This is a genomic window from Citrobacter freundii complex sp. 2025EL-00176 (genome assembly GCF_053309355.1).
Genome location: NZ_JBRYHT010000017.1, coordinates 1 through 56,988, shown reverse-complemented (window position 1 = coordinate 56,988; position 56,988 = coordinate 1). Strand labels below are relative to the sequence as shown.

The window sequence follows — 56,988 nt, the reverse complement described above, 5'->3', positions numbered from 1 at the left end:
GCACCGCGTATTGGTTATACAGGTGACACGATGATTCCATTTAATGCACCACCGGTGGTGGGAACTGAACTCGATTACATGCAGTCTGCGATGAACAGCGGCAAACTGTGTGGCGACGGCGGCTTTACCCGCCGCTGTCAGCAGTGGCTGGAGCAGCATTTTGGCAGCGAGAAAGTTCTGCTGACGCCATCTTGTACCGCATCGCTTGAGATGGCGGCATTGCTGTTGGACATTCAGCCTGGCGATGAAGTCATCATGCCGAGCTACACATTTGTCTCCACAGCCAACGCATTCGTTCTACGTGGGGCGAAAATCGTCTTTGTTGATATCCGTCCGGATACCATGAACATTGACGAAACGCTGATTGAAGCGGCGATCACCGATAAAACCCGCGCTATTGTGCCGGTACATTACGCGGGCGTGGCCTGTGAAATGGATACCATTATGGCGCTGGCCAGCAAACATAACCTGTATGTGGTTGAAGATGCGGCGCAGGGCGTGATGTCGACCTACAAAGGTCGGGCGCTGGGGACGATTGGTCATATCGGCTGCTTTAGCTTCCATGAAACCAAAAACTACACCGCAGGCGGTGAAGGCGGCGCGACGCTGATTAATGATAAAAAATTAGTCGAACGTGCCGAGATAATTCGGGAAAAAGGGACGAACCGTAGTCAATTTTTCCGCGGCCAGGTAGATAAGTATACCTGGCGCGATATCGGCTCCAGCTATCTGATGTCCGATCTGCAGGCTGCCTATCTGTGGGCGCAACTGGAAGCGGCTGACCGTATTAACCAGCAACGTTTGGCGCTGTGGCAGAATTACTATGATGTCCTCGAACCGCTGGCGCGTGCCGGACGTATTGAGCTGCCTGCTGTCCCGGAAAACTGTGTGCAGAACGCGCATATGTTTTATATCAAGCTGCGCGATATCGACGATCGCACCGCGTTAATTAACTTCCTCAAAGAAGCTGAAATTATGGCGGTGTTCCACTATATTCCGCTGCATGATTGCCCGGCTGGCGATAAATTTGGCGTCTTTGCCGGTGTGGATCGTTACACCACCAAAGAGAGCGAGCGCCTGCTGCGTTTACCGCTGTTCTATAACCTGTCGCCGGTTAATCAGCGAACGGTAATTTCGACCTTACTCAATTACTTCGCCTGATATGTCGCTTGCTAAAGCGTCCTTATGGACGGCGGCCAGTACGCTGGTAAAAATTGGGGCGGGTTTGCTGGTGGTGAAACTATTGGCCGTCTCCTTTGGCCCGGCAGGTGTGGGTCAGGCGGGAAATTTTCGCCAAATGGTTACCGTGCTGGGCGTGTTGGCGGGGGCCGGCATTTTCAACGGCGTCACGAAATACGTTGCGCAGCACCATGACGATCCGGCCCGGCTCCGTAAGGTGGTCGGTACATCTTCTGCTATGGTGCTGGGATTCTCTACGCTGATGGCGGCGATTTTCCTACTGGCGGCCGCGCCTATTAGTCAGGGGTTGTTTGGCCATACGCATTATCAGGGTCTGGTTCGACTGGTTGCGCTGGTGCAGATGGGCATCGCCTGGGCGAATCTGCTGCTGGCGCTGATGAAAGGCTTCCGCGATGCGGCAGGCAACGCGCTGTCGCTGATTGTGGGTAGTCTGGTGGGCGTAGTAGCTTACTATGGCTGCTATCGCCTGGGGGGATATGAAGGCGCCTTGCTGGGTCTGGCCCTGGTGCCTGCGCTGGTCGTTATCCCTGCCATCATTATGCTGCTTAAGCGTGGGACTATTCCGCTGCATTACCTGAAGCCCTCGTGGGACCATGGTCTGGCAGGGCAGCTAAGCAAGTTTACGCTGATGGCGTTGATTACCTCTGTGACGCTGCCTGTGGCATACGTGATGATGCGAAACCTGCTGGCGGCGCAATACAGCTGGAATGATGTAGGGATCTGGCAGGGTGTCAGCAGTATCTCCGATGCCTATCTGCAATTTATTACCGCTTCATTCAGCGTTTACTTGTTGCCGACGTTGTCGCGGCTGACCGAAAAGCGCGACATTACCCGCGAGGTCATTAAGTCGCTGAAGTTCGTGCTGCCGGCGGTTGCCGCCGCGAGCTTTACCGTTTGGCTATTGCGTGATTTTGCGATCTGGTTGCTCTTTTCCGCAAAATTCACCGCCATGCGCGACCTGTTTGCCTGGCAACTGGTCGGCGATGTACTGAAAGTTGGCGCTTACGTTTTTGGTTATCTGGTGATCGCGAAAGCATCGCTGCGGTTTTATATTTTGGCTGAAATTAGCCAGTTCATGTTATTGACGGCGTTTGCCCACTGGCTGATCCCGGCACATGGTGCTCTGGGCGCAGCGCAGGCGTATATGGCAACGTACATCGTCTATTTTTCTCTTTGTTGTGGCGTGTTTTTACTCTGGCGTAGGCGGGCATGACTGTACTGATTCACGTTCTGGGATCGGATATCCCTCACCATAACCACACCGTGCTGCGGTTTTTTAACGATTCGCTGGCTGCGACGAGCGAGCACGCGCGCACGTTTATGGTTGCAGGCCAGGATGCTGGATTCAGTGAGAACTGCCCGGCGTTATCGCTGAGTTTCTACGACGGGAAAAAGGCGCTGGCCCAGGCGGTTATTGCGAAGGCGAAAGCGGATCGCCAACAGCGCTTCTTCTTTCATGGCCAGTTCAACACCAGCCTGTGGCTGGCGCTGTTGAGCGGGGGAATTAAACCGGAGCAGTTTTACTGGCACATCTGGGGCGCGGATTTATATGAAGTTTCCAGTGGGCTGAAATTCCGCCTGTTTTACCCGATTCGCCGCATGGCGCAGAATCGCGTGGGTTGCGTGTTTGCCACGCGCGGCGATTTACGTTATTTCGCCGAGCAGCATCCGCACGTTCGTGGCGAGCTGCTCTATTTCCCAACGCGGATGGATCCCTCGCTCAATAATATGAGCAGTGAAAGTCAGCGCAGCGGTAAGATGACGGTGTTGGTTGGCAACTCTGGCGATCGCAGCAATGAGCATATTGCCGCGCTACGTGCTGTTCACCAGCAGTTTGGTGACACGGTGAATGTGATAGTGCCGATGGGGTACCCTGCGAATAATACGGCCTATATCGACGAGGTTCATGAGGCGGGTCTGGCACTATTTAGCGCTGATAATTTGCAAATATTGCGTGAAAAACTGGAGTTTGATGCCTATCTGGCACTATTGCGCCAGTGCGATCTGGGCTACTTTATTTTTGCCCGTCAGCAAGGGATCGGCACCTTATGCTTGTTGATCCAGGCCGGTATCCCGTGCGTGCTCAACCGTGAAAATCCTTTCTGGCAGGATATGGCAGAGCAAAATATCCCGGTCCTGTTTACGACAGATCAACTCAATGAAGGTCTCGTACGCGAAGCGCAGCGCCAACTGGCGTTGGTAGATAAAAATATGATTACCTTCTTTAGCCCGAATTATCTGCAGCCGTGGCATCACGCGCTGCGCATTGCTTCAGGAGAAACCAAATGAGCCTGATGCAATTCAGCGGTCTGCTGGTGGTCTGGCTGCTCTCCACTTTGTTTATCGCCACGCTAACCTGGTTTGAATTCCGCCGCGTGCGTTTTAACTTTAACGTCTTTTTCTCGTTGCTGTTTTTGCTGACGTTCTTCTTCGGGTTCCCGCTGACCAGTATCCTGGTGTTCCGTTTTGATGTGGCGGTAGCACCACCGGAGATCCTGCTGCAGGCTTTGCTGTCAGCCGCCTGTTTCTATGCCGTTTACTACGTGACGTATAAAACGCGCTTACGTAAGCGCGTAGAGGATAAGCCGCGCAGGCCGCTTTTTACCATCAATCGCGTTGAAGCCCATTTGACCTGGGTTATCCTGATGGCGATTGCGCTGGTGAGCGTGGGCGTCTTCTTTATGCACAATGGATTCCTGCTGTTCAGACTGCAATCCTACAGCCAGATTTTTTCCAGTGAAGTCTCTGGAGTGGCGTTGAAGCGCTTCTTCTACTTCTTCATTCCGGCAATGTTGGTGGTCTACTTCCTGCGTCAGGACAGCAAAGCGTGGCTGTTCTTCCTGGTAAGCACCGTCGCGTTTGGCTTATTGACCTATATGATTGTGGGTGGAACGCGCGCCAATATTATTATCGCGTTTGCCATTTTCCTGTTTATCGGCATTATTCGCGGTTGGATTTCGCTGTGGATGCTGGCCGCCGCAGGCGTGTTGGGCATCGTCGGTATGTTCTGGCTGGCGCTGAAACGCTACGGGATGAACGTGAGCGGTGACGAGGCGTTCTATACGTTCCTGTACCTGACGCGTGATACCTTCTCGCCGTGGGAAAACCTGGCGCTGTTGCTGCAGAACTACCACAATATTGAGTTCCAGGGGCTGGCGCCGATTGTCCGTGATTTCTACGTCTTTATCCCTTCCTGGCTGTGGCCTGGGCGCCCGAGTATCGTACTCAACTCCGCGAACTACTTTACCTGGGAGGTGTTGAACAACCACTCGGGGCTGGCGATTTCGCCCACGTTAATTGGTTCGCTGGTGGTGATGGGCGGGGCGCTGTTTATACCGTTAGGTGCGATTGTCGTCGGGTTGATCATTAAATGGTTCGACTGGCTATATGAATTAGGTAACCGTGAAACCAATCGCTACAAGGCGGCCATTTTGCACAGTTTCTGTTTTGGCGCCATTTTCAATATGATCGTTTTGGCACGTGAAGGACTGGATTCGTTTGTCTCGCGAGTGGTCTTTTTCCTCGTGATTTTTGGCGTTTGTCTGCTGGTGGCAAAACTGCTGTTCTGGCTATTCGATAGCGCGGGACTTATCCATAAACGAATTAAATCGCAGCCCCAGACACAGATTGAAGGATCGTAATGACAGATAACACAACTGCGCCACTCTATTCGCTGCGCGGGTTACAACTGATTGGCTGGCGTGATATGCAACACGCGCTAAATTACCTGTTTGCCGAAGGCCGCCTCAGGCCTGGGACGCTGGTGGCTATCAATGCCGAGAAAATGCTGACGGCAGAAGATAACCCTGAAGTGCGGGATCTGATTAACGCCGCTGAGTTCAAATATGCGGATGGCATTAGCGTGGTGCGTTCGGTGCGTAAAAAATTCCCGCAGGCGCAGGTTTCACGCGTAGCGGGGGCCGATCTCTGGGAAGCACTAATGGCGAGAGCCGGGCAGGAGGGAACGCCTGTTTTCCTGGTGGGCGGCAAGCCTGAGGTTCTGGCGCAAACCGAAGCCAAACTGCGTGCGCAGTGGCGCGTGAACATCGTGGGTAGTCAGGACGGTTATTTTACGCCGGAGCAGCGTCAGGCGTTGTTTGAACGTATCCACGCCAGCGGCGCGCAAATGGTGACGGTGGCGATGGGGTCGCCGAAACAAGAAATTTTTATGCGTGATTGCCGGAAGATCCACCCTGAAGCGCTGTATATGGGGGTGGGGGGGACCTACGACGTCTTTACCGGTCACGTTAAGCGTGCGCCTAAACTCTGGCAAAATCTGGGGCTGGAGTGGCTGTATCGCTTACTGTCACAGCCGAGCCGTATCACCCGTCAACTTCGTTTGTTGCGCTATCTCCGCTGGCACTATACCGGCAACCTCTGACGCTCTCTCCTCTGATAAGTAGCGTGATCTGCTAATCACGCTACTTTTTCACAACATAATCGCTGCTTTCTCGCACAATCTATTCATTTTTTGAATGCTTTAATTGCCATTTAAGCGATTTTAGGAAACCATTCGCAACAATCATTACAGTGCCGTGGTGTTTTTGGCGCCAACCGTTAAGCGGTCGGTGCCGTATGGCCTGTTATGGAATAACAAGATGTACCCATAACGAGAACCGGTAATACCGGACAGCATGCAAACACATCAAGAGGATTTATGGCCGAGAACAAACCTGAGCTACAGCGTGGGCTGGAGGCTCGTCACATCGAATTAATTGCCCTTGGAGGCACTATTGGCGTCGGACTGTTTATGGGCGCCGCCAGTACTCTGAAATGGGCGGGACCTTCGGTCCTGCTGGCGTATATCGTCGCCGGGCTGTTCGTGTTTTTCATTATGCGTTCCATGGGGGAGATGTTATTCCTCGAGCCGGTTGCCGGTTCATTTGCTGTTTACGCGCACCGTTACATGAGTCCCTTCTTTGGCTATCTCACCGCCTGGTCATACTGGTTTATGTGGATGGCGGTGGGGATATCAGAGATTACCGCCATCGGGGTGTACGTACAGTTCTGGTTCCCGGAAATGGCGCAATGGATACCCGCCCTGATTGCTGTCGGGCTGGTCGCGCTGGCAAACCTCGCCGCGGTTCGCCTGTATGGTGAAATTGAATTCTGGTTTGCCATGATCAAAGTGACCACCATCATTGTGATGATCGTCATTGGGTTAGGGGTAATTTTCTTCGGCTTTGGCAACGGTGGGCAGGCGATTGGTTTTGGCAACCTGACCGAGCATGGCGGCTTCTTTGCTGGCGGCTGGAAGGGCTTCCTGACGGCATTGTGTATTGTTGTGGCTTCCTACCAGGGCGTGGAGCTGATCGGTATTACGGCGGGTGAGGCGAAGAACCCCCAGGTCACGCTGCGTAGCGCGGTGGGGAAGGTGCTGTGGCGTATCCTGATTTTCTACGTCGGTGCGATCTTTGTTATCGTCACTATTTTCCCGTGGAATGAGATTGGCAGCAACGGTAGCCCGTTTGTTCTCACTTTTGCCAAGATTGGTATTACCGCTGCGGCAGGGATTATTAACTTTGTGGTCCTGACGGCGGCGCTGTCAGGCTGTAACAGCGGCATGTACAGCTGTGGGCGTATGCTCTACGCGCTGGCAAAGAATCGCCAGCTACCAGCCGTTGTGGGAAAAGTCTCTCGCCATGGCGTGCCGGTTGCTGGTGTGGCGATTTCTATCGCGATCCTGCTGATTGGTTCGTGCCTGAACTACATCATTCCCAATCCGCAACGGGTGTTCGTTTATGTCTATAGCGCCAGCGTGTTGCCGGGGATGGTGCCGTGGTTTGTGATCCTGATAAGCCAGTTGCGTTTCCGTCAGGCGCATAAAGCGGCGATCGCCAGTCATCCTTTCCGCTCGATTTTGTTCCCGTGGGCGAATTATTTGACGATGGCATTCCTGATTTGCGTATTAATCGGCATGTACTTTAATGAAGACACCCGAATGTCGCTGTTTGTTGGCATTATCTTCATACTGGCCGTGACGCTCATTTATAAGGTGTTTGGCCTGAATCGTCATGGCACAGCCCATAAATTGCGGGAATAAGCGACAAAACGCACAAACCATGACCAAACGATAATTTATTTTAAAAAAGCACTAGACAGAAGACCGAGACCTCCGTAATATCCAGCCCCGCAACGGCGCTAAGCGCCCGTAGCTCAGCTGGATAGAGCGCTGCCCTCCGGAGGCAGAGGTCTCAGGTTCGAATCCTGTCGGGCGCACCATTTAGTCAGGTGCCGGAGCTGCGGTGGTTTTAATACCGCGTAAAAGATTTGCAGTGGTGGCTATAGCTCAGTTGGTAGAGCCCTGGATTGTGATTCCAGTTGTCGTGGGTTCGAATCCCATTAGCCACCCCATTAATTTAAAGTTGTGAAATGCGAAGGTGGCGGAATTGGTAGACGCGCTAGCTTCAGGTGTTAGTGTCCTTAGGATGTGGGGGTTCGAGTCCCCCCCCTCGCACCACGACTTAAAGAATTGAACTAAAAATTCAAAAAGCAGTAAAACGGCGAGTAGCGCAGCTTGGTAGCGCAACTGGTTTGGGACCAGTGGGTCGGAGGTTCGAATCCTCTCTCGCCGACCAATTTTGAACCCCGCTTCGGCGGGGTTTTTTGTTTTCTGATTTCCCTTCACAGCCCTTATTCCCGCGAATTACCTCAAGTCTGAAAAAGTTAGAATCCCTGGTTTTTGCAGTGCAATCGTGGCATGCGTTGTGCGATAATATACGGGTAGATGCTCATTCCATCTCTTATGTTCGCCATCAGGCCTCATAAACTCAGGAATGATGCAGAGCCGTTTACGGTGCTTATCGTCCACAGACAGATGTCGCTCAGGCCTCATCAAACACCATGGACATAACGTTGAGTGAAGCACCCATTTATGTTGTCATACAGACCTGTTTAACGCCTGCTCCTTACCGAGCGGGCGTTTTTTTATGCATTCCGAATGATTTTGTGTAGACGGTAGGCCCGGTAAGCGAAGCGCCACCGGGCAAGAGAGAATTACTGTGGGGGATTGTTATTCTGCAGGGTCAACATCAGGCCATCACGACGCATGGTGGCGGCTTCTTCCGGCTGATGCAGTCTGTCCAGTGCGTCAGCAAGCCAGGCGTAGTCGTAGGCGTCCGGGCGCTGTTTGAGCGCCGCACGGAAGGCGAGCGTGGCTTCCTGCCATTCACCATGCTTCATTAACGATTGCCCCAGTGTGCTCCACAGCAACGGGCGATCGCCAACGGCCTTAATCTGCTGGCGCAGCACTTTTTCTATCTGTTCCGGGTTGTTGGTTTTCAGACGTGGGATCGGCAGCACCAGACGGTCGTCATACTGACGTTTCAGACCGTCAATGATGACCTGCTGCGCCGTATCGTGATCGTCGCACTCAATCAGATGTTCAGCCATCGCTACCTGCAGGGCAACCTGATGACGGGTTTTACGATTCTGGTTTTTCCACCAGGCACGTAGCCCCTCACTGCCCTGATCGGCGCGAACCTGATCCATCAGACCCACCCATGCCTGTTGTTCCAGTACAGCGCGATGCTCTTCATCACCCACATGCGCTTTAGCCATAGATGGAATGATATCCAGTAACGAACTCCATGCGCCGGTGCGAATGTAAGCCTGCTCCGCCAGACGCAGCACTTCCGGATGACGCGGCGTCACCTCCAGCAGTTTATCTACGCTGTGGCGTGCGGCGTGATTTTCATTACGCGCCAGTTGCAGACGAACGCGAGCGATTTCTACCGGGATCGTATCATTCCCGGCCAGTTCAGCTGCACGCTCAAGGTGTTGATTCGCGCGCGCTTCATCACCACGTTGTTGGGCCGCTTCTGCCGCCAGCAGGTAATTCACGACCGGTTGTTCTGCATGATCGGCGTTTTTCGACATCAGCTTTTCAACCTGCTGATAATCGCCTTCCGCCAGTTTGAGCAGCGCTTGTTCGGTCTGCTTGCGGGCGCGACGACGCTTACGGCCGACAAACCATCCGCGAGTATGCGCGCCGGTGCGGAAAATTCGGCGCAGCAGCCATTCAATCGCAAACAGGGCAACCATCGCGACGATCAGGATGATCACCAGGCCCGTCACGCTGGTCTCAATGTTGTAATTATCAGTTTGGATCAGCACGTAGCCCTGATGACCGGCAATCATTGGACCAACGACGATCCCGGCGATCAACAGCACAAAGAGCAATAATACTTTTAGCATCATTATTCTCCTTGCGGCGCGGTTGCCGGAGTGTCTGCCGAAGGCGCAGGAGCGGCGGCAACCGGCGCTGTGACAGGCTGCGCCAGTAAATTACGCACGCGGGTCTGCATTAATTTGTCGAGAATAGCCTGGCTTTGCAGCGTTTCTGGCACATCCATACTGATGCTTTGTTGGCTCAGCTGGTCTACCTCTTCCAGGAAAGCTTTGGTGGTGGCATCGTCGGTGTCGTAGTAGGCGCGTACCCAGGTGGAGACATTCTCCAGCGCCTGGCGGTATGTCTCTTCCTGATGGCGCGGTACGGCCTGGGCGGCGACTAACAGGCGAGATCGAATGTTCTCACGTAAGTACACGTCCTGGTTCGGCGCCAGCAGCGGGACGGCGGTTTCATCACGACGGCGAACGGTGATAAAGCTGTCCATAAAGTTCTGCCAGCTTTTTTGCAGGTTGACGCGCCATTCACTAATTGAGCTGGACAGCTCGCTGCTGTCGGAGTCCATCGGTGAATCGTCGGTGTCGTTGTCGGCCAGACGCAGGTTATCTATCTGGTTAGCGAGCTGATTCACTTTCAGGATAATGCCGTCATAGTCGACCTGAGTTACCGCCGAGAGGCTCGCGATATCGTCAGTAATCGCGCGACGGGCGGCAATTAAGCTCGGATCGTTCATATCCGCCAGACTGGCGTCGGCGCTTTTTAGCAGTGCCGCGGCGGTGGTAACGTCCTGATCGCTCCATAACTTACGCCCGGCCAGTTTTACCAGAAAATCAGCCTGCGCCAGCAGCCATGTCCCGGCATCGCTGCCGGAGATAGTGGCGACTTTTTGCTGAACTTCATCAAGCTGTTTGACCAGCGCGGCCTGCTGGCGAGTGGCTTCATCAAGCTGCGTTGCCTGTTGTTTAATAATGCCTTCCAGCTCAGCTTTTTGGCTTTCTTGCGCTTTTTGCAGCGCCGTCAGCTGGTTCGCCAGCGCATCGCTGGTTGCCGTCTGCGTTGTTGCCTGCTGTTTCCCCCAGCCATACAGACCCACACCTGCTGCCAGCGCAATAGCAATCGCCACCGCGCTCAGAATCAGCGCCGTGCTGTTGTTACCCTTTTTTTCAGTATTGACTGGCTGTGCTGTGGTTTCCACGGCCTCCCTGGTCTCTTCAACCACGGCGGAGGATTTTTCTTGTTCCGTCATTATGGCATCCCATTATGAGAGTTATTGTAATGCGCGTAGTAGCGCATCGTTGTCGGCGTTATCAGCGACCTTAATATCTTGCCAGCCCAGTTCCCGGGCGAGGTGCGCCAGACGCTCACTGACGACCAGCAGCCGACAGCGTAGTAACCAGTGCTCACGATACCACTGCGGAATGAGCGACCAGAGCTGTTGTAACATCTCTCCGCTGGTGACCACCACCGTGGTCACACCGCGAGATTGCCAGCGCATTGCTTCTTCCGCACCCTCGTAATTTTTTGCACTGCGTTGATAACATTCACAAAAATCAACATCGGCTCCGCGCGCCGTTAGGGTTTCACCTATCAGTTCCCGACCACCGTTGCCGCGTAAAATAAGCGCACGTTTTCCCGCAATATTTTGTAATTCAGGTAATTGTAGCAAGACTTCGCTGATTTCCCGATCCAGAGGATAGTGAATATTGCAGCCGCTAACAGTATGCAGCGCCAGCGCCGTTGTGCGGCCAATGGCAAAATAATGCGGAAGGGAAGGCCAGCTTTTCCCTTGCTGCTGAAGTTCGGCATCGGCAAAGGTGACAGCGTGCTGCGAGAGAGCAAAAACCAGATCGTTATCCGTCAGCGCCGAGAGTCGGGAGGCGAGTGTTGCCAGTTCCCGACCCGGGGAAAACTCGATGAGCGGAAAACTCCAGGCCACCTGCCCCAGTGTGCGCAGACGGCTCACTAACTCTTCCCCTGCGGGAGACGGGCGGGTGACCAGAATACTCATGCGGGTGCTTCTCCGTTATAAACTTCAGCCAGAATGGTGCGCGCACCGTTCTCCAGTAGCTCTTCTGCCAGAGAGATGCCCATCTGTTCAGCATCCTGCGGGGCGCCGCGCCGTTCTCCGCATACCATCTGCGAACCGTCAGGCGCGCCGACCAGCGCGCGTAGCCAAATCTCACCGTTGATGAGTTCGGCATAACTGCCGATAGGCACCTGACATCCCCCTTCGAGGCGGGTGTTCATGGCGCGTTCGGCTGTTACGCGTAGCGCGGTCTCTTCATGGTTGAGCGGCGCTAACAGCGCCTGAGTACGCATATCGTCCAGTCGACACTCTATGCCAACAGCGCCTTGCCCGACAGCGGGCAGGGAGACTTCCGGCGGCAGTGCGGTACGGACTCGCGACTCAAGCCCTAAACGTTTTAACCCGGCGACCGCCAGGATAATGGCGTCATAATCGCCGTTATCGAGTTTGCCGAGACGCGTGCCGACGTTGCCGCGCAGCGAACGGATGACGAGATCCGGGCGATGCTTTGCCAACTGGCATTGGCGACGCAAACTGGATGTCCCGACAATACTACCCGCGGGAAGGTCATCCAACGTGTTGTACTTATTTGAGACGAAAGCATCACGCGGATCCTCTCGCTCGCAAATGGTGACCAGGCCAAGACCGTCAGGGAATTCAACCGGCACATCCTTCATGGAATGCACGGCGATATCAGCGCGTTTTTCCAGCAGCGCGACTTCCAGCTCTTTAACAAACAACCCTTTCCCTCCGACCTTCGCCAGCGGGGTATCAAGGATCACATCGCCACGGGTTACCATAGGAACCAGTTCCACGATCAGACCGGGGTGATTTGCCATTAAAGCGTCTTTGACATAATGTGCCTGCCATAGCGCAAGGGGGCTTTGGCGTGTGGCAATTCTCAAAACATTGTCTAACATGCTTGTTACCGTCATTATCAATCATTGACCATCCTAACATCCTTATCAAAGGGATGTCAGCGTTACGCTCAAACGTAAGTGAGAGGAAAAGGCGCTGCATCATCACTGGCAGTGAATAATGACGAGAAACCTTCCGACCGTATGAAGGAATTTACACGTAACGAACGGTGCTACACTTGTATGTAGCGCATCTTTCTTTACGGTCAATGAGCAAGGTGTTAAATTGATCACGTTTTAGACCATTTTTTCGGCTGTACAGCATAAAAAAATACGGGCGAAAAACAGGTAACGGTTATTTTTGACATACGGTTTATCCTAATTGATGACGATTATTGTGAGCGCTTGCGCCGCAGCAATCGACAACATGACGGATAGCAACATCAGGCGATACGTCTTGTACCTCTATATTGAGACTCTGAAACAGAGACTGGATGCCATAAATCAACTGCGTGTGGATCGCGCGCTTGCTGCCATGGGACCTGCTTTCCAGCAGGTATACAGTCTGCTGCCGACATTATTGCACTACCACCACCCTCTGATGCCGGGTTACCTCGATGGTAACGTTCCCAAAGGCATATGCTTTTACACGCCTGATGAAACCCAACGCCACTACCTCAACGAACTGGAACTGTACCGCGGTATGTCACCGCAGGAACCTCCCAAAGGCGAACTGCCGATCACCGGCGTTTACTCAATGGGCAGCACCTCTTCGGTAGGGCAAAGCTGTTCTTCCGACCTTGATATCTGGGTCTGCCACCAATCCTGGCTTGATAGCGAAGAGCGCCAGCTGTTGCAGCGTAAATGCAGCCTGCTCGAAAGCTGGGCCGCTTCGCTGGGCGTGGAAGTCAGTTTCTTCCTGATTGATGAAAACCGTTTCCGTCACAATGAAAGCGGCAGTCTCGGTGGTGAAGACTGTGGCTCGACGCAGCATATCCTGTTGCTTGATGAGTTCTATCGCACCGCTGTGCGCCTCGCGGGCAAACGTATTCTGTGGAATATGGTGCCGGGCGACGAAGAAGAGCATTACGACGATTACGTCATGAAGCTCTACGCACAGGGGGTGTTAACGCCAAACGAATGGCTGGATCTCGGCGGACTCAGTTCGCTCTCCGCCGAAGAGTACTTTGGCGCCAGCCTCTGGCAGCTGTACAAAAGTATTGATTCCCCATACAAAGCGGTGTTGAAGACGCTGCTACTGGAAGCCTACTCCTGGGAATATCCCAATCCTCGCCTGTTGGCGAAAGACATTAAACAGCGCCTGCACGATGGCGAGATCGTCTCTTTTGGTCTCGATCCCTACTGCATGATGCTGGAGCGCGTTACCGAATATCTCACGGCGATCGAAGACCCGACGCGTCTGGATTTAGTGCGTCGATGTTTCTACTTAAAAGTGTGTGAGAAACTGAGCCGCGAGCGCGCCTGCGTGGGCTGGCGTCGTGAAGTATTAAGTCAGTTAGTGCAAGAATGGGGCTGGGACGAAGCCCGTCTGACAATGCTGGATAACCGCGCTAACTGGAAGATTGATCAGGTACGTGAAGCGCATAACGAACTGCTTGATGCGATGATGCAGAGCTATCGTAATCTGATCCGCTTTGCGCGGCGTAATAACCTCAGCGTTAGCGCCAGTCCGCAGGATATCGGCGTGCTGACCCGTAAGCTGTATGCCGCGTTTGAAGCGTTGCCAGGCAAGGTAACGCTGGTGAACCCGCAGATATCTCCGGACCTCTCAGAACCGAATCTGACCTTTATCCATGTGCCGCCGGGCCGCGCCAACCGTTCAGGTTGGTATCTCTACAACCGCGCGCCGAATATGGATTCGATCATTAGCCATCAGCCGCTGGAATATAACCGCTACCTCAATAAGCTGGTGGCGTGGGCCTGGTTCAACGGTCTGCTGACATCGCGTACGCATCTGTTTATTAAGGGCAACGGCATTGTCGATTTGCCGAAGCTGCAGGAGATGGTCGCCGATGTATCGCACCACTTCCCGCTGCGCCTGCCGGCACCAACGCCGAAAGCGCTCTACAGCCCGTGTGAAATTCGCCATCTGGCGATTATCGTTAACCTTGAATATGACCCGACGGCTGCATTCCGTAATCAGGTGGTGCATTTTGATTTCCGTAAGCTGGACGTCTTCAGCTTTGGCGAAGAGCAAAATTGCCTGGTAGGAAGCGTCGACCTGCTGTATCGCAACTCGTGGAATGAAGTCCGTACGCTGCACTTCAACGGCGAGCAGGCGATGATTGAAGCGTTAAAAACGATTCTGGGCAAAATGCACCAGGATGCCGCGCCGCCGGATAGCGTCGAAGTGTTCTGCTATAGCCAGCATCTGCGTGGGTTAATCCGTACCCGCGTGCAGCAACTGGTCTCTGAGTGTATTGAGCTGCGCCTTTCCAGCACCCGCCAGGAAACCGGGCGCTTCAAAGCGCTGCGCGTGTCTGGTCAGACGTGGGGACTGTTCTTCGAGCGTCTGAACGTATCGGTACAGAAACTGGAAAATGCCATCGAATTTTATGGTGCGATTTCACACAACAAACTGCACGGCCTTTCGGTGCAGGTTGAGACTAACCAGGTGAAATTACCGTCGGTGGTAGATGGCTTTGCCAGTGAGGGGATTATCCAGTTCTTTTTCGAAGAGTCAGGTGAAGAGCAGGGCTTTAATATTTATATCCTGGATGAGAGTAACCGCGCGGAGGTGTATCACCACTGCGAGGGGAGCAAAGAAGAGCTGGTACGTGATGTCAGCCGCTTCTATTCATCGTCGCACGATCGCTTTACCTACGGCTCCAGCTTCATCAACTTTAACCTGCCGCAGTTCTATCAGATTGTGAAAACCGACGGACGTGCGCAAGTGATTCCGTTCCGTACCCAGCCGCTCAACCCTGTCCCGCCTGCTAATCAGGATAACGACACGCCGATGTTGCAGCAGTATTTCTCCTGAGGCTTTTCGCCCGGTGGCGGCTACGCCTTACCGGGCCTACTGTAGGCCGGATAAGCAAAGCGCATCCGGCAAATAAATCAACGGAAGCTCACCTCTTCACCCGCCTGCTGCGTTGCCGCCTGCTCCAGCAGATCCCAGAACGTTTCGCCGCTACGGTCGCAGATCCACTCGTCGCCTTTCAGGTCAAAGTGGTAGCCGCCTTGTTTGGTTGCCAGCCACACCTGGTGCAGCGGCTCCTGACGGTTAATAATGATTTTGCTGCCGTTTTCGAAGCTGATGGTCAGCACGCCGCCGTTGATCTCACAATCGATATCGCTGTCGCCTTCCCAGTCATCCAGACGCTCCTCAATGGTCATCCACAGGGTGTCAGCAAGGCGATGAAATTCACTGTCGTTCATTTTCTTATCCTGTTTTTCGTGATGCCCGCAGTATAACGTGGAATAAATCGCGATGCAGTTTTTAGCCAAACTCTTGCTTTTACGCCTTCTCCTGCGATGATAGAAAACAGAAAGCATGAACTTTACAGGCAATCCATAATGAAAAACGTGTTAAAGCCACTCGCTGTCATTTTTACTCTGTTCAGCCTGACGGGCTGTGGGCTAAAAGGCCCGCTCTATTTCCCGCCAGCTGATAAAACCGCGCCGCCTCCGACCAAGAGCGTTCAGCCGCAATCGCAATCCACCACGCCTGAGAAAAACGATCGTGGGATTAGCGACGGACCTTCTCAGGTGAATTACTGACGGCAGGAATAGATTTACATTTCTGTACCCGCGTGAACGGAGTGAATGATGCAATTCTCTAAAATGCATGGCCTTGGCAACGATTTTATGGTCGTCGACGCGGTAACGCAGAATGTCTTTTTCTCACCAGAGCTGATCCGCCGCCTGGCCGACAGGCATCTCGGCGTTGGGTTTGATCAGTTGCTGGTGGTTGAACCTCCGTATGATCCGGAGCTGGATTTCCACTACCGTATTTTTAATGCCGACGGCAGTGAAGTGTCACAGTGTGGCAATGGCGCCCGTTGTTTTGCCCGCTTTGTTCGCCTGAAAGGGCTGACCAATAAGCGTGATATTCGCGTCAGTACCGCGAATGGTCGTATGGTATTAACCGTAACCGACGACGAGCTGGTGCGGGTGAATATGGGGGAACCCAACTTTGAACCTTCGCAGGTTCCGTTTCGCGCTAACAAAGCAGAGAAGACCTATATTATGCGCGCGGCCGAACAGACAGTATTGTGCGGCGTGGTTTCAATGGGGAACCCGCACTGCGTGATTCAGGTTGATGATGTTGATACGGCCACGGTGGAAACGCTGGGACCGGTGCTGGAAAGCCACGAACGCTTTCCAGAACGCGCCAACATCGGCTTTATGCAGGTGGTAAAGCGCGAGCATATCCGGCTGCGCGTCTACGAGCGCGGGGCGGGCGAAACGCAGGCCTGCGGCAGCGGTGCGTGCGCCGCTGTTGCGGTAGGTATTCAGCAGGGCCTGCTGGCAGAAGAGGTGAGGGTGGAGTTACCTGGCGGTCGACTTGATATCGCCTGGAAAGGTCCGGGTCATCCGCTGTATATGACTGGCCCGGCGGCACATGTCTACGACGGATTTATTCACTTATGAAGCAACCAGGGGAAGAACTACAGGAAACGCTCATGGATCTCGACGATCGGGCGGTCGTCGATTACCTGCAACGTAATCCTGAGTTTTTTATCCGCAATGCCCAGGCAGTTGAAGCGATGCGCGTCCCACACCCTGTGCGGGGCACGATCTCTTTAGTTGAATGGCACATGGCGCGGGCACGTAATCATATTAATGTGCTTGAAGAGAACATGGCGTTATTGATGGAACAAGCTAACGCCAATGAAAGCCTGTTCTATCGTCTGCTAAATCTGCAAAGCCGCCTGGTGTCGGCCAGCAGTCTTGACGATATGCTGATGCGATTTCATCGCTGGGCGCGTGAGCTAGGGCTGGCTGGCGCGACGGTTCGTCTGTTTCCGGACCGGTGGCGACTCGGCGCGCCATCAAAATTTACGCATCTGGCATTGAGCCGTCAGGCCTTTGAACCGTTGCGTATTCAGCGTCTTGGCCAGTCGCAGCACTATCTTGGACCGCTCAATGGACCGGAACTGTTGGTCATGATGCCGGAGGCGAAAGCGATAGGCTCGGTGGCGATGTCGATGCTGGGACAAGATGGTTCCCTGGGCGTGATGTTATTCAGCAGCCGTGACGTTAATCATTATCAGCAGGGACAGGGTACGCAGCTATTGCAGGAAATCTCGCTAATGTTGCCGGAGCTGCTGGAGCGCTGGATTGAACGCGTATGACCGATTCCCCCCTTTCTCAGGATGTGGCGCGCTTTTTGCGCTATCTGGGCGTTGAGCGCCAGCTTAGCCCGATCACGCTACTCAATTATCAGCGTCAGCTTGATGCCATCATCGCGTTAGCCGGAGAAACCGGTCTGCAAAGCTGGCAACAATGTGACGCTGCAATGGTACGTAGCTTTGCCGTACGCAGCCGTCGTAAAGGGCTGGGACCGGCGAGTCTGGCATTGCGTCTCTCCGCACTACGCAGTTTCTTCGACTGGCTGGTCAATCAGGGCGAGCTGAAAGCTAACCCGGCAAAAAGCGTTTCCGCGCCGAAAGCGCCGCGCCACTTACCTAAAAATATCGACGTCGATGATGTTAATCGTCTGTTGGATATCGATCTCAACGACCCCCTTGCCGTGCGCGACCGGGCGATGCTGGAAGTGATGTACGGCGCGGGGCTGCGTTTATCTGAACTTGTTGGGCTGGATATTAAACATCTTGATCTCGACACCGGCGAAGTGTGGGTGATGGGCAAGGGCAGTAAAGAGCGTCGCCTGCCGATTGGCCGCAATGCGGTGGCGTGGATTGAGCACTGGCTGGATCTGCGCGGCTTATTTGGCGGGGATGACGATGCGTTGTTCCTGTCAAAACTGGGCAAGCGCATCTCTGCGCGTAACGTGCAGAAACGTTTTGCGGAATGGGGTATCAAACAGGGGCTGAACAGCCACGTCCATCCCCACAAATTGCGCCACTCTTTTGCGACGCATATGCTGGAGTCGAGCGGCGATCTGCGCGGGGTGCAGGAGTTATTGGGTCATGCCAATCTTTCGACCACCCAAATCTATACCCATCTTGATTTTCAACACCTGGCTTCAGTGTACGATGCGGCGCATCCGCGCGCCAAACGGGGGAAATAATGCGTTTTTACCGGCCTTTGGGGCGTATTTCTGCGCTCACCTTTGACCTTGATGACACCCTTTACGATAACCGTCCCGTTATCACACGCACCGAGCAGGAAGCGCTCGCGTTTGTACAGAATTACCATCCGGCGTTGAATTCGCTGCAAAATAGCGATCTACAGCGCTTACGTCAGGCCGTTCGTGATGCCGAGCCGGAAATCTACCACGACGTTACCCAATGGCGTCACCGCGCCGTAGAGCGCGCTATGCTGGAGGCAGGTCTGTCACCGGCAGAAGCCTTGATGGGGGCGAATGCGGCGATGATGAATTTTGCCAAATGGCGTAGCCGCATTGATGTTCCGCAGGCGACGCATGACACGTTGAAGGCGCTGGCCCGCAAATGGCCGCTGGTGGCGATCACCAACGGTAACGCACAGCCGGAACTGTTTGGTCTGGGCGATTATTTTGAGTTTGTGCTGCGCGCCGGTCCCGACGGGCGCTCAAAACCGTTCAGCGATATGTACGCGCTGGCGGCGGAGAAACTGAAAATGCCAGTGGGTGAGATTCTGCATGTGGGCGATGACCTGACGACAGACGTTGCAGGCGCTATTCGTTGTGGCATGCAGGCTTGCTGGATCAAACCGGAAAATGCCGACCTGATGCAAACCGCAGACAGCCGTTTGCTGCCGCATATCGAAATTTCACAGTTGGCATCTCTGACCTCGCTGATATAATCACCAGCAGAACTCTGTATATATACCCAGCTTTTTGGCGGATGGCGCTACGCTTATCCGCCTTACCTACTTTTACGCGGCGGTGCCAATGGACGTTTCTTACCTGCTCGACAGCCTTAATGATAAACAGCGTGAAGCGGTGGCCGCGCCACGCAGCAACATGCTGGTTCTGGCAGGCGCGGGGAGTGGTAAAACGCGCGTGCTGGTGCACCGTATCGCCTGGTTACTGACGGTCGAGAACAACTCGCCGTACTCCATTATGGCGGTGACCTTTACCAACAAAGCGGCGGCGGAAATGCGCCACCGTATTGGTCAGATCATGGGAACCAGCCAGGGCGGAATGTGGGTGGGGACGTTCCACGGCCTGGCGCACCGTCTGCTACGCGCGCACCATATGGATGCCAACCTGCCGCAGGATTTTCAGATCCTCGACAGCGAGGACCAACTGCGCCTGCTCAAGCGCCTGATCAAGGCGATGAACCTGGACGAAAAGCAGTGGCCGCCGCGTCAGGCAATGTGGTTTATCAACAGCCAGAAAGACGAAGGGCTGCGCCCGCACCATCTGCAAAGCTATGGCAATCCGGTCGAACAGACCTGGCAGAAAGTGTATCAGGCTTACCAGGAAGCGTGCGATCGCGCGGGGCTGGTGGATTTCGCCGAGCTGCTGCTGCGCGCCCATGAACTGTGGCTCAACAAGCCGCACATTCTGCAGCACTACCGTGAACGTTTTACCAATATCCTGGTGGACGAATTCCAGGATACTAACAACATTCAGTACGCCTGGATCCGGCTGCTGGCGGGCGACACCGGGAAAGTGATGATCGTGGGCGACGATGACCAGTCGATCTACGGCTGGCGCGGCGCGCAGGTGGAGAACATCCAGCGCTTTCTCAACGATTTCCCCGGCGCGGAAACCATTCGTCTGGAGCAGAACTACCGTTCGACCAACAATATTCTGAGCGCCGCCAACGCCCTGATTGAAAATAACAACGGGCGCCTGGGTAAAAAACTGTGGACCGATGGCGTCGACGGCGAGCCGATCTCGCTGTATTGCGCGTTCAACGAACTCGATGAAGCGCGCTTCGTGGTCAATCGCATCAAAACCTGGCAGGACAACGGCGGTGCACTGGAACAGTGCGCGATTCTGTATCGCAGCAACGCCCAATCGCGCGTACTGGAAGAAGCTTTACTACAGGCCAGCATGCCGTACCGTATCTATGGCGGGATGCGCTTCTTTGAACGTCAGGAAATTAAAGACGCTCTCTCTTACCTGCGTCTGATCGCTAACCGCAATGACGACGCTGCGTTTGAGCGTGTGGTGAATACGCCTACCCGCGGTATTGGAGACCGTACCCTGGACGTGGTGCGCCAGACCTCCCGTGACCGCCAGCTAACGCTGTGGCAGGCCTGTCGTGAGCTGTTGCAGGAAAAAGCCCTGGCCGGTCGCGCCGCCAGCGCCTTACAGCGCTTTATGGAACTGATTGACGCGCTGGCGCAAGAGACTGCTGATATGCCGCTGCACGTGCAGACTGACCGGGTGATTAAAGATTCCGGCCTGCGCATGATGTACGAGCAGGAAAAAGGCGAGAAGGGTCAGACGCGTATCGAAAACTTAGACGAACTGGTGACGGCAACGCGCCAGTTCAGCTACAACGAAGAAGACGAAGACTTAATGCCGCTGCAGGCGTTCCTGTCTCATGCCGCGCTGGAAGCAGGCGAAGGGCAGGCGGATACCTGGCAGGATGCGGTACAGCTGATGACCCTGCACTCGGCGAAAGGGCTGGAGTTCCCGCAGGTATTTATCGTGGGGATGGAAGAAGGCATGTTCCCGAGCCAGATGTCGCTGGATGAAGGCGGACGTCTGGAAGAGGAACGTCGCCTGGCCTATGTTGGCGTCACCCGTGCGATGCAGAAACTGACGCTGACCTACGCCGAAACGCGTCGTTTGTACGGTAAAGAGGTTTACCATCGTCCGTCGCGCTTTATCGGCGAACTGCCGGAAGCGTGCGTTGAAGAGGTGCGTCTGCGCGCCACGGTTAGTCGTCCGGTGAGCCATCAGCGGATGGGCACGCCAATGGCGGAAAACGATACCGGCTACAAACTTGGCCAGCGGGTACGCCACGCGAAGTTTGGCGAGGGCACCATCGTCAACCTCGAAGGTAGCGGTGAGCACAGTCGTTTGCAGGTTGCGTTCCAGGGGCAGGGCATTAAATGGCTGGTGGCGGCTTACGCCAGACTGGAAACGGTGTGATCGGTTTGGCTTTGCCGGATGGCGACGCTGGCGCGTCTTATCCGGCCTACTGACCGAGTAACATTTTGATTTGTAGGCCGGATAAGGCGAAGCCGCCATCCGGCTATCTGCCGGTTAATATTCTGAAATCATAGATAAATAATTCCCCTCTGCTAACCTTTCTGTATAAGGGGAAATTATTACTTTTTCGCCATCCGTTGCGTGTTGACGTCAAAATTTTGCTGGCGTAACATGCGCGCACGATTACGCTAAGAGGACATTCGCCTTGGACACACCCAGTAGATACTGGCTCATTATCCTGTCATCCAGGATCAACTCCTAAGGCTATCCCTTTTTGCTGATAGCCTTCGCGGTTGTCAGCGACCTTCTGTTTTTTCCCGTCGCGCTGAGTCAGGCTGTTTAATGGTCTGAAACCCAATTTGTTTCTGTGTGCCCTCCGAACTGTCCGATAATTTTTTTGCATTGGGAGTCCCGGTCATGCTGAGCGCATTTCAACTGGAAAACAATCGGTTAACTCGCCTTGAGGCAGACGAGATCGAGCACCTGGCCAGTTCGGTTTGGGTCGATTTAGTCGAGCCGGATGACGAAGAACGAAACCGTGTGCAAAAGGACTTGGGCCAGAATCTGGCCACGCGCCCTGAACTGGAAGACATCGAAGCATCCGCACGTTTTTTTGAAGACGAAGATGGCCTGCACATTCACTCCTTCTTCTTCTATGAAGACGCCGACGATCACGCGGGTAACTCAACCGTCGCATTTACCATTCGTGAAGGTCGCCTGTTTACCCTGCGCGAACGCGAACTACCGGCGTTTCGTCTGTATCGCATGCGTGCGCGTAACCAGGCAATGGTGGATGGCAACGCCTACGAGCTGCTGCTCGACCTGTTCGAAACCAAAATTGAACAGTTGGCGGATGAGATTGAAAACATCTATAGCGACCTGGAAAAACTCAGCCGTGTGATCATGGAAGGGCGTCAGGGCGATGAATATGACGAAGCACTTTCCACGCTGGCGGAACAGGAAGATATCGGCTGGAAGGTACGCTTGTGTCTGATGGATACCCAGCGCGCACTGAACTTCCTGGTGCGTAAAGCGCGTCTGCCGGGTGGTCAGCTGGAGCAGGCGCGTGAGATCCTGCGCGATATCGAGTCTCTGCTGCCGCATAACGAATCGCTGTTCCAGAAAGTTAACTTCCTGATGCAGGCGGCGATGGGCTTTATCAATATCGAGCAGAACCGCATTATCAAGATCTTCTCGGTGGTCTCGGTGGTGTTTCTGCCGCCGACGCTGGTGGCTTCCAGCTACGGCATGAACTTTGAATTCATGCCGGAACTGCACTGGAGCTTCGGTTATCCTGGCGCGATTGTCTTCATGATGCTCGCAGGTCTGGCGCCGTACCTGTATTTTAAACGTAAGAACTGGCTTTAATGGCGGTGTCTTATCAGGTCTACAGATCGCGTAGGCCTGATAAGCGTAGCGCCATCAGGCAAAAAGCATTCACATCCCCATACGCGTTCTGCGTTGCGTATAAATCGCATCCATCACGAAAATCGCCAGCGCCACCCAGATAAAGGCGAAGGTGACCATTTTATCTGTTCCCGGCACTTCACCGTAGAAGGTGACTGCCAGCAGGAACATCAACGTGGGTCCGATATACTGGAAGAAACCCAGCGTGGAAAGACGCAGGCGGGTCGCTGCGCCGGTAAAGCACAGCAGCGGAATAGTGGTCACGACACCCGCGGCAATCAGCAGCAGATTTAGCGATGTGGAGTTCGCACCCATGTGACTGGTAGGGCTATCCGCAATGCCAAACAGATAGATTGCAGCCACGGGGAGAAGCCATAGGGTTTCTATCAACATGCCGGTTTGCGCTTCAACGGCAATCTTCTTACGCACCAGACCATAAAAAGCAAAGCTGAACGCCAGTCCCAGCGCGATTATCGGCAATGAGCCGAAGGTCCACAGCTGTACCAGTACGCCGCAGGCGGCTAGCAGTACCGCCAGCCATTGCATGCGACGAAAGCGCTCGCCGAGGAAAAGCATCCCCAGCACGATATTCACCAGCGGGTTAATAAAATAGCCGAGACTGGCTTCCAGCATATGGTGATTATTAACCGCCCAAATGAACAGCAGCCAGTTTCCGCCGATGAGCACCGCAGAGAGCGCCAGCAGGAGGATCTTCTTTGGCGTTTGTAGCAGCGTTTTAACACCCGACCACTGGCGGCTGATGCTCATCAGCACCACCATAAAGAAAAATGACCAGATGACGCGGTGCGTCAGGATCTCATCCGCCGGGACATAGTAAATCAGCTTGAAGTAGGCGGGAGCGATACCCCAAATAAAATAGGCAGCCAGAGCGAGTAACACGCCCTGCCGCGTTTGTTTAGCATCCATCGGGAAAACTCATTGCAGAAATGTAACAGCAGTTTACCTTTTTTTAAGCGCTTACCCCACCATATAAGTGGCGGTTGCACTAGCGATATAGAGCTGTTCTTCGTTATGCAGTTCCACGCGCGCAACGGCAACTTTATTACCCGCCCGCAGCAGGCTGCTGGTGGCGGTAAAGCGATTCCCTCTCCCCGGGCGCAGGTAATCAACGCGTAAATCGATCGTGCCCATACGTGACATTCGCTGACGCAGTTCGTCCTCACTGATCGTTTCGTGACGGGTCAGCGTACTGCCGACACACACCAGCCCGGCGGCAACGTCGAGTGCTGAGGCGATCACCCCGCCATGCAGAATGCTTTGCGCCCAGTTACCGACCATCATCGGTTGATTATTAAACGCTAATTGCGCAAATTCTTTTTCATAGCGTTCCAGTTCCAGCCCCAACGCACGGTTAAACGGCATATGATAAACAAACATTTCACCCACTAATTTCAGGGCTTCTTCAGCGGTCAGTACAGCAGACATACGATCTTAATACCTCATTGGTTAATGAAATGTTGATATTATGCTTATTATTTGTTGTTTTCTACTTTAGGACGGGATAACTAACGAGGAGCGAGCTAAGTATGTAGAATGCTTGTCAGAAAATTATACAATTCATCAATATTTTGGTTCAGGAGAACATTACCGATGCGGGCGATTCTGGGATGGTTACTACCAGCAGTCATGCTGCCGTTGACCGCGTATGCGCAGGAAGCGACAGTAAAAGAGATTCATGATGCACCAGCAGTTCGGGGCAGTATTATCGCGAATATGCTGCAAGAGCATGACAACCCTTTCACGCTTTACCCTTATGACACCAACTACCTTATCTACACCAATACCAGCGACATGAACAAAGAGGCGATCAGCAGCTATAGCTGGTCGGACAATGCGCGCAAAGATGAGGTGAAGTTTCAGCTAAGCCTGGCCTTTCCGCTCTGGCGCGGAATATTAGGTCCGAACTCGGTGCTCGGCGGCTCCTATACGCAGAAATCCTGGTGGCAGCTTTCGAACAGTGAAGAATCTTCACCGTTTCGCGAAACCAACTACGAGCCGCAGTTGTTCCTTGGTTTCGCCACCGACTATCGCTTTGCTGGATGGACGCTACGTGATGTCGAAATGGGTTATAACCATGATTCCAATGGTCGCTCCGACCCCACTTCGCGTAGCTGGAACCGTCTTTACACCCGCCTGATGGCTGAAAATGGTAACTGGCTGGTGGAAGTTAAGCCGTGGTACGTTATCGGCAGCACCGATGATAACCCTGATATCACCAAATACATGGGCTACTATCAGCTGAAAATGGGTTATCACCTGGGCGACGCCGTTATCAGCGTGAAAGGTCAGTACAACTGGAACACCGGCTATGGTGGCGCAGAGTTAGGGGCGAGCTATCCTATTACGAAGCATGTTCGTCTCTACACCCAGGTCTACAGTGGTTACGGCGAATCGCTGATTGACTACAACTTCAATCAGACCCGTGTTGGCGTCGGTGTGATGCTTAACGATATCTTCTGACGGATATAGAGAGTATTTTAATCATTGCAGTTTCTCTCTCAGGCGCTGAAAATAGCGCCTGTTTTTATTTCAGGTTAATGGGGTTAATGTGGCGCAGGCGGAAGTGTTGAATCTGGAAATGGGCGCTAAACAGGTTTTGCAGGAAACCTTTGGCTACCAACAGTTTCGCCCAGGCCAGGAAGAAATCATCGACACCGTACTCTCTGGTCGCGACTGCCTGGTCGTTATGCCAACCGGTGGCGGTAAATCCCTGTGCTATCAAATCCCCGCATTATTGCTGAGTGGACTCACCGTTGTCGTTTCGCCGCTGATTTCCCTGATGAAAGACCAGGTCGACCAACTGCTGGCCAACGGCGTGGCAGCGGCATGTCTGAACTCCACCCAGAGCCGTGAGCAGCAGCTTGAGGTGATGGCCGGCTGTCGCAGCGGGCAGATTCGCTTGCTGTATATTGCCCCCGAGCGCCTGATGCTGGATAACTTTCTTGAGCATCTTGGGCACTGGAACCCGGTGCTGCTGGCGGTTGATGAAGCGCACTGTATCTCGCAGTGGGGGCATGACTTCCGCCCGGAATACGCCGCGCTGGGTCAGTTGCGTCAGCGTTTCCCAACCCTGCCGTTTGTGGCGCTGACCGCGACCGCGGATGAAACCACCCGGCTGGACATTGTGCGTCTGCTGGGCCTCAACGATCCGTTAATTCAGATCAGCAGCTTTGATCGCCCGAATATTCGCTACATGCTGATGGAGAAATTTAAGCCGCTCGATCAGCTGATGCGCTATGTGCAAGAACAGCGCGGTAAGTCCGGCATTATTTACTGTAACAGCCGCGCCAAAGTCGAAGATACTGCCGAGCGTCTGCAAAGCCGGGGGATCAGCGCCGGGGCTTATCATGCCGGGCTGGAAAACAGCGTGCGCGCCGAGGTGCAGGAAAAATTCCAGCGTGATGATCTGCAAATTGTGGTGGCGACCGTAGCGTTCGGCATGGGGATCAACAAACCCAACGTGCGCTTCGTGGTGCATTTTGATATCCCGCGCAACATTGAGTCCTACTATCAGGAAACCGGCCGTGCCGGACGTGATGGCCTGCCGGCGGAAGCGATGCTGTTTTACGATCCGGCTGATATGGCGTGGCTCCGCCGTTGCCTCGAAGAGAAACCGGCCGGACAGTTGCTGGATATTGAACGTCATAAGCTCAATGCGATGGGGGCGTTTGCCGAGGCGCAGACCTGTCGTCGTCTGGTACTGCTGAATTATTTTGGCGAAGGGCGTCAGGAGCCGTGTGGTAATTGCGATATCTGCCTCGACCCGCCAAAACAGTACGACGGATTAATGGATGCGCGCAAAGCGCTGTCGACGATCTACCGCGTTAACCAACGCTTTGGTATGGGTTACGTCGTGGAAGTTCTACGCGGGGCGAATAACCAGCGCATTCGTGAGCTGGCCCATGACAAACTGCCGGTCTATGGTATTGGCCGTGAGCAAAGCCACGAGCACTGGGTGAGTGTGATTCGTCAACTGATTCATTTAGGCCTGGTGACACAGAATATTGCCCAACACTCCGCGTTACAGCTCACTGAAGCTGCGCGCCCGGTGCTGCGCGGTGATGTTGCGCTACAACTTGCCGTACCGCGTATTGTGGCGCTAAAACCGCGCGCGATGCAGAAATCCTTTGGTGGCAACTACGATCGCAAACTGTTCGCTAAATTGCGTAAGTTGCGTAAAGCGATTGCCGATGAAGAGAATATCCCGCCGTATGTCGTCTTTAACGACGCCACGTTGATTGAAATGGCCGAGCAGATGCCGGTTTCGCCGAGCGAAATGCTGAGCGTTAACGGCGTGGGAATGCGTAAACTTGAGCGTTTTGGCAAAGAGTTTATGGCACTTATTCGCGCGCACGTTGATGGTGACGACGAAGAGTAGTCAGCCAGGCAAAAAAGTGCCAGGATGGTGACTCACTGAACTATTCCCCCGCGAGTCATTTTTATGTTAACGCTATTTTTTACCGTTGCGTTGGTGCATATCGTTGCGCTGATGAGCCCCGGTCCCGATTTTTTCTTTGTGTCTCAAACGGCTGTTAGCCGTTCGCGCAAAGAAGCCATGATGGGCGTGCTGGGTATTACCTGTGGCGTCATGGTCTGGGCTGGCGTGGCGCTGCTTGGCCTGCATCTGATTATCGAAAAAATGGCCTGGCTGCATACCATTATCATGGTGGGTGGCGGCCTGTACCTGTGCTGGATGGGGTACCAGATGCTGCGCGGCGCGTTTAAAAAACAGGATGTAGCGGCTCCCGCCCCACAGATTGAGCTGGCGCAGAGCGGACGCAGCTTTTTAAAAGGTCTGTTGACCAACCTTGCCAACCCGAAAGCCATAATCTATTTTGGCTCCGTGTTCTCATTGTTTGTTGGCGATAGCGTAGGAACGGGCGCGCGATGGGGTATTTTCGCGCTGATCATCGTGGAAACGCTGGCGTGGTTCACCGTGGTCGCCAGCCTGTTTGCACTCCCGAAGATGCGTCGCGGCTATCAGCGTCTGGCGAAGTGGATTGATGGCTTTGCCGGTGCGCTGTTCGCGGGCTTCGGTATTCATCTGATCATTTCGCGCTAAGTTTTCTTAAGGCCGGATAAGCGCTAACGGCATCCGGCACCGTTATCAGGCATGCCTTGCCGATGCCAGCAGGGCGCCTATCAGCATAAACAGTGAACCAAACACTTTGTTCAGCGCTTTCATTTGCTTTGGCCCCTTAATCCAGCCAGCAATGCGCGTAGCCAGCGTTGCGTAACCGATCATCACAATAATATCGACCACAATGGTCGTGACGCCAAGCACCACATACTGCATCAGCTGCGGTTCCTGCGGCAGGATAAACTGCGGGAACAGAGCGGCAAGAAAAACAATGCTCTTGGGGTTGGTCAGATTTACAAACACCGCGCGTTTGAACAGGCGGCTGCGCGATTGCGTATTCGCCATGGTGTTCAGATCGATAGCGCCCGCCGCGCGCCATTGCTGAATACCCAACCAAATCAGGTAAGCTGCTCCCGCCCACTTCAGCACTTCAAACGCGATCGCTGAACGTGAAAATAGTGTTCCCAGCCCTACGCCAACCAAAACGATATGAATGCCCAATCCGGTCTGGAGACCTGCAATCGACGCGCTGGCACCACGATAACCGTGGCTGATGGCGGTGGTCATGGTGTTGATTGCGCCAGAGCCTGGAGACAAGCTCAAAATAATAGAGGTCAGCAGGTAGGCGAACCACCATTCAAAGGTCATGAGAAACTCCCGGATTGTCTATTTTTATGCCACAATACGCTACTGTCGGTACGTTGTATCAGACATGGCAAAAAAAACGATTTTACTTGGTCAACGAGGCTGGATACCCGATGTTTCAGCAGCAAAAAGACTGGGAAACAAGAGAAAACGCGTTTGCTGCTTTTTCCATGGGGCCACTGACAGATTTTTGGCGTCAGCGGGAAGAAGCGGAGTTTACGGGGGTAGATAATGTTCCCGTACATTTTGTCCGCTTTCACGCAGAGAAAAACGATCGCGTCATCGTCGTCTGTCCTGGACGCATTGAAAGCTATGTGAAATACGCTGAGCTGGCGTATGACCTGTTTCATTCGGGTTTTGACGTTCTCATTATCGATCACCGTGGTCAGGGGCGTTCCGGGCGTATGCTTTCGGACCCGCATCGCGGTCATGTGGATAACTTTAATGACTATGTCGACGATTTAACCGCTTTCTGGCAGCAGGAAGTGTTACCCGGTCCGTGGAGAAAACGCTATATACTGGCGCATTCTATGGGCGGGGCGATTGCCACGCTGTTCCTGCAGCGTCACCCGAATCAGTGTGATGCCATTGCGCTTTGCGCGCCGATGTTCGGTATTGTGATGCGCTTTCCTGACTGGATGGTGCGTCAAATTCTGGACTGGGCTGAAGGGCATCCACGGATCCGCGAGGGCTATGCAATGGGGACCGGGCGCTGGCGGGCGCTGCCATTCGGGATGAATGCGGTAACCCACAGTCGACAGCGCTATCGGCGCAATCTACGTTTTTATGCTGATGAACCTCGGCTGCGCGTGGGCGGTCCCACCTACCACTGGGTACGTGAAGGTATTCTGGCGGGTGAACAGGTCCTGGCCGGGGCGGGAGATGATGCGACGCCAACATTACTGATTCAGGCCGAAGAAGAGCGTTTGGTGGATAACCGTATGCACGATCGCTTTTGTGAACTCCGCGCCGCAGCAGGCCATCCTGTAGAGGGAGGTCAGCCGCTTGTCATCAAAGGCGCGTACCATGAGATCCTTTTTGAAAAGGACGCAATGCGCTCAGTCGCGCTTAACGCTATTGTCGAATTTTTCGACAAGCATAACTCATCCAGCGGAAACCGCTTTGCCTAGAGGTTTAATTTTCTTATGTATCAGGTTGTTGCGTCTGATTTAGACGGTACGCTGCTTTCCCCCGACCATACGTTGTCCCCTTATGCCAAAGAGACACTGAAATTATTGACCGCACGTGGCGTTAACTTCGTGTTTGCGACTGGCCGCCATCATGTTGATGTGGGGCAAATTCGCGATAACCTCGGCATTAAAACCTACATGATCACGTCCAACGGCGCGCGCGTGCACGATTCTGATGGGAATCTGGTGTTTACCCATAATCTGGATCGCGACATTGCCAGCGACCTGTTTGGCGTGGTGAATGCAAACCCGGACATCGTGACCAACGTTTATCGAGATGATGAATGGTTTATGAATCGTCATCGTCCGGACGAAATGCGCTTCTTTAAAGAAGCGGTATTTAACTATTCTCTGTTTGAACCTGCGCTACTGGAGCCTGAAGGCGTCAGCAAAGTGTTTTTTACCACCGATTCTCATGAAAGGCTGCTGCCGCTGGAGCAGGCGATTAACGCCCGCTGGGGCGATCGTGTCAACGTCAGCTTCTCTACGCTTACCTGTCTGGAAGTGATGGCTGGCGGCGTATCGAAAGGTCATGCGCTGGAAGCGGTGGCGAAAGCGATGGGCTACAGCCTGAAGGACTGCATCGCTTTCGGTGATGGCATGAACGATGCGGAAATGCTCTCCATGGCTGGCAAAGGTTGCATCATGGGTAACGCGCATCAGCGCCTGAAAGATCTGCATCCGGAACTGGACGTGATTGGACTCAACGCCGATGATGCCGTGCCGCACTATCTGCGTAAGCTCTTTTTGCAGTAACGACATTGTTCGTTAGTTGACCAGTTGTCAACTAAAAACTTCGCTACAATGGGTGTACCTTTTGTTAAGAGACATCCATTGTGGCGTTACTCATCATTACCACAATTCTGTGGGCCTTTTCCTTTAGCCTGTTTGGCGAGTACCTTGCTGGTCATGTCGATAGCTATTTTGCGGTGCTGGTGCGCGTTGGGCTGGCGGCGCTGGTGTTCCTGCCGTTTTTACGTACCCGTGGGCACAGCGTAAAAACGATCGCGCTGTATATGTTGGTAGGGGCTATGCAGCTAGGCATTATGTATATGCTGAGTTTTCACGCCTATCTGTATCTGACGGTCTCAGAACTGCTGCTCTTTACCGTGCTGACGCCGCTCTACATTACGCTGATTTATGACCTGATGAGCGGACGTCGTCTGCGCTGGAGCTACGCCTTCAGCGCGCTGCTGGCGGTGATCGGTGCAGGGATCATTCGTTACGACCAGGTGACCAGCCACTTCTGGACCGGCCTGCTGCTGGTACAGCTATCCAATATCAGCTTTGCTATTGGCATGGTGGGCTACAAGCGTCTGATGGAAACACGCCCAATGCCGCAGCATAACGCTTTTGCCTGGTTTTACATGGGGGCATTTATGGTGGCAATCGTGGCCTGGTTCATGCTGGGTAACGCGCAAAAAATGCCTACAACTACGCTACAGTGGGGCATCCTGGTGTTTCTTGGCGTGGCGGCGTCCGGCATTGGTTACTTTATGTGGAATTACGGCGCGACGCAGGTGGATGCGGGTACGCTGGGCATCATGAACAATATGCATGTCCCGGCCGGGCTGTTGGTTAACCTGGCTATCTGGCATCAACAGCCTCACTGGCCGAGCTTCATCATTGGTGCGGCTGTGATAGTGGCCTCACTGTGGGTACATCGAAAGTGGGTCGTTCCGCACTCCGTACAAACGGCAGGTGATCGCAGGCGTGATTCCGCGCTGAGCGAATAAACGCTTCAGTGACCGGCTGTCGCTGCTCGCCATCGCGCACGGCGGCGTACAGTCGGCTCCACAATCCATCACCCAGGGTTTTGGTTACCACCAGACCCTGGCGCTCAAAACTCTCCACCACCCAGTGTGGTAAAGCCGCTATACCCATTTTGGCCGCAACCATCTGAATCAGCAGCAGGGTGTTATCCACGCTCTTCAGCGACGGGCTAACGCCCGCAGGCTGCAGGAAATGCCGCCAGACATCCAGCCGACTCCGTTGTACCGGATAAATAAGCAGCGTCTCGCTGGCTAAATCCTCCGGGGTGATTTGCGTTTTGCTGGCCAGCGGATGGTCCGGCGCCAGGACCAGGCGGACTTCGAAATCAAACATCGGCGAGTAGTGCAATCCGCTGCGCGGCAGAATGTCGGAGGTCAGCACCAGATCCAATTCATCCTGCTGTAGCGCGGGTTGCGGGTCGAACGTCACGCCGGATTTAAAGTCCATTTCCACCTGCGGCCAGTTGGCACGAAAATTCTCCAGCGCGGGCGTCAGCCATTGGATACAGCTATGGCATTCGATAGCGATGCGCAGCCGGGTTTGCTGCGGTTCGTTGCAAGCCTGCAACGCGCGACCGATTTGCGGCAACACCTGGTTTGCCAGCTGCAGCAAAATTTCGCCCTGCGGCGTAAAGCGCAGAGGCTGACTTTTACGGATAAAAAGACGAAAGCCGAGGCGCTGCTCCAGATCGCTGAACTGGTGAGAAAGGGCGGATTGGGTCTGATGCAACGTCGCCGCTGCGGCTGCCAGCGAACCACTATTCCGCAACGCCTGGAGCGTTTTCAGGTGTTTAATCTCGATCATGAAAGTCCTTCACTTCGGCATGAACAAATTGCGCTTGAGGAATATACAGTAACCGCCAATTATGGATGTGTAAACATCTGGACGGCTAAAATCCTTCGTCTTTTAAATTTATGGTGCGTTGGCTTCGTTTCCCCACCCCAGTCACTTACTTCAGTAAGCTCCTGGGGATGAGTAAACTTGCCGCCTTCCCTAAATTAAAAATCCATAGGATTTACATATAATTAGAGGAAGAAAAATGACAATATTGAATCACACCCTCGGTTTCCCTCGCGTTGGCCTGCGTCGCGAGCTGAAAAAAGCGCAAGAAAGCTACTGGGCGGGAAATTCTTCCCGTGAAGAATTGCTGGCCGTTGGCCGCGAGCTGCGCGCCCGCCACTGGGAGCAGCAGAAGCAGGCGGGCGTTGACCTGCTACCAGTGGGCGATTTTGCCTGGTACGATCATGTGCTGACCACCAGCCTGTTGCTGGGCAACGTTCCGGCGCGTCATCAAAATAAAGACGGCTCGGTTGATATCGATACCTTATTCCGCATTGGCCGTGGTCGCGCCCCGACGGGTGAGCCAGCGGCGGCGGCAGAAATGACCAAATGGTTTAATACCAACTATCACTACATGGTGCCGGAGTTCACCAAAGGTCAGCAGTTCAAGCTGACCTGGACCCAATTGCTGGATGAAGTGGACGAAGCGCTGGCGCTCGGCCACAAGGTGAAGCCTGTGCTGCTGGGGCCGGTCACTTACCTGTGGCTGGGGAAAGTGAAGGGCGAACCGTTTGACCGCCTGACCCTGCTCAACGACATTCTGCCGGTTTACCAGCAGGTGCTGGCCGAGCTGGCAAAACGCGGTATTGAGTGGGTACAGATTGATGAACCCGCGCTGGTGCTGGAGCTGCCGCAGGTTTGGCTGAACGCCTTCAAACCCGCGTATGACGCGCTGGCAGGGCAGGTAAAATTACTGCTGACCACCTATTTCGAGGGCGTCACACCAAACCTGGATACCATTACCGCGCTGCCAGTGCAGGGTCTGCACGTTGACCTGGTACACGGCAAAGATGACGTTGCCGAGCTGCACCAGCGTCTGCCTGCCGACTGGTTGCTGTCAGCCGGTCTGGTAAATGGTCGTAACGTCTGGCGCGCCGATCTCAGCGAAAAATATGCACAAATTAAAGACATCGCCGGGAAACGTGATCTGTGGGTGGCTTCTTCCTGCTCCCTGCTGCACAGCCCGATTGATTTAAGCGTCGAAACTCGCCTGGATGCGGAAGTGAAGAGCTGGTTCGCCTTCGCGCTGCAAAAATGTGAAGAGCTGGCGCTGCTGCGCGATGCGCTGAACAGCGGTGATACGGCGGCAATTACGGCGTGGAGCGCACCAATTCAGGCGCGTCGCCACTCTACCCGCGTCCATAACGCCGCGGTGGAAAAACGTCTGGCGTCGATCACCGCGCAGGACAGCCTGCGTGCCAATGCTTACCCTGTTCGCGCCCAAGCGCAGCGTGCCCGCTTTAATCTGCCAGCATGGCCGACCACCACGATCGGATCGTTCCCGCAAACCACGGAGATTCGCGGCCTGCGTCTGGACTTCAAAAAGGGCAACCTGGATGCCGGTCACTACCGCACCGGTATCGCCGAACATATTAAGCAGGCGATCGTCGAGCAGGAACGTCTGGGTCTCGATGTGCTGGTGCACGGTGAAGCCGAACGCAATGACATGGTGGAATATTTTGGCGAGCATCTGGATGGCTTCGTCTTTACTCAGAACGGTTGGGTACAGAGCTATGGTTCCCGCTGCGTGAAGCCGCCGGTGGTGATTGGCGACGTCAGCCGCCCGGAAGCGATCACCGTGGAGTGGGCGAAGTACGCGCAGTCGCTGACCGACAAGCCGGTAAAAGGCATGTTGACCGGCCCGGTGACTATTCTCTGCTGGTCCTTCCCGCGTGAAGACGTGACGCGGGAAACCATCGCCAAGCAGATTGCGCTGGCGCTGCGTGATGAAGTGGCGGATCTGGAAGCGGCGGGTATCGGTATTATTCAGATTGATGAACCGGCGCTGCGTGAAGGTCTGCCGCTGCGTCGCAGCGACTGGGCCGCGTATCTGGCATGGGGCGTGGAAGCCTTCCGCATTAACGCGGCGGTGGCGAAGGATGAAACCCAGATCCACACCCACATGTGTTACTGCGAGTTCAACGACATCATGGAGTCGATCGCCGCGCTGGACGCGGATGTGATCACCATTGAAACCTCGCGTTCGGATATGGAGCTGCTGGAATCGTTTGAAGAGTTCGACTATCCCAACGAAATCGGGCCGGGCGTGTACGACATTCACTCGCCGAACGTCCCGAGCGTGGAGTGGATTGAGGCCCTGCTGAAGAAGGCCGAGCAGCGTATTCCGGCGGAGCGTCTGTGGGTGAACCCGGACTGCGGCCTGAAAACCCGCGGCTGGCCGGAAACCCGCGCCGCGCTGGCGAACATGGTGAAGGCCGCGCAGAATCTGCGTCAGGCTTAAAAATAAAACGGAGGCGTTAGCCTCCGTTTTGATGATCGGTTTGCCTGGCGAAACTTACTTCTTCTCGCCGTATTGCGCGAACCACTCCAGCATTCTCTGCCAGCCGTCTTTGGCGGACTCTTCGTGGTAGCTCGGGCGGTAATCGGCATTAAAGGCATGCCCGGCGTCGGGATAAACCACAATTTCCGCTTTCGCATTGGCGGCGCGTAGCGCCTGACGCATCGTTTCGACGGTATCCTGTGGAATACTGGTATCCTGACCACCATAAAGTCCCAGAACGGGGGCGTTAAGATCGGTGGCGATATCAACGGGATGTTTCGGCGAGTTGAGGGTCTTATCACCCACCAGTTTGCCATACCACGCTACCGCTGCTTTTAACTGCGGATTGTGCGCGGCATACAGCCAGGTGATGCGTCCGCCCCAGCAAAAACCTGTGATCATTAATCGATGAGCATCCCCGCCGTTGCGGGAGGCCCAACTGGCGACGTGGTCCAGATCGGCCAGTACCTGAGAGTCAGGCACTTTGGCGACAAGGCCGCTGAGCAGCGTCGGGATATCGGCAAAGTCGTTAGGATCGCCTTCGCGGAAATAGAGCTCTGGCGCGATAGCCAGATATCCTTCCAGGGCCAGACGGCGGCAAACATCGCGAATGTGTTCATGAATGCCAAAAATCTCCTGCACGACAATGACCACAGGCTGGGGGCCATCGGTCTGTTTTGGTCGTGCGTGATACGCTGGCATATCATCGCCTTGTGAAGGTATGGACGTTACACCGGCGATAATTGCGTTATCCGGTGTATGAACCGTGGTAGACGTCGGTGGAGATACAGCAGGTGCAAAGCCAGATTGTCGTGTTGTCATGGTATTCTCCGTACCCTTAAATACTCAGCCAAAAAGCGCATTATTAACTATAGACATATGCAACGAACCACATTGCCTTAAACGGTCTATCTTTTGTGCAAGGCGTCCTTACATCACGCCATTTATGTGATGAATATCACTATTTTATGGTAATTGAATGCAATTGATTTACATCATGGTGATGTCTGTCACGAAAATTTGTTTATGCCTTCGGTAAAGTGTGTTTTTGCTTCTTCTGACAAAACCGATTCACAGAGGAGTTTTTATGTCTAAGTCTGATGTTTTTCATCTCGGCCTCACTAAGAACGATTTACAAGGGGCTACGCTTGCTATCGTCCCTGGCGACCCGGAGCGTGTGGAAAAGATCGCCGCGCTGATGGATAAGCCGGTTAAGCTGGCATCCCATCGCGAGTTCACGACCTGGCGTGCTGAGCTGGATGGTAAAGCCGTGATCGTTTGCTCTACCGGCATCGGCGGCCCGTCCACCTCTATTGCCGTAGAAGAACTGGCACAATTGGGCATTCGTACCTTCCTGCGTATCGGTACGACTGGTGCTATTCAGCCGCATATCAATGTGGGTGATGTGCTGGTCACCACTGCGTCTGTCCGTTTGGATGGCGCAAGCTTGCACTTCGCGCCAATGGAATTCCCGGCCGTTGCTGACTTCGAGTGCACCACTGCGCTGGTGGAAGCGGCGAAATCTATCGGTGCGACTACCCACGTGGGCGTAACCGCGTCTTCGGACACCTTCTACCCGGGCCAGGAGCGTTATGACACCTTCTCTGGTCGCGTAGTGAGCCGTTTCAAAGGCTCAATGGAAGAGTGGCAGTCCATGGGAGTCATGAACTACGAAATGGAATCCGCAACGTTGCTGACCATGTGCGCCAGCCAGGGCCTGCGTGCAGGTATGGTTGCTGGCGTTATCGTGAACCGTACTCAGCAAGAGATCCCTAATGCGGAAACGATGAAACAAACGGAAAGCCACGCGGTGAAAATCGTGGTCGAAGCTGCCCGCCGTTTACTGTAATTCTCCCGTCTGTTCAAAAAGGCCGACGCGTTCGGCCTTTTTATTTTGCGTAGTGCCTCGCAGGAAATTCCTTTTAAACTGGACGTTTATACAGCACAATTCTATTTTGTGCGGGTAAGCCGTTGCTGTAAGGGGGCGTTGTGGATATTACAATTATGATGAGTGCCGTGTTGGCGTTAGCCGCAGGGCTGCTGGTGGGATGGCTGGCGACAAAAGCGCGGGCCGATCAGATCCGTGCCGACCTCATCGAAGAGCGACGTGAACTGGATATTGCGTTAAGCGCTGCCCGCCAACAACTCGCGCAAGAAGCCCACTGGCGCGATGAGTGCGAGCTACTCAATAACGAATTACGCAGCCTGCACAGCATCAACACCTCTCTGGAAGCCGATCTCCGTGAAGTCACTACCCGGCTGGAAGCGACGCAGCAGCATGCGGAAGATAAAATCCGCCAGATGATCAACAGCGAACAACGCCTGAGTGAACAGTTTGAAAACCTGGCGAATCGCATTTTTGAGCACAGCAACCGCCGCGTGGATGAGCAAAATCGTCAAAGTCTGAACAGCCTGCTGACACCGCTTCGTGAACAACTGGACGGTTTTCGACGTCAGGTTCAGGATAGCTTTGGCAAAGAGGCGCAAGAGCGACATACCCTGGCGCACGAAATTCGTAATCTCCAGCAACTTAACGCGCAGATGGCGCAGGAAGCGGTAAACCTGACGCGGGCCTTAAAAGGCGATAACAAAACGCAGGGCAACTGGGGGGAGGTTGTACTCACTCGGGTGCTTGAGGCTTCCGGTCTGCGTGAGGGTTATGAATACGAAACTCAGGTTAGTATTGAAAACGATGCCCGTTCGCGTATGCAGCCCGATGTCATCGTCCGGCTACCGCAGGGAAAAGATGTGGTGATCGACGCAAAAATGACGTTGGTTGCCTATGAGCGCTATTTTAACGCGGAAGATGAATATACCCGCGAGAGTGCATTGCAGGAACATATCGCCTCGGTGCGAAACCATATTCGTCTGCTGGGCCGTAAAGATTATCAACAGCTTCCCGGACTGCGTTCGCTTGACTATGTACTGATGTTTATTCCCGTCGAGCCTGCTTTTTTGCTGGCACTGGACAGGCAACCTGAACTGATAACCGAGGCGCTTAAAAATAATATTATGCTGGTCAGCCCCACCACGCTGTTAGTGGCGTTGCGCACGATCGCCAACCTGTGGCGCTACGAGCATCAGAGCCGTAATGCGCAACAAATTGCCGATCGGGCCAGCAAACTTTATGACAAAATGCGCTTGTTTGTGGATGATATGTCGGCGATTGGCCAAAGTCTGGATAAAGCTCAGGACAACTACCGACAAGCGATGAAAAAACTCTCTTCAGGCCGTGGAAACGTCCTGTCACAGGCAGAGGCGTTTCGCAGTTTAGGTGTGGAAATTAAGCGCGAGATAAATCCTGAGCTGGCTGAACAAGCCACTACGCAGGATGAAGAGTACCGCTTGCGCTCGGTCCCTGAGACGCAACAGGATGAGCCTTACCCTGATGACAAAGCGGTAAATCAGCAATCAAACTAGTCCATTTGGGGTAGTTGAACCGGGCAGAAGGGTAGGGCAAATTGGCCCAATCTGTTACACTTCTTGAACATTTTTTGAATGAGCAGGCACTGAGATGGTGGATAATTCACAAGAAACGACGCACTTTGGCTTTCAGACCGTCGCTAAAGAGCAGAAAGCTGACATGGTGGCCCACGTTTTTCATTCTGTGGCCTCGAAATATGACGTTATGAATGACTTAATGTCATTTGGCATTCATCGTTTGTGGAAGCGCTTCACCATTGATTGCAGTGGCGTGCGTCGCGGTCAAACCGTTCTGGATTTGGCGGGCGGTACGGGCGATCTGACGGCTAAATTCTCTCGCATGGTTGGTGAAACCGGTAAAGTTGTACTGGCGGATATCAATGACTCAATGCTCAAAATGGGTCGCGAAAAGCTGCGTAATATCGGCGTAGTGGGTAACGTGGAGTACGTTCAGGCGAACGCGGAAGCACTGCCTTTCCCTGACAACACGTTTGACTGCATTACCATTTCTTTCGGCCTGCGCAACGTAACGGATAAAGACAAAGCTTTACGCTCCATGTATCGCGTGTTGAAGCCGGGCGGACGTTTACTGGTGCTGGAGTTCTCCAAACCGATTATCGAACCGCTGAGCAAGGCCTACGATGCTTATTCTTTCCATGTTCTGCCGCGCATAGGTTCCATGGTCGCAAGCGATGCGGACAGTTACCGCTATTTGGCGGAGTCCATTCGCATGCATCCCGATCAGGACACGCTAAAAGCAATGATGCAAGATGCCGGGTTCGAAAGCGTTGATTACTACAACCTGACGGCTGGTGTCGTTGCGCTGCATCGTGGCTACAAGTTCTGACAGGAGATTGGGGATGCCTTTAAAACCCTTAGTGACCGCAGGCGTTGAAAATCTGCTCAATACCTTTCTGTACCGTTCTCCTGCGCTGAAGTCAGCCAGAACGCGTTTACAGAGCAAGGTGCTGCGTGTTGATCTTAAAGGATTTTCAACACCTTTAGTCCTGGTGTTTAGTGAGCGCCAGGTCGATGTGCTGGGGGCATGGGAAGGCGAAGCCGATTGCACTGTAATCACGCATGCCAGCGTGTTGCCGAAATTACGCGACCGCCAGCAGCTTACCACGCTTATTCGCAGCGGTGAGCTGGAGGTTCAGGGTGATATCCAGGTGGTGCAGAACTTTGTGGCTCTGGCCGATCTGGCAGAGTTTGATCCCGCAGAATTGTTAGCGCCCTATACCGGCGATATCGTCGCGGAGGGGGTCAGCAAAGTCTTGCGTGGTGGCGCGAAGTTTTTGCAGCATAACATTCAGCGCCAGCAGCGCTATGTAGCCGAAGCGATCACCGAAGAGTGGCGTATGGCTCCCGGTCCGCTTGAGGTTGCATGGTTTGCAGAAGAAACGGCAGCCGTTGAACGCGCGGTCGAATCTCTGGCCAAACGGCTGGAAAAACTGGAGGCCAAATGACGCCAGGTGAAGTACGGCGCCTTTATTTCATCATTCGCACTTTTTTAAGCTACGGTCTTGATGAACTCATCCCCAAAATGCGTATCACGCTGCCGCTTCGGTTGTGGCGTTACTCGTTGTTCTGGATGCCCAACCGGCATAAAGACAAACCGCTCGGAGAAAGGCTGAGACTGGCTTTACAGGAACTCGGCCCGGTGTGGATTAAATTTGGGCAAATGCTCTCCACTCGTCGTGACCTTTTCCCGCCACAGATCGCCGATCAGCTTGCGCTATTGCAGGATCGCGTTGCCCCATTCGATGGGCAGCGAGCGAAAGAACAAATCGAAGAAGCCATGGGTGGGCTGCCCGTCGAGGAGTGGTTTGATGATTTTGAGATCACGCCGCTGGCATCTGCGTCTATTGCCCAGGTCCATACCGCGCGATTGAAATCCAATGGTAAAGAGGTGGTGATCAAAGTTATCCGCCCGGACATATTACCGGTCATTAAAGCGGATTTAAAACTGATCTACCGCCTTGCGCGCTGGGTTCCTCGCCTGCTGCCGGATGGCCGTCGCCTGCGACCAACAGAAGTGGTCCGCGAGTATGAAAAAACGTTAATTGATGAGCTGAACCTGCTGCGCGAATCGGCGAACGCAATTCAGCTGCGACGTAATTTTGAAGATAGCCCGATGCTGTACATCCCGGAAGTGTATTCCGACTATTGCAGTCAGAACATGATGGTGATGGAGCGCATATATGGTATCCCCGTATCGGATGTCGCAACGCTTGAGAAGAATGGCACCAACATGAAGTTGTTGGCTGAACGCGGCGTGCAGGTCTTCTTTACTCAGGTATTTCGCGACAGTTTTTTCCATGCGGACATGCATCCTGGGAATATTTTCGTCAGTTATGAGCACCCTGAAAACCCGAAGTACATTGGTATTGATTGCGGGATTGTGGGTTCTTTAAATAAAGAAGATAAGCGCTACCTTGCTGAAAACTTTATTGCGTTCTTTAACCGAGACTACCGCAAAGTTGCCGAATTGCACGTGGATTCCGGTTGGGTTCCGCCCGATACCAACGTTGAAGAGTTTGAATTCGCCATTCGTACCGTGTGTGAGCCGATATTCGAAAAACCGCTGGCGGAGATTTCCTTTGGTCACGTGCTGTTGAATCTGTTTAACACCGCGCGTCGATTCAATATGGAAGTCCAGCCTCAGTTGGTTTTGCTACAGAAGACGCTGCTGTATGTTGAAGGTGTCGGTCGACAGCTCTATCCGCAGTTAGATTTGTGGAAAACGGCCAAGCCGTTTCTCGAATCCTGGATTAAAGATCAGGTCGGTATTCCGGCACTCGTCAGGGCATTTAAAGAAAAAGCCCCGTTCTGGGTCGAAAAAATGCCAGAAATACCTGAACTGGTGTATGACAGTTTGCGCCAGGGCAAATATTTACAGCACAGTGTTGATAAGATTGCCCGCGAGCTTCACGCTAATCATGTGCGTCAGGGACAATCCCGTTATTTATTGGGCATTGGCGCAACATTGTTACTAAGTGGAACATTCCTGCTGGTAAGCCGTCCTGAGTGGGGGCTTATGCCGGGCTGGTTAATGGCGGGAGGCGTCATAGCCTGGCTAATCGGCTGGCGCAAAATGCGCTGAATTTTTCATCGCCCAAGGCAGGCCGTGTAACGTATACTACGGCCTTATTAATTCATCATCTATGACAGAGGAACATGTATGGGTGGTATCAGTATTTGGCAGTTGTTGATCATTGCCGTCATCGTTGTACTGCTATTTGGCACCAAGAAACTCGGCTCCATCGGTTCCGATCTTGGCGCGTCTATTAAAGGCTTCAAAAAAGCGATGGGTGATGATGAACCTAAGCAAGATAAAACCAGCCAGGATGCTGATTTTACTGCTAAATCCATCACTGATAAGCAGGGCGAAGTGAAAAAGGAAGACGCCAAAAGCCAAGATAAAGAGCAGGTATAATCCGTGTTTGATATCGGTTTTAGCGAACTGTTATTGGTGTTCGTGATCGGCCTCATTGTCCTGGGGCCGCAACGATTACCCGTAGCGGTAAAAACGGTTGCTGGCTGGGTTCGCGCTTTGCGCTCCCTTGCGACTACTGTGCAGAATGAACTGACCCAGGAGCTTAAGCTTCAGGAATTCCAGGACAGCCTGAAGAAAGTAGAAAAAGCGAGCCTGACAAATCTGACCCCGGAGCTGAAAGCATCAATGGATGAGCTGCGTGAAGCGGCGGAGTCGATGAAGCGTTCTTATAGCGTGCACGATCCTGAGAAAGCCAGCGATGAAGCGCACACTATCCATAATCCGGTGGTGAAAGACGGTGAAGCGCAGCGAGAAGGGGTCACCCCAGCCGCAGCTGAAAACCAGGCCAGTTCGCCGGAGCAAAAACCGGAATCCACGGGTGCTAAAACGCCAGAGCTAACGGAAAACACTTCCGCCACGTTGATGGATGCAGAAAAGAAAGCTGCCGCACCTGTTGTCGAATCCTCCCCCTCGTCGAGTGATAAACCGTAAACATGGCTGTAGAAGATACCCAACCGCTCATCACGCATCTTATTGAGCTGCGTAAGCGACTCCTGAACTGCATTATTGCGGTAATCGTGATCTTTCTGGCGTTGGTTTACTTTGCCAACGACATTTACCATATGGTTGCGGCGCCGTTGATCAAACAGATGCCGCAGGGCGCAACGATGATCGCCACCGATGTGGCCTCGCCGTTCTTTACCCCGATAAAGTTAACCTTCATGGTGTCGCTGATTCTGTCGGCGCCAGTGATCCTCTACCAGGTCTGGGCATTCATTGCGCCTGCTTTGTACAAACATGAACGTCGCCTGGTTGTGCCGCTGCTGGTCTCCAGTTCGTTATTGTTCTACATCGGTATGGCATTCGCCTATTTTGTCGTCTTCCCGCTGGCGTTTGGTTTCCTTGCCAACACGGCTCCGCAAGGCGTACAGGTATCGACAGACATTGCCAGCTATCTCAGCTTTGTAATGGCGCTGTTTATGGCTTTCGGTGTCTCTTTTGAGGTTCCTGTTGCCATCGTGCTGCTATGCTGGATGGGCATTACGACACCTGAAGACTTACGCAAGAAACGTCCTTACGTTGTAGTGGGCGCATTTGTCGTCGGGATGTTACTGACCCCGCCAGATGTCTTCTCGCAAACGCTGTTGGCGATACCAATGTACTGCCTGTTCGAGGTGGGTGTGTTCTTCTCTCGATTCTATGTCGGTAAGCGACGTACGCGAGATGAGGATAACGAGGCTGAAGAAGCAAAAGAAGCCGAAGCCACCGAGAAAACAGAAGAATAAACGCAACCGCCCGTCAGGGCGGTTGTCATATGGGAGGAAGCATGTTTGATATTGGCGTTAATTTAACCAGTTCACAATTTGCGAAAGACCGTGATGAGGTCGTAGCGCGCGCCTTTGCTGCGGGCGTAAACGGTATGCTTCTGACCGGAACAAACCTGCACGAAAGCCAGCAGGCTTTAATGTTGGCGCAGCATTATCCGCATTGCTGGTCCACGGCTGGCGTGCACCCGCATGACAGCAGCCAATGGCAGTCCTCAACAGAAGCAGAGGTTATCGCACTGGCAAACCATTCGAAGGTGGTCGCTATTGGTGAGTGCGGCCTGGATTTCAATCGCAATTTCTCCACGCCGCAGGAGCAGGAGCGTGCTTTTGAGGCGCAACTGCGCATTGCTGCTGAACTGCAGATGCCGATTTTCATGCATTGTCGGGACGCCCATGAGCGTTTTCTGACGTTGCTGGAGCCGTGGCTGGACAGCCTGCCCGGTGCGGTGCTGCACTGCTTTACTGGCTCGCGCCAGGAGATGCAGGACTGTGTAGACCGCGGACTTTATATTGGTATCACCGGGTGGGTCTGTGATGAGCGTCGGGGCATGGAACTGCGTGAGCTGTTGCCCTTTATCCCGGTAGAGAGATTGCTGATCGAAACCGATGCGCCTTACTTACTTCCCCGGGATTTAACGCCTAAACCAGCGTCACGCCGCAATGAACCTGCGCACCTACCGCATATTCTTGAGCGTATTGCCCACTGGCGCGGCGAGGATCCTCAATGGCTGTCAGCAACCATTGATACTAACGTCAGAACGCTGTTTGAAGTGACCTTCTAAGGCGACTTAAATTTTTCGAAAGCCGGTATTTTTCACGCTCTGCTTAACCTCTTTATTCAACAGGTTAAGCAGCAGCATGGAACGCGCTTCGCCATCGGGTTCGGTAAAGATCGCTTTCAACCCCTCAAACGCACCTTCAGTAATAATTACACTGTCCCCCGGATGAGGGGTTTCAGGGTCAACAATACCTTCAGGTTTGTAGACAGAAAGTTGATGAATGACGGGAGAAGGTACGGTCGCCGGCGTCGCACCGAAACGGACGAAATGGCTGACACCACGCGTGGCGTTGATGGTGGTGGTGTGGATCACTTCCGGGTCGAACTCGACAAACATGTAATTAGGGAATAGGGGTTCACTGACTGTGGTACGTTTACCGCGCACCATTTTTTCCAGGGTGATCATAGGCGTCAGGCAGTTCACCGCCTGTCTTTCCAGGTGTTCCTGGGCTCGCTGAAGTTGCCCACGTTTGCAGTACAGTAAATACCAGGCTTGCATAATAACTCTTATCCGCTTGTTCTGAGCGCCAGCATAGCAAAAGCCATGAGTTAAGTTAATTATACCCGCCTCAAAGCAGGCTGAAACCCAATGGGTATATACTCCTGGGGCTTATATGTATCGCCAGAGTTCACGCTAATTTAACAAAAATACAGCATCACAATGATGAACGCCGTATAATGAAGCGCTTACGAAGAGGCCACAATGGACGCCATGAAATATCACGATTTACGCGACTTCCTGACGCTGCTTGAACAGCAGGGCGAGCTCAAACGCATTTCGCTTGAGGTGGATCCCCACCTGGAGATCACTGAAATTGCCGATCGCACCCTGCGTGCCGGTGGGCCTGCGTTACTGTTTGAAAATCCTAAAGGCTATTCAATGCCGGTGCTGTGTAACCTGTTTGGCACACCGAAGCGTGTGGCGATGGGGATGGGGCAAGAAGATGTCTCGGCGCTACGGGAAGTCGGTAAGCTGTTGGCGTTTTTGAAAGAGCCTGAGCCACCGAAAGGATTTCGCGATCTGTTTGATAAGCTGCCGCAGTTTAAGCAGGTGCTGAACATGCCGACTAAGCGGTTACGCGGCGCGCCTTGTCAGCAAAAAATCTATTCAGGCGATGAAGTCGACTTAAACCGTATTCCGATTATGACCTGCTGGCCAGAGGATGCTGCGCCGCTGATTACCTGGGGGCTGACCGTTACGCGCGGCCCGCATAAAGAGCGGCAGAATCTCGGTATTTATCGTCAGCAGCTGATTGGCAAAAACAAGCTCATCATGCGCTGGCTTTCCCATCGCGGCGGCGCGCTGGATTATCAGGAGTGGCGCGCGGCGCATCCTGGTGAACGGTTCCCGGTTTCTGTGGCCTTGGGAGCAGATCCGGCAACAATTCTGGGCGCTGTTACACCTGTCCCGGATACGTTATCTGAATACGCATTTGCCGGACTGTTGCGTGGCACCAAAACTGAAGTGGTCAAATGTATTTCCAACGATCTGGAAGTTCCTGCCAGTGCTGAAATCGTGCTGGAAGGCTATATCGAGCCGGATGAAATGGCACCGGAAGGACCGTATGGCGATCATACCGGTTACTACAATGAAGTAGATAGCTTCCCGGTCTTTACCGTCACGCACATTACCCAGCGTGAAGATGCAATTTATCACTCGACCTATACCGGACGCCCGCCGGATGAGCCTGCGGTACTCGGTGTTGCGCTGAATGAAGTCTTCGTGCCTATTCTGCAAAAGCAGTTTCCGGAAATCGTCGACTTTTACCTGCCTCCCGAAGGCTGCTCATATCGCCTGGCTGTGGTGACGATGAAAAAACAGTACGCTGGTCATGCCAAACGCGTCATGATGGGGGTCTGGTCGTTTTTGCGTCAGTTTATGTACACCAAATTTGTTATTGTCTGCGATGATGACGTCAACGCACGTGACTGGAATGATGTGATTTGGGCGATTACGACGCGTATGGACCCGGCCCGGGATACTGTACTGGTAGAGAATACACCCATTGATTACCTGGACTTTGCCTCGCCGGTTTCCGGTCTTGGTTCAAAAATGGGGCTGGATGCCACCAATAAATGGCCGGGCGAAACCCAACGTGAATGGGGACGTCCGATAAAAAAAGATCCTGAAGTCACTGCGCGTATTGACGCAATTTGGGATGAACTGGCCATCTTTAATGACGGCAAAAGCGCCTGAGGCGCGATCGTTTTGCCTATTGATCCGACAGAGAGAGCGCATGACAACCTTAAGCTGTAAAGTGACCTCGGTAGAAGCTATCACTGACACCGTATATCGCGTTCGTTTAGTGCCAGACGCGGCGTTTTCCTTTCGTGCCGGCCAGTATTTAATGGTCGTGATGGACGAACGAGATAAGCGTCCGTTCTCCATGGCATCTACGCCGGACGAGCAGGGGTTCATTGAACTGCACGTTGGCGCTTCTGAGCTAAATCTGTATGCCATGGCCGTGATGGACCGCATTCTGAAAGACCGCGAAATTCAGGTCGACATTCCGCATGGCGAAGCCTGGCTGCGTGATGAGGACGAACGTCCGTTGATCCTGATTGCCGGCGGGACGGGCTTCTCTTACGCGCGTTCCATTCTGCTTACCGCGCTGGCGCGCAATCCAAACCGCGATATCACCATTTACTGGGGCGGGCGCGAAGAGAAGCATCTCTACGATCTCTCTGAACTGGAAGCGCTGTCAGTAAATCACCCGAATCTGCGCGTTGAGCCAGTGGTGGAACAGCCTGAAGAAGGCTGGCGTGGCCGTACGGGCACCGTATTAACGGCAGTATTACAGGATTACGGTACCCTGGCGGAACACGATATTTACATTGCCGGTCGTTTTGAAATGGCTAAAATCGCGCGCGATCTGTTCTGCAATGAACGCAGCGCGCGTGAAGATCGCCTGTTTGGCGACGCGTTCGCGTTTATTTAAGCGCTGTGCGCCGGAGCCCTTCCGGCGCATCCATCAACCAACCTTACTTCTTCTAACAGGGTGTAAGCCCGGTCTCGTTGCCTCTTATTTTCCACCAGTTTTTAGTAAACGTCTTTTGGTTATCTATTAATAATAAAAATAAGCTTTTGTGACAAATCTCTTTTTGTTTAGTAAACAAAATTGGCAAGCTATGCAGCATCACATTACAAGGCGCACACGAGGGAAAACCATGAGGCTTGGCCTGGATATTGGCGGGACTAAAATCGAAGCAGTAGTGATTGATAATACGGGTGAAATTGTTTACCGCGCGCGGTGCGCAACCCCAAAGCAGAGCTATGGCGATTTTTTCCAGGCCGTAACGGAGATGATTGCTAAGGCCAGGCAGACCGTTAATCAGTCTTTCTCGGTTGGCGTTGGGGTGCCCGGTGCGGTGGATAGCGAAGGGTTAATCAAAAACTCCAACATTCTGGTGCTGAATCAGCAAGCCTTTGCGCAAGATCTTGAGCAAGCGTTAGGGATGCCTGTGCCCGTCACCAACGATGCTAACTGCTTTACGCTGTCAGAGGCGATGGACGGCAGTGGATGCGGGCACAGCGTCGTTTTTGGCGTCATCCTCGGTACCGGTTGCGGCGGCGGTGTGTGTATCGATAACCGTCTGATTTCCGGTCCTAACGCCTGCGCAGGCGAGTGGGGGCATAATGCCTTGCCGCGTTATCATGAATCTAAGGATGGGGCCGCAGTGACATGCTATTGCGGACAGTTGAACTGCATCGAGAGCTTTATTTCCGGCAGCGGCCTGGAACGCCAGTATTTGAACCACACCGCGCAACATGTGGGTGTGCCACAAATTATGCGCCAGGTAGAATTGGGTGATGCAGATGCCTGTTTGTTATGGGAACGCTATTGCGATCAACTGGCGCGGGCGTTGGCTAGCGTGGTGAATACGCTCGATCCCGATGTCATTGTGTTGGGGGGCGGGGTATCTAATATCGATTTACTGTATTCTGGCTTGCAGGCGCGAGTAGCGCAGTACGTATTTGGTAAGCAGTGCCGTACACCGATCGTTCCGGCCCGACACGGTGACAGCAGCGGCGTACGTGGTGCCGCCTGGCTGGGGGCACAACAAGCTAGCGTAGAATCAATGAGAGTGAAATGACGAAACCTGTACGTATCAGAGACATTGCCGAAGCATGTGGGGTCTCAGTTGGCGCTGTTTCCCGCGCCCTAAAAGGGCAGCCGGGGCTGCGTGAAGATACCCGGTTGCGCATTATTTCTGTGGCGCAGCAGCAGGGTTATGATTTTTCCCGCCTACGTAGCGACAAGATCAAACGCGTCCTGTTTTTGCTGCATCGTCAGCACAATATCAGCCACGCATTGCCGTTTTACTCTCAACTGCTGTTAGGTATAGAAGACCTTTGTCGCGAGAACGGCATTGCGCTGAGCTTTCTGTCTATCGGTCCGGGCGATGCGGTGAGTGAGCAGGTGCTGCTGCACCAGCCGGATGCGCTGATCTGTGCCGGATTTTTTGAGCCTGAAATGCTTGGGCTGCTGCAACAGATGAAACTGCCGCTGGTGCTGGTGGATCTCTGGGCGCCTGGCCTGCCTTGCGTCAATCCGGATAACACTCAGGGCGGCTATCTGGCCACGCAACATCTGCTTGCACAAGGTCGCAACCGCATCGCTTTTCTTGCCAGTACACTTTCTCACTACAGTATTCGTCAGCGTGAGAAGGGCTATCGTCAGGCATTGTATGAAGCCCGGTTGCTGATGCCGCCAGAGTACGAAGCCATCGCGCCGCCGTTGCTGGATACCGAGCAATCTTTGGTAGAGGCGGTTAATGAGTTGCTCAGGCTGCCGGAGCCGCCCGATGCCATTTTTGCCTATAACGATGCGGCCGCGATGGTTGTACAACGGGTGTGTGCGCAGCAGGGCATTCGTATCCCGGAAGATCTTGCGCTGGTCGGGTTTGATGATATCTATGCCGCAGCCTGGTCACATCCGCCGCTGAGCACTATCGCGGTTGATAAGCAACAGCTGGGTCGGGAAGCGCTGCGTTTACTACTCGAAGAGAAGCAGGAAGAGAATCTGCTGCTGCCGGTGCAGTTAGTGGTACGTAGTAGTTCAGGGAAATAAAAAACCCGCCCCTGACAGGCGGGAAGAACGGCAACTAAACTTTCTCTCTTCGCCATTGGCACCATAACTGTGTTGGCTGCGCCCATTCACCCGAATCACTTACTACACGTAAGCTCATCGGGATTCATTCACTTGCCGCCTTGTTCTGGCACCAATGGCTTTGAGATAACATTTCGTAGGCCGGGCAAGCGAAGCGCCCCCGGCATGCTTTGATTAAACTCGCTCAAACACCGTTGCGATACCCTGACCTAACCCGATACACATCGTCGCCAGACCAAACTGTACGTCTTTGCGTTCCATCAGGTTGAGCAGGGTGGTGCTGATACGCGCACCGGAACAACCCAGCGGGTGACCCAATGCGATCGCCCCGCCGTTGAGGTTGATCTTCTCGTCGATCTGCTCCATCAGCCCCAGATCTTTAATACACGGCAGGATCTGGGCGGCAAAAGCTTCATTCATCTCAAACAAGCCGATGTCGCTGGTGGAGAGTCCCGCTTTTTTCAGCGCCAGCTTTGAAGCCGGAACCGGACCGTAACCCATGATGGAAGGGTCGCAGCCGACAACGGCCATTGAACGAATTCTGGCACGTGGCGTCAGACCCAGCTCACGGGCGCGGCTTTCGCTCATGACCAGCATCGCGGCAGCACCATCGGAAAGCGCGGAAGAGGTACCGGCAGTCACCGTGCCGCTAACCGGATCGAATGCCGGGCGCAGGGTGGATAACGCTTCAACGGTGGTTTCCGGACGGATGACTTCGTCGTAGTTAAACTGTTTTAGCACACCGTCTGCATCATGACCGCCAGTCGGGATGATTTCATTTTTAAAGACGCCAGACTGTGTAGCAGCCCAGGCGCGAGCGTGTGAACGTGCGGCGAAGGCATCCTGCATTTCACGGCTAATACCGTGCATGCGGGAGAGCATTTCCGCCGTCAGGCCCATCATCCCCGCGGCTTTCGCCACGTTGCGGCTCATACCCGGGTGGAAATCAACGCCGTGGCTCATCGGCACATGGCCCATATGTTCCACGCCGCCAATCAGGCACGCTTGCGCATCGCCGGTCATAATCATGCGTGCTGCATCATGCAGCGCCTGCATGGATGAACCACACAGACGGTTAACGGTCACTGCCGGTACTGAATGCGGGATTTCCGCCAACAGTGACGCGTTACGAGCGATGTTGAAACCCTGCTCCAGCGTTTGCTGCACGCAGCCCCAGTAAATATCATCAAGCGCGGATGGCTCCAGAGCCGGATTACGCGCCAGCAGGCTACGCATTAAATGTGCGGAGAGATCTTCTGCCCGCACGTTACGAAACGCGCCCCCTTTCGAACGGCCCATCGGGGTACGGATCGCATCAACAATTACAACCTGTTCCATTGTGACTCCTTAAGCCGTTTTCAGGCTGCCAACCGGGCGGGCAGGCTCAACCTGGGGATAATACGGTTCGTTATGGCGCGCTTTATCACGCAGACCGGCCGGCACTTCATACAGTGGGCCAAGATGCTGGTACTGCTGAGCCATATCGAGGTACTTCGCGCTGCCGAGCGTATCCAGCCAGCGGAACGCGCCGCCGTGGAACGGAGGGAAGCCCAGGCCGTACACCAGCGCCATATCGGCTTCTGCCGGGCTGGCGATAATGCCTTCTTCCAGACAACGCACCACTTCATTGACCATTGGGATCATCATGCGGGCGATAATCTCTTCATCGCTGAAGTCGCGTTTCGGCTGGCTGACCTCTGCCAGCAGACCATCAACGACGGCATCTTCTTCTTTCTTCGGCTTGCCCTTGTTATCTTCTTTATAGCGCCAGAACCCGAGACCGTTTTTCTGTCCGAAACGGTTAGCATCAAACAGAGCATCGATCGCATCGCGATAATCTTTCTGCATACGCTGTGGGAAGCCCGCAGACATCACCGCCTGTGCGTGATGCGCGGTATCAATCCCCACCACGTCCAGCAGATAAGCCGGACCCATCGGCCAGCCAAACTGTTTTTCCATCACTTTGTCGACTTTGCGGAAATCCGCTCCGTCGCGCAGCAACTGGCTGAAACCGGCAAAATAGGGGAACAGCACGCGGTTGACGAAGAAACCAGGGCAGTCGTTGACCACAATTGGCGTTTTGCCCATCTGGCTTGCCCAGGCGACAACCTTAGCGATGGTTTCATCTGAGCTTTTCTCGCCGCGAATGATCTCAACCAACGGCATACGGTGCACCGGGTTAAAGAAGTGCATACCACAGAAATTTTCCGGGCGTTTAAGCACGCTGGCCAGTTCGTTGATTGGAATGGTAGAGGTATTCGAAGCCAGTACGGTGTCCGGTCGTACCTTATCTTCGGTTTCCGCCAGTACCGCTTTTTTCACTTTCGGGTTTTCCACGACCGCTTCGACTACCACGTCCACACGCTCGAAACCGCTATAGTCGAGGGTTGGATGAATAGTGGAAATCACGCCCGCCATTTTCAGACCGTCAATTTTGCCGCGCTCAAGCTGTTTGTTCAGCAGCTTGGCGGCCTCGGTCATGCCCAGCGTTAATGATTTGTCGTTGATATCTTTCATGACAACCGGCACGCCTTTCCAGGCCGACTGGTAAGCGATACCGCCGCCCATAATGCCCGCACCCAGCACCGCCGCTTGCTTTGGCGTCTCAATATTTTTGGTGAGCTTTTTGGCTTTGGCTTTCACGAACTGATCGTTAAGGAAGATCCCAACCAATGCGCGAGCTTCACTGGTGTGCGCCAGTGGAACAAAACTTTTGTTTTCCAGGTTCAGCGCTTCTTCACGGCCAAAGCGGGCTGCCGCCTCAATCGTTTTCACGGCAGTGATTGGTGCGGGATAATGCTTCCCGGCCGTCTGCGCTACCATCCCTTTGGCGATAGTAAAGCTCATCGCCGCTTCAATTTTGCTGAGTTTCAACGGTTCCAGTTTCGGCTGGCGTTTGGCTCTCCAGTCGAGATCGCCGTTAATCGCCTGACGTAATACCGCGATCGCGCCATCAAGCAGTTTCTCGTGTTTCACTACGCCATCGACCAGGCCGATTTTCAGCGCCTGTTCAGCACCAACATCTTTACCTGCAGCAATGATTTCCAGCGCGCTGTCCGCACCTAGCATACGTGGCATACGCACGGATCCGCCAAAGCCCGGCATGATGCCCAGCTTGGTTTCCGGCAGGCCTATGCGCAGGTCCGGCGTTGCCAGACGGTAATCGGTCGCCAGCACACACTCGCAGCCGCCGCCCAGCGCATAGCCATTTACCGCTGAGAGGGTCGGAACAGGCAGATCTTCCAGACGATTAAAGACGCTGTTGGCAAAGTGCAGCCACTGGCTCAACTGTTCTTCAGGCACGAGGAACAGTGAAAGGAATTCGGTGATATCGGCACCGACAATAAAGGCCGCTTTGTTAGAGCGCAGCAGCAGCCCTTTTAAATTCGGTTGTTTTTCCAGCACGTCAAGCGCATGGCCCAGGCTGGCAACGGTGGCCGTGTCGAGTTTATTGACCGAACCAGGGGCATCGAACACCAGTTCGGCGATGCCGTCTTCCAGCCAGTCGAGGTACAGGGTGTCGCCTTTGTAAAGCATGTCAGTCTCCTGAATCCGCAAGGTGATCTGGTCATACCAGATGAAACGAAGTGTGTGTTTTATGTTAAAAAAATGCAAATGAATGATTAAAGAAATGACGATTCGATCACGCTCGGTAGAAATCACGCACTCACAAAGCGATGTGCTAAGATGCGGAGACTTGAGGTCAAAAACAGAAGGATAGAAAATGGAATCGCTGGCCGCACTCTATAAAAATCATATCGTTACCTTACAAGAGCGGGCGCGTGACGCGCTGGATCGCTTCAAGCTGGATGCGTTACTTATTCACTCTGGCGAACTTGTTAACGTCTTTCTTGACGACCATCCGTACCCGTTTAAGGTCAATCCGCAATTCAAAGCCTGGGTACCCGTAACGCAGGTCCCTAACTGCTGGTTGCTGGTGGATGGTGTGAATAAGCCAAAATTGTGGTTCTATCTGCCGGTCGATTATTGGCATAACGTTGAGCCGCTGCCGACCTCATTCTGGACGGAAGAAATCGAGATCATCGCGCTGCCAAAAGCGGATGGTATCGGGAGCCAACTGCCAGCTGCTCGCGGCAATATCGGGTATATCGGTCCGGTTCCGGAACGTGCGCTGCAACTGGACATCGTGGCCAGCAACATCAACCCGAAAGGGGTGATCGACTACCTGCATTATTACCGCGCCTTTAAAACGGATTACGAACTGGCCTGTATGCGCGAAGCGCAGAAAATGGCGGTGAATGGACACCGTGCCGCGGAAGAAGCATTCCGTTCCGGGATGAGCGAGTTTGACATCAACCTGGCCTATCTGACCGCGACCGGTCACCGCGATACCGACGTGCCATACAGCAACATCGTTGCGCTTAATGAGCATGCATCGGTTCTTCATTACACCAAACTGGATCATCAGGCTCCGTCTGAAATTCGCAGCTTCCTGCTGGACGCTGGTGCGGAATATAACGGCTATGCGGCAGACCTGACGCGTACCTGGTCGGCGAAAAGCGACAACGACTATGCACATCTGGTGAAAGACGTTAATGACGAAGAGCTGGCGCTTATCGCTACCATGAAAGCGGGCACCAGTTACGTGGATTACCACATTCAGTTCCATCAGCGCATCGCGAAGCTGCTGCGTAAGCATCAAATCATCACCGATATGAGTGAAGAGGCGATGGTGGAAAACGATCTTACTGGACCGTTTATGCCGCATGGTATTGGCCACCCGTTGGGTCTGCAGGTACATGATGTCGCTGGCTTTATGCAGGATGACAGCGGTACCCACCTTGCTGCCCCGTCGAAGTATCCTTACCTGCGCTGCACCCGTGTTCTGCAGCCGGGTATGGTTCTGACCATCGAACCGGGCATCTACTTTATTGAATCGCTGTTGGCGCCGTGGCGTGAAGGGCAGTTCAGCAAACACTTCAACTGGCAGAAAATTGAAGCTCTGAAACCGTTCGGCGGTATTCGTATTGAAGACAACGTGGTGGTCCACGAGAACAATATCGAAAACATGACGCGGGATTTAAAACTGGCGTAATGGACAGTTGGTTAATCCCTGCGGCGCCGGTTAGCGTCGTTGAAGAGATCAAAAAAAGCCGCTTCATTACGCTGCTCGCCCATACGGACGGCGTAGAAGCGGCGAAAGCATTCGTTGAGTCAGTCAAAGCGGAACACCCGGACGCCCGCCACCATTGTGTGGCGTGGGTGGCGGGTGCGCCGAATGACTCGCAGCAGTTGGGCTTTTCAGACGATGGTGAACCGGCGGGAACGGCAGGCAAACCGATGCTCGCGCAACTGATGGGCAGCGGTATCGGTGAGATTACCGCTGTGGTGGTGCGCTACTACGGCGGTATCCTTCTCGGTACGGGTGGGCTAGTAAAAGCCTATGGTGGTGGTGTCAATCAGGCGTTGCGTCAATTAACGACACAGCGCAAGACGCCACTAACCGAATATACTTTGCAGTGTGAGTACGGTCAGCTGGCAGGCATAGAAGCTTTGCTGGGTCAGTTTGACGGTAAAGTCGTTGCCAGTGATTACCAGGCTTTTGTTCGGCTCAGGGTGGCGCTTCCTTATGCCAAAGTGGATGAATTTTCGGCAAAACTGGCGGATTTTAGTCGTGGTTCATTGCAATTGTTAGCGATTGAAGAATAATCCCCACCTCATTTTAAAGAACTAAGGAAGCGGTAGAGATGCATTTTCGCGCCATTACCCGAATCGTTGGACTACTGGTCATCTTATTCTCGGGGACAATGATTATCCCCGGACTGGTGGCGCTCATCTATCGCGATGGGGCAGGGCGTGCATTTACCCAAACGTTCTTCGTCGCTCTGGCGATCGGCTCCATGCTGTGGTGGCCGAACCGCAAAGAGAAAGGCGAGCTGAAATCTCGCGAAGGTTTTCTGATTGTCGTCTTGTTCTGGACAGTGCTGGGTAGCGTGGGTGCGCTGCCGTTCATCTTTGCGGAAAGCCCTAACCTGACGATTACCGATGCCTTTTTTGAATCCTTCTCCGGATTGACCACCACCGGAGCCACAACGTTGGTGGGACTGGATTCATTGCCACACGCTATTCTCTTTTATCGACAGATGCTGCAATGGTTTGGCGGGATGGGGATCATCGTGCTGGCAGTGGCTATTCTGCCTATTCTTGGCGTCGGCGGGATGCAGCTCTATCGGGCAGAAATGCCGGGGCCGCTGAAAGATAATAAAATGCGTCCGCGTATTGCCGAAACGGCGAAAACCCTGTGGCTTATCTATGTATTGCTGACGGTGGCATGTGCACTGGCGCTATGGTTTGCCGGGATGCCCGCGTTTGATGCCATTGGGCACAGTTTTGCCACGATTGCGATTGGCGGCTTTTCCACGCACGATGCCAGCGTGGGATATTTCGACAGTCCCACGATCAACACCATCATTGCTATCTTCTTGCTGATCTCCGGCTGTAACTATGGCCTGCACTTCTCTTTATTAAGCGGCCGTAGTCTGAAGGTCTACTGGCGCGATCCGGAATTTCGCATGTTCATCGGCGTGCAGTTGACGCTGGTGGCTGTCTGTACGCTGGTGCTGTGGATACACAATACCTACGGTTCAGCGCTCACGACCATCAACCAGGCCTTTTTCCAGGTGGTATCGATGGCGACGACCGCCGGATTTACCACCGACAGCATTGCCCGCTGGCCGCTGTTCCTGCCTGTGTTGCTGTTGTGTTCTGCCTTTATCGGCGGCTGTGCCGGGTCAACGGGCGGTGGCTTGAAGGTGATTCGTATCCTGTTGCTGTTTAAGCAGGGTAACCGCGAGTTGAAACGTCTGGTTCACCCGAATGCGGTTTACAGTATCAAATTGGGTAACCGTGCGCTGCCGGAGCGAATTCTTGAAGCCGTATGGGGATTCTTTTCTGCCTATGCGCTGGTATTTATTATCAGTATGCTGGCGATTATTGCGACCGGTGTTGATGACTTCTCCGCGTTTGCCTCCGTGGTGGCGACGCTGAATAACCTCGGGCCAGGGCTGGGCGTTGTCGCCGACAACTTTGCCAGTATGAACCCTGTGGCGAAGTGGATCCTGATTGCCAATATGCTGTTTGGTCGTCTGGAGGTCTTTACTCTGCTGGTACTCTTTACCCCTACTTTCTGGCGTGAATAATGGAGTAACACGTGAAAACACTGATTCTTTTTTCTTCCCGGGACGGACAAACGCGTGAAATCGCCGAGTATCTGGCTTCTGAACTCAAGGAGCTGGGCGTTTGGACGGATGTCGTTAATTTGCATCGTACCGCGGAGCCTGACTGGCAAAATTACGACAGCGTGGTGATTGGCGCCTCGATTCGCTATGGTCATTACCATGCCGCTTTTCAGGAGTTTGTGAAAAAGCATGCCACGCGGCTGAACGCGATGCCGAGTGCGTTCTACTCCGTTAACCTGGTTGCCCGTAAACCGGAGAAGCGTACGCCACAAACCAACAGCTATGCGCGTAAGTTCCTGATGAGTTCACCGTGGCGGCCAGATCGCAGTGCGGTTATTGCCGGTGCTTTGCTGTATCCCCGCTATCGCTGGTATGACCGCGTTATGATCCAACTGATAATGAAGATGTCAGGCGGTGAAACGGATACGCATAAAGAAGTGGTGTATACCGATTGGGAACAGGTCGCGGGTTTTGCGCGGGAAATTGCCCAATTAACCCACAAAACGTTGCCAAAATAAGCGTAAAGAATAAAAAATAATCACTCGGAAAATTATTTTAAATTTCCCCTTGTCAGCCTGAAATAACTCCCTATAATGCGCCTCCACTGACACGGAACAACGGATTACACGCCGCCGGGTCAGCGGAGAAAAGCGTAAATAAATGCTTGACTCTGAAGCGGGATAGCGTAATATGCACACCCCGCGCCGCTGAGAAAAAGCGAAGCGGCACTGCTCTTTAA

Annotated in this window: 53 protein-coding genes and 4 tRNA genes (1 of these 57 only partly in view); 44 read left to right on the top strand and 13 right to left on the bottom strand. The window is 53.7% G+C overall.

All coding sequences use genetic code 11. The features are described 5' to 3' along the window. From rffC to ACVXHP_RS21810, 11 genes are all read left to right on the top strand, one after another. Nucleotides 1-26, top strand: the final stretch of a protein-coding gene (gene rffC / locus ACVXHP_RS21860) for a dTDP-4-amino-4,6-dideoxy-D-galactose acyltransferase (protein WP_447572193.1). The gene continues 652 nt to the left of window position 1, outside the view; only the last 26 of its 678 coding nucleotides appear in the window; the start codon falls outside the window, past its left edge; the stop codon is at nt 24-26. Nucleotides 27-30: 4 nt separating this feature from the next. Beyond that, the gene (gene rffA, locus ACVXHP_RS21855) at nt 31-1,161 is read left to right on the top strand and encodes a dTDP-4-amino-4,6-dideoxygalactose transaminase (protein WP_447572192.1); all 1,131 of its coding nucleotides are present in this window, start codon (nt 31-33) and stop codon (nt 1,159-1,161) included. A gap of 1 nt (nt 1,162) precedes the next feature. Continuing rightward, complete coding sequence (wzxE, locus tag ACVXHP_RS21850; RefSeq protein WP_316130465.1) at nt 1,163-2,413, top strand: lipid III flippase WzxE; 1,251 nt, start codon at nt 1,163-1,165, stop codon at nt 2,411-2,413. Further along, a complete protein-coding gene (locus tag ACVXHP_RS21845; protein ID WP_447572191.1) occupies nt 2,410-3,489 on the top strand; it encodes a TDP-N-acetylfucosamine:lipid II N-acetylfucosaminyltransferase in 1,080 nt (359 codons plus the stop codon). Before wzxE ends, ACVXHP_RS21845 begins: the two co-directional genes overlap by 4 nt. After that, nucleotides 3,486-4,841 carry an ECA oligosaccharide polymerase gene (gene wzyE / locus ACVXHP_RS21840; RefSeq protein WP_447572190.1) on the top strand — a complete coding sequence of 452 codons (1,356 nt, stop codon included), beginning with the start codon at nt 3,486-3,488 and terminating at the stop codon, nt 4,839-4,841. The genes ACVXHP_RS21845 and wzyE overlap by 4 nt, the downstream gene beginning before the upstream one ends. Further along, on the top strand, nt 4,841-5,581 hold the full coding sequence (gene wecG, locus ACVXHP_RS21835) for a lipopolysaccharide N-acetylmannosaminouronosyltransferase (protein WP_447572189.1): 741 nt from the start codon (nt 4,841-4,843) through the stop codon (nt 5,579-5,581). The genes wzyE and wecG overlap by 1 nt, the downstream gene beginning before the upstream one ends. A 276-nt stretch (nt 5,582-5,857) precedes the next feature. Next, a complete protein-coding gene (gene thrP / locus ACVXHP_RS21830; protein WP_304702965.1) occupies nt 5,858-7,243 on the top strand; it encodes a bifunctional threonine/serine APC transporter ThrP in 1,386 nt (461 codons plus the stop codon). A 102-nt stretch (nt 7,244-7,345) separates the two neighbouring features. After that, nucleotides 7,346-7,422 (top strand) — tRNA-Arg (locus ACVXHP_RS21825). A 56-nt stretch (nt 7,423-7,478) separates the two neighbouring features. Next, a tRNA-His gene (locus tag ACVXHP_RS21820) sits at nt 7,479-7,554 on the top strand. 20 nt (nt 7,555-7,574) lie between these two features. Continuing rightward, a tRNA-Leu gene (locus ACVXHP_RS21815) sits at nt 7,575-7,660 on the top strand. Between the two features lie 41 nt (nt 7,661-7,701). Continuing rightward, nucleotides 7,702-7,778: transfer RNA gene (locus ACVXHP_RS21810), tRNA-Pro, on the top strand. 418 nt (nt 7,779-8,196) lie between these two features. On the opposite strand, the gene hemY is transcribed toward ACVXHP_RS21810, so the two are convergent. Genes hemY through hemC form a run of 4 tightly spaced genes read right to left on the bottom strand, consistent with a single transcriptional unit; the run spans nt 8,197 to nt 12,274 of the window. After that, on the bottom strand, nt 8,197-9,396 hold the full coding sequence (gene hemY / locus ACVXHP_RS21805) for a protoheme IX biogenesis protein HemY (protein ID WP_200009527.1): 1,200 nt from the start codon (nt 9,394-9,396) through the stop codon (nt 8,197-8,199). Nucleotides 9,397-9,398: 2 nt separating this feature from the next. Then, nucleotides 9,399-10,574, bottom strand: coding sequence for a uroporphyrinogen-III C-methyltransferase (gene hemX / locus ACVXHP_RS21800; protein WP_447572188.1), 1,176 nt, complete (start codon nt 10,572-10,574; stop codon nt 9,399-9,401). A gap of 21 nt (nt 10,575-10,595) precedes the next feature. Continuing rightward, nucleotides 10,596-11,336, bottom strand: a complete 741-nt coding sequence (gene hemD / locus ACVXHP_RS21795) for a uroporphyrinogen-III synthase (protein WP_200009506.1) — start codon at nt 11,334-11,336, stop codon at nt 10,596-10,598. After that, complete coding sequence (hemC, locus tag ACVXHP_RS21790) at nt 11,333-12,274, bottom strand: hydroxymethylbilane synthase (RefSeq protein WP_447572187.1); 942 nt, start codon at nt 12,272-12,274, stop codon at nt 11,333-11,335. Before hemC ends, hemD begins: the two co-directional genes overlap by 4 nt. Before the next feature lie 394 nt (nt 12,275-12,668). Between hemC and cyaA the strand changes: the two genes are divergently transcribed. After that, on the top strand, nt 12,669-15,215 hold the full coding sequence (cyaA, locus tag ACVXHP_RS21785) for a class I adenylate cyclase (protein WP_304702993.1): 2,547 nt from the start codon (nt 12,669-12,671) through the stop codon (nt 15,213-15,215). Between the two features lie 77 nt (nt 15,216-15,292). Here cyaA and cyaY read toward each other — a convergent pair whose 3' ends face one another. Then, a complete protein-coding gene (gene cyaY, locus ACVXHP_RS21780; protein WP_200009505.1) occupies nt 15,293-15,613 on the bottom strand; it encodes an iron donor protein CyaY in 321 nt (106 codons plus the stop codon). A gap of 138 nt (nt 15,614-15,751) precedes the next feature. Here cyaY and lptM point away from each other — a divergent pair, with 138 nt between their 5' ends. The 8 genes from lptM to corA all read left to right on the top strand — a co-directional run bounded on the left by lptM (nt 15,752) and on the right by corA (nt 22,826). Further along, nucleotides 15,752-15,955 (top strand): LPS translocon maturation chaperone LptM, encoded by a 204-nt coding sequence (lptM, locus tag ACVXHP_RS21775; RefSeq protein ID WP_003017937.1) that lies wholly within the window; start codon nt 15,752-15,754, stop codon nt 15,953-15,955. A gap of 48 nt (nt 15,956-16,003) precedes the next feature. Beyond that, entirely contained in the window at nt 16,004-16,828 is an 825-nt protein-coding gene (gene dapF / locus ACVXHP_RS21770; protein WP_003017933.1) for a diaminopimelate epimerase, read from the top strand. Beyond that, nucleotides 16,825-17,532 (top strand): DUF484 domain-containing protein, encoded by a 708-nt coding sequence (locus ACVXHP_RS21765; RefSeq protein WP_316130562.1) that lies wholly within the window; start codon nt 16,825-16,827, stop codon nt 17,530-17,532. The genes dapF and ACVXHP_RS21765 overlap by 4 nt, the downstream gene beginning before the upstream one ends. Then, nucleotides 17,529-18,431 carry a tyrosine recombinase XerC gene (gene xerC, locus ACVXHP_RS21760; protein ID WP_006686068.1) on the top strand — a complete coding sequence of 301 codons (903 nt, stop codon included), beginning with the start codon at nt 17,529-17,531 and terminating at the stop codon, nt 18,429-18,431. Before ACVXHP_RS21765 ends, xerC begins: the two co-directional genes overlap by 4 nt. Continuing rightward, entirely contained in the window at nt 18,431-19,147 is a 717-nt protein-coding gene (yigB, locus tag ACVXHP_RS21755) for a 5-amino-6-(5-phospho-D-ribitylamino)uracil phosphatase YigB (RefSeq protein WP_447572186.1), read from the top strand. The genes xerC and yigB overlap by 1 nt, the downstream gene beginning before the upstream one ends. 88 nt (nt 19,148-19,235) lie before the next feature. Beyond that, a complete protein-coding gene (gene uvrD, locus ACVXHP_RS21750) occupies nt 19,236-21,398 on the top strand; it encodes a DNA helicase II (protein WP_038634502.1) in 2,163 nt (720 codons plus the stop codon). A gap of 265 nt (nt 21,399-21,663) precedes the next feature. Then, nucleotides 21,664-21,720: a YsgD/CorL family protein gene (ysgD, locus tag ACVXHP_RS21745; protein WP_212723238.1), complete on the top strand. Its 57-nt coding sequence runs from the start codon at nt 21,664-21,666 to the stop codon at nt 21,718-21,720. Nucleotides 21,721-21,875: 155 nt separating this feature from the next. After that, on the top strand, nt 21,876-22,826 hold the full coding sequence (gene corA / locus ACVXHP_RS21740) for a magnesium/cobalt transporter CorA (RefSeq protein ID WP_038634499.1): 951 nt from the start codon (nt 21,876-21,878) through the stop codon (nt 22,824-22,826). A gap of 69 nt (nt 22,827-22,895) precedes the next feature. On the opposite strand, the gene rarD is transcribed toward corA, so the two are convergent. Both rarD and yigI read right to left on the bottom strand, forming a co-directional pair. Next, nucleotides 22,896-23,792: an EamA family transporter RarD gene (rarD, locus tag ACVXHP_RS21735; RefSeq protein ID WP_447572185.1), complete on the bottom strand. Its 897-nt coding sequence runs from the start codon at nt 23,790-23,792 to the stop codon at nt 22,896-22,898. Between the two features lie 51 nt (nt 23,793-23,843). After that, nucleotides 23,844-24,311 carry an acyl-CoA thioesterase YigI gene (gene yigI, locus ACVXHP_RS21730; RefSeq protein WP_003017917.1) on the bottom strand — a complete coding sequence of 156 codons (468 nt, stop codon included), beginning with the start codon at nt 24,309-24,311 and terminating at the stop codon, nt 23,844-23,846. A 165-nt stretch (nt 24,312-24,476) separates the two neighbouring features. Between yigI and pldA the strand changes: the two genes are divergently transcribed. The 3 genes from pldA to rhtC all read left to right on the top strand — a co-directional run bounded on the left by pldA (nt 24,477) and on the right by rhtC (nt 27,948). Then, nucleotides 24,477-25,346, top strand: a complete 870-nt coding sequence (pldA, locus tag ACVXHP_RS21725; RefSeq protein WP_038634493.1) for a phospholipase A — start codon at nt 24,477-24,479, stop codon at nt 25,344-25,346. A gap of 88 nt (nt 25,347-25,434) precedes the next feature. Next, on the top strand, nt 25,435-27,264 hold the full coding sequence (gene recQ / locus ACVXHP_RS21720) for an ATP-dependent DNA helicase RecQ (protein ID WP_447572184.1): 1,830 nt from the start codon (nt 25,435-25,437) through the stop codon (nt 27,262-27,264). Nucleotides 27,265-27,327: 63 nt separating this feature from the next. Next, nucleotides 27,328-27,948, top strand: a complete 621-nt coding sequence (rhtC, locus tag ACVXHP_RS21715; RefSeq protein ID WP_200009500.1) for a threonine export protein RhtC — start codon at nt 27,328-27,330, stop codon at nt 27,946-27,948. 45 nt (nt 27,949-27,993) lie between these two features. Here the strand turns inward: rhtC and rhtB are convergent, their stop codons facing one another. Then, nucleotides 27,994-28,614 (bottom strand): homoserine/homoserine lactone efflux protein, encoded by a 621-nt coding sequence (gene rhtB, locus ACVXHP_RS21710; protein ID WP_069325083.1) that lies wholly within the window; start codon nt 28,612-28,614, stop codon nt 27,994-27,996. A gap of 110 nt (nt 28,615-28,724) precedes the next feature. Here rhtB and pldB point away from each other — a divergent pair, with 110 nt between their 5' ends. The 3 genes from pldB (at nt 28,725) to ACVXHP_RS21695 (ending at nt 31,537) form a co-directional block, all read left to right on the top strand. Beyond that, on the top strand, nt 28,725-29,741 hold the full coding sequence (gene pldB / locus ACVXHP_RS21705) for a lysophospholipase L2 (RefSeq protein ID WP_304702977.1): 1,017 nt from the start codon (nt 28,725-28,727) through the stop codon (nt 29,739-29,741). A 15-nt stretch (nt 29,742-29,756) separates the two neighbouring features. Continuing rightward, entirely contained in the window at nt 29,757-30,557 is an 801-nt protein-coding gene (yigL, locus tag ACVXHP_RS21700) for a sugar/pyridoxal phosphate phosphatase YigL (protein WP_200009496.1), read from the top strand. 80 nt (nt 30,558-30,637) lie between these two features. Further along, nucleotides 30,638-31,537 (top strand): carboxylate/amino acid/amine transporter, encoded by a 900-nt coding sequence (locus tag ACVXHP_RS21695; protein WP_316129892.1) that lies wholly within the window; start codon nt 30,638-30,640, stop codon nt 31,535-31,537. Here ACVXHP_RS21695 and metR read toward each other — a convergent pair. Continuing rightward, nucleotides 31,425-32,378, bottom strand: a complete 954-nt coding sequence (metR, locus tag ACVXHP_RS21690; RefSeq protein ID WP_038634477.1) for an HTH-type transcriptional regulator MetR — start codon at nt 32,376-32,378, stop codon at nt 31,425-31,427. The two genes, ACVXHP_RS21695 and metR, sit on opposite strands and share 113 nt — an antisense overlap. A 235-nt stretch (nt 32,379-32,613) precedes the next feature. Here metR and metE point away from each other — a divergent pair, with 235 nt between their 5' ends. Then, on the top strand, nt 32,614-34,875 hold the full coding sequence (gene metE, locus ACVXHP_RS21685; protein WP_447572183.1) for a 5-methyltetrahydropteroyltriglutamate--homocysteine S-methyltransferase: 2,262 nt from the start codon (nt 32,614-32,616) through the stop codon (nt 34,873-34,875). Nucleotides 34,876-34,929: 54 nt separating this feature from the next. Here the strand turns inward: metE and ACVXHP_RS21680 are convergent, their stop codons facing one another. Next, nucleotides 34,930-35,736 (bottom strand): dienelactone hydrolase family protein, encoded by an 807-nt coding sequence (locus tag ACVXHP_RS21680; protein ID WP_447572182.1) that lies wholly within the window; start codon nt 35,734-35,736, stop codon nt 34,930-34,932. Between the two features lie 265 nt (nt 35,737-36,001). On the opposite strand from ACVXHP_RS21680, the gene udp reads away from it, so the two are divergent. The 9 genes from udp (at nt 36,002) to tatD (ending at nt 43,943) form a co-directional block, all read left to right on the top strand. Then, nucleotides 36,002-36,763: a uridine phosphorylase gene (gene udp / locus ACVXHP_RS21675; RefSeq protein ID WP_003828923.1), complete on the top strand. Its 762-nt coding sequence runs from the start codon at nt 36,002-36,004 to the stop codon at nt 36,761-36,763. 140 nt (nt 36,764-36,903) lie between these two features. Next, entirely contained in the window at nt 36,904-38,334 is a 1,431-nt protein-coding gene (rmuC, locus tag ACVXHP_RS21670; protein WP_200009493.1) for a DNA recombination protein RmuC, read from the top strand. A 94-nt stretch (nt 38,335-38,428) separates the two neighbouring features. Next, nucleotides 38,429-39,184 (top strand): bifunctional demethylmenaquinone methyltransferase/2-methoxy-6-polyprenyl-1,4-benzoquinol methylase UbiE, encoded by a 756-nt coding sequence (gene ubiE / locus ACVXHP_RS21665; protein WP_003017897.1) that lies wholly within the window; start codon nt 38,429-38,431, stop codon nt 39,182-39,184. Nucleotides 39,185-39,197: 13 nt separating this feature from the next. Then, nucleotides 39,198-39,803, top strand: coding sequence for a ubiquinone biosynthesis protein UbiJ (gene ubiJ / locus ACVXHP_RS21660; RefSeq protein ID WP_447572181.1), 606 nt, complete (start codon nt 39,198-39,200; stop codon nt 39,801-39,803). Then, complete coding sequence (gene ubiB, locus ACVXHP_RS21655) at nt 39,800-41,440, top strand: ubiquinone biosynthesis regulatory protein kinase UbiB (protein WP_200009491.1); 1,641 nt, start codon at nt 39,800-39,802, stop codon at nt 41,438-41,440. The genes ubiJ and ubiB overlap by 4 nt, the downstream gene beginning before the upstream one ends. 78 nt (nt 41,441-41,518) lie before the next feature. Then, a complete protein-coding gene (tatA, locus tag ACVXHP_RS21650; RefSeq protein ID WP_003017888.1) occupies nt 41,519-41,773 on the top strand; it encodes a Sec-independent protein translocase subunit TatA in 255 nt (84 codons plus the stop codon). Between the two features lie 3 nt (nt 41,774-41,776). Further along, nucleotides 41,777-42,325, top strand: coding sequence for a Sec-independent protein translocase protein TatB (gene tatB, locus ACVXHP_RS21645; protein WP_200009489.1), 549 nt, complete (start codon nt 41,777-41,779; stop codon nt 42,323-42,325). Between the two features lie 2 nt (nt 42,326-42,327). After that, a complete protein-coding gene (gene tatC, locus ACVXHP_RS21640) occupies nt 42,328-43,119 on the top strand; it encodes a Sec-independent protein translocase subunit TatC (protein WP_003828911.1) in 792 nt (263 codons plus the stop codon). A gap of 41 nt (nt 43,120-43,160) precedes the next feature. After that, on the top strand, nt 43,161-43,943 hold the full coding sequence (gene tatD, locus ACVXHP_RS21635) for a 3'-5' ssDNA/RNA exonuclease TatD (RefSeq protein WP_447572180.1): 783 nt from the start codon (nt 43,161-43,163) through the stop codon (nt 43,941-43,943). A 6-nt stretch (nt 43,944-43,949) separates the two neighbouring features. On the opposite strand, the gene rfaH is transcribed toward tatD, so the two are convergent. Beyond that, nucleotides 43,950-44,438, bottom strand: coding sequence for a transcription/translation regulatory transformer protein RfaH (gene rfaH, locus ACVXHP_RS21630; protein WP_042313969.1), 489 nt, complete (start codon nt 44,436-44,438; stop codon nt 43,950-43,952). A gap of 204 nt (nt 44,439-44,642) precedes the next feature. Between rfaH and ubiD the strand changes: the two genes are divergently transcribed. The 4 genes from ubiD to ACVXHP_RS21610 all read left to right on the top strand — a co-directional run bounded on the left by ubiD (nt 44,643) and on the right by ACVXHP_RS21610 (nt 49,011). Further along, complete coding sequence (ubiD, locus tag ACVXHP_RS21625; protein WP_200009487.1) at nt 44,643-46,136, top strand: 4-hydroxy-3-polyprenylbenzoate decarboxylase; 1,494 nt, start codon at nt 44,643-44,645, stop codon at nt 46,134-46,136. A gap of 40 nt (nt 46,137-46,176) precedes the next feature. Beyond that, entirely contained in the window at nt 46,177-46,878 is a 702-nt protein-coding gene (fre, locus tag ACVXHP_RS21620) for an NAD(P)H-flavin reductase (RefSeq protein WP_200009486.1), read from the top strand. Nucleotides 46,879-47,107: 229 nt separating this feature from the next. Then, complete coding sequence (locus ACVXHP_RS21615) at nt 47,108-48,034, top strand: ROK family protein (RefSeq protein WP_447572179.1); 927 nt, start codon at nt 47,108-47,110, stop codon at nt 48,032-48,034. After that, entirely contained in the window at nt 48,031-49,011 is a 981-nt protein-coding gene (locus ACVXHP_RS21610) for a LacI family DNA-binding transcriptional regulator (protein WP_447572178.1), read from the top strand. Before ACVXHP_RS21615 ends, ACVXHP_RS21610 begins: the two co-directional genes overlap by 4 nt. Before the next feature lie 213 nt (nt 49,012-49,224). Here ACVXHP_RS21610 and fadA read toward each other — a convergent pair whose 3' ends face one another. Both fadA and fadB read right to left on the bottom strand, forming a co-directional pair. Further along, a complete protein-coding gene (gene fadA, locus ACVXHP_RS21605; protein WP_447572177.1) occupies nt 49,225-50,388 on the bottom strand; it encodes an acetyl-CoA C-acyltransferase FadA in 1,164 nt (387 codons plus the stop codon). 9 nt (nt 50,389-50,397) lie between these two features. Further along, a complete protein-coding gene (gene fadB, locus ACVXHP_RS21600) occupies nt 50,398-52,587 on the bottom strand; it encodes a fatty acid oxidation complex subunit alpha FadB (RefSeq protein WP_447572176.1) in 2,190 nt (729 codons plus the stop codon). Nucleotides 52,588-52,774: 187 nt separating this feature from the next. Here fadB and pepQ point away from each other — a divergent pair, with 187 nt between their 5' ends. The 4 genes from pepQ to hemG are packed head-to-tail and all read left to right on the top strand — an operon-like array spanning nt 52,775 to nt 56,767. Further along, nucleotides 52,775-54,106 carry a Xaa-Pro dipeptidase gene (gene pepQ, locus ACVXHP_RS21595; RefSeq protein ID WP_447572175.1) on the top strand — a complete coding sequence of 444 codons (1,332 nt, stop codon included), beginning with the start codon at nt 52,775-52,777 and terminating at the stop codon, nt 54,104-54,106. Next, nucleotides 54,106-54,720, top strand: coding sequence for an IMPACT family protein (locus ACVXHP_RS21590; protein WP_304702990.1), 615 nt, complete (start codon nt 54,106-54,108; stop codon nt 54,718-54,720). Before pepQ ends, ACVXHP_RS21590 begins: the two co-directional genes overlap by 1 nt. Before the next feature lie 38 nt (nt 54,721-54,758). Then, complete coding sequence (trkH, locus tag ACVXHP_RS21585) at nt 54,759-56,210, top strand: Trk system potassium transporter TrkH (RefSeq protein ID WP_003017848.1); 1,452 nt, start codon at nt 54,759-54,761, stop codon at nt 56,208-56,210. Nucleotides 56,211-56,221: 11 nt separating this feature from the next. Then, nucleotides 56,222-56,767 (top strand): menaquinone-dependent protoporphyrinogen IX dehydrogenase, encoded by a 546-nt coding sequence (hemG, locus tag ACVXHP_RS21580; protein ID WP_038634428.1) that lies wholly within the window; start codon nt 56,222-56,224, stop codon nt 56,765-56,767. Nucleotides 56,768-56,988 lie beyond the last annotated feature (221 nt).

Bases quoted from the DNA above. Each gene is read 5' to 3' on its own strand.
- rffA (WP_447572192.1), top strand. From the start codon at position 31: ATGATTCCATTTAATGCACCACCGGTGGTGGGAACTGAACTCGATTAC.
- wzxE (WP_316130465.1), top strand. From the start codon at position 1,163: ATGTCGCTTGCTAAAGCGTCCTTATGGACGGCGGCCAGTACGCTGGTA.
- ACVXHP_RS21845 (WP_447572191.1), top strand. From the start codon at position 2,410: ATGACTGTACTGATTCACGTTCTGGGATCGGATATCCCTCACCATAAC.
- wzyE (WP_447572190.1), top strand. From the start codon at position 3,486: ATGAGCCTGATGCAATTCAGCGGTCTGCTGGTGGTCTGGCTGCTCTCC.
- wecG (WP_447572189.1), top strand. From the start codon at position 4,841: ATGACAGATAACACAACTGCGCCACTCTATTCGCTGCGCGGGTTACAA.
- thrP (WP_304702965.1), top strand. From the start codon at position 5,858: ATGGCCGAGAACAAACCTGAGCTACAGCGTGGGCTGGAGGCTCGTCAC.
- hemY (WP_200009527.1), bottom strand. From the start codon at position 9,396: ATGCTAAAAGTATTATTGCTCTTTGTGCTGTTGATCGCCGGGATCGTC.
- hemX (WP_447572188.1), bottom strand. From the start codon at position 10,574: ATGACGGAACAAGAAAAATCCTCCGCCGTGGTTGAAGAGACCAGGGAG.
- hemD (WP_200009506.1), bottom strand. From the start codon at position 11,336: ATGAGTATTCTGGTCACCCGCCCGTCTCCCGCAGGGGAAGAGTTAGTG.
- hemC (WP_447572187.1), bottom strand. From the start codon at position 12,274: ATGTTAGACAATGTTTTGAGAATTGCCACACGCCAAAGCCCCCTTGCG.
- cyaY (WP_200009505.1), bottom strand. From the start codon at position 15,613: ATGAACGACAGTGAATTTCATCGCCTTGCTGACACCCTGTGGATGACC.
- lptM (WP_003017937.1), top strand. From the start codon at position 15,752: ATGAAAAACGTGTTAAAGCCACTCGCTGTCATTTTTACTCTGTTCAGC.
- dapF (WP_003017933.1), top strand. From the start codon at position 16,004: ATGCAATTCTCTAAAATGCATGGCCTTGGCAACGATTTTATGGTCGTC.
- ACVXHP_RS21765 (WP_316130562.1), top strand. From the start codon at position 16,825: ATGAAGCAACCAGGGGAAGAACTACAGGAAACGCTCATGGATCTCGAC.
- xerC (WP_006686068.1), top strand. From the start codon at position 17,529: ATGACCGATTCCCCCCTTTCTCAGGATGTGGCGCGCTTTTTGCGCTAT.
- yigB (WP_447572186.1), top strand. From the start codon at position 18,431: ATGCGTTTTTACCGGCCTTTGGGGCGTATTTCTGCGCTCACCTTTGAC.
- uvrD (WP_038634502.1), top strand. From the start codon at position 19,236: ATGGACGTTTCTTACCTGCTCGACAGCCTTAATGATAAACAGCGTGAA.
- corA (WP_038634499.1), top strand. From the start codon at position 21,876: ATGCTGAGCGCATTTCAACTGGAAAACAATCGGTTAACTCGCCTTGAG.
- rarD (WP_447572185.1), bottom strand. From the start codon at position 23,792: ATGGATGCTAAACAAACGCGGCAGGGCGTGTTACTCGCTCTGGCTGCC.
- yigI (WP_003017917.1), bottom strand. From the start codon at position 24,311: ATGTCTGCTGTACTGACCGCTGAAGAAGCCCTGAAATTAGTGGGTGAA.
- pldA (WP_038634493.1), top strand. From the start codon at position 24,477: ATGCGGGCGATTCTGGGATGGTTACTACCAGCAGTCATGCTGCCGTTG.
- rhtC (WP_200009500.1), top strand. From the start codon at position 27,328: ATGTTAACGCTATTTTTTACCGTTGCGTTGGTGCATATCGTTGCGCTG.
- rhtB (WP_069325083.1), bottom strand. From the start codon at position 28,614: ATGACCTTTGAATGGTGGTTCGCCTACCTGCTGACCTCTATTATTTTG.
- pldB (WP_304702977.1), top strand. From the start codon at position 28,725: ATGTTTCAGCAGCAAAAAGACTGGGAAACAAGAGAAAACGCGTTTGCT.
- yigL (WP_200009496.1), top strand. From the start codon at position 29,757: ATGTATCAGGTTGTTGCGTCTGATTTAGACGGTACGCTGCTTTCCCCC.
- metR (WP_038634477.1), bottom strand. From the start codon at position 32,378: ATGATCGAGATTAAACACCTGAAAACGCTCCAGGCGTTGCGGAATAGT.
- metE (WP_447572183.1), top strand. From the start codon at position 32,614: ATGACAATATTGAATCACACCCTCGGTTTCCCTCGCGTTGGCCTGCGT.
- ACVXHP_RS21680 (WP_447572182.1), bottom strand. From the start codon at position 35,736: ATGACAACACGACAATCTGGCTTTGCACCTGCTGTATCTCCACCGACG.
- udp (WP_003828923.1), top strand. From the start codon at position 36,002: ATGTCTAAGTCTGATGTTTTTCATCTCGGCCTCACTAAGAACGATTTA.
- ubiE (WP_003017897.1), top strand. From the start codon at position 38,429: ATGGTGGATAATTCACAAGAAACGACGCACTTTGGCTTTCAGACCGTC.
- ubiJ (WP_447572181.1), top strand. From the start codon at position 39,198: ATGCCTTTAAAACCCTTAGTGACCGCAGGCGTTGAAAATCTGCTCAAT.
- ubiB (WP_200009491.1), top strand. From the start codon at position 39,800: ATGACGCCAGGTGAAGTACGGCGCCTTTATTTCATCATTCGCACTTTT.
- tatA (WP_003017888.1), top strand. From the start codon at position 41,519: ATGGGTGGTATCAGTATTTGGCAGTTGTTGATCATTGCCGTCATCGTT.
- tatC (WP_003828911.1), top strand. From the start codon at position 42,328: ATGGCTGTAGAAGATACCCAACCGCTCATCACGCATCTTATTGAGCTG.
- tatD (WP_447572180.1), top strand. From the start codon at position 43,161: ATGTTTGATATTGGCGTTAATTTAACCAGTTCACAATTTGCGAAAGAC.
- rfaH (WP_042313969.1), bottom strand. From the start codon at position 44,438: ATGCAAGCCTGGTATTTACTGTACTGCAAACGTGGGCAACTTCAGCGA.
- ubiD (WP_200009487.1), top strand. From the start codon at position 44,643: ATGGACGCCATGAAATATCACGATTTACGCGACTTCCTGACGCTGCTT.
- fre (WP_200009486.1), top strand. From the start codon at position 46,177: ATGACAACCTTAAGCTGTAAAGTGACCTCGGTAGAAGCTATCACTGAC.
- ACVXHP_RS21615 (WP_447572179.1), top strand. From the start codon at position 47,108: ATGAGGCTTGGCCTGGATATTGGCGGGACTAAAATCGAAGCAGTAGTG.
- ACVXHP_RS21610 (WP_447572178.1), top strand. From the start codon at position 48,031: ATGACGAAACCTGTACGTATCAGAGACATTGCCGAAGCATGTGGGGTC.
- fadA (WP_447572177.1), bottom strand. From the start codon at position 50,388: ATGGAACAGGTTGTAATTGTTGATGCGATCCGTACCCCGATGGGCCGT.
- fadB (WP_447572176.1), bottom strand. From the start codon at position 52,587: ATGCTTTACAAAGGCGACACCCTGTACCTCGACTGGCTGGAAGACGGC.
- pepQ (WP_447572175.1), top strand. From the start codon at position 52,775: ATGGAATCGCTGGCCGCACTCTATAAAAATCATATCGTTACCTTACAA.
- ACVXHP_RS21590 (WP_304702990.1), top strand. From the start codon at position 54,106: ATGGACAGTTGGTTAATCCCTGCGGCGCCGGTTAGCGTCGTTGAAGAG.
- trkH (WP_003017848.1), top strand. From the start codon at position 54,759: ATGCATTTTCGCGCCATTACCCGAATCGTTGGACTACTGGTCATCTTA.